48 protein-coding genes and 1 pseudogene (1 of these 49 running past the window's edge) are annotated in these 57,671 nt (G+C 74.0%); 29 read left to right on the top strand and 20 right to left on the bottom strand.

Features of this window, described 5'->3' with window-relative positions:
• On the top strand, window positions 1-1,096 hold the 3' portion of the coding sequence (locus N0B34_RS14425; RefSeq protein ID WP_263732113.1) for a beta-galactosidase. It extends 851 nt beyond the left edge of the window; only the last 1,096 of its 1,947 coding nucleotides appear in the window; its start codon lies off the left edge, out of view; the stop codon is at window positions 1,094-1,096.
• 92 nt (window positions 1,097-1,188) lie between these two features.
• Complete coding sequence (locus tag N0B34_RS14420) at window positions 1,189-2,052, top strand: alpha/beta fold hydrolase (protein WP_263732112.1); 864 nt, start codon at window positions 1,189-1,191, stop codon at window positions 2,050-2,052.
• A 29-nt stretch (window positions 2,053-2,081) separates the two neighbouring features.
• On the opposite strand, the gene N0B34_RS14415 is transcribed toward N0B34_RS14420, so the two are convergent.
• From N0B34_RS14415 to N0B34_RS14395, 5 genes are all read right to left on the bottom strand, one after another.
• Window positions 2,082-3,005 (bottom strand): ABC transporter permease, encoded by a 924-nt coding sequence (locus tag N0B34_RS14415; RefSeq protein WP_263732111.1) that lies wholly within the window; start codon window positions 3,003-3,005, stop codon window positions 2,082-2,084.
• Window positions 3,005-3,943 (bottom strand): ABC transporter permease, encoded by a 939-nt coding sequence (locus N0B34_RS14410; RefSeq protein ID WP_263732110.1) that lies wholly within the window; start codon window positions 3,941-3,943, stop codon window positions 3,005-3,007. Before N0B34_RS14410 ends, N0B34_RS14415 begins: the two co-directional genes overlap by 1 nt.
• The gene (locus N0B34_RS14405; protein ID WP_263732109.1) at window positions 3,940-5,082 is read right to left on the bottom strand and encodes an ABC transporter ATP-binding protein; all 1,143 of its coding nucleotides are present in this window, start codon (window positions 5,080-5,082) and stop codon (window positions 3,940-3,942) included. Before N0B34_RS14405 ends, N0B34_RS14410 begins: the two co-directional genes overlap by 4 nt.
• Before the next feature lie 2 nt (window positions 5,083-5,084).
• Window positions 5,085-6,320 (bottom strand): extracellular solute-binding protein, encoded by a 1,236-nt coding sequence (locus N0B34_RS14400; protein WP_263732108.1) that lies wholly within the window; start codon window positions 6,318-6,320, stop codon window positions 5,085-5,087.
• A gap of 69 nt (window positions 6,321-6,389) precedes the next feature.
• Complete coding sequence (locus N0B34_RS14395) at window positions 6,390-7,403, bottom strand: LacI family DNA-binding transcriptional regulator (protein ID WP_263732107.1); 1,014 nt, start codon at window positions 7,401-7,403, stop codon at window positions 6,390-6,392.
• Window positions 7,404-7,634: 231 nt separating this feature from the next.
• On the opposite strand from N0B34_RS14395, the gene N0B34_RS14390 reads away from it, so the two are divergent.
• From N0B34_RS14390 to N0B34_RS14380, 3 genes are read left to right on the top strand one after another with little or no spacing between them, the layout of a single operon-like run.
• The gene (locus N0B34_RS14390; RefSeq protein ID WP_263732106.1) at window positions 7,635-9,161 is read left to right on the top strand and encodes a UxaA family hydrolase; all 1,527 of its coding nucleotides are present in this window, start codon (window positions 7,635-7,637) and stop codon (window positions 9,159-9,161) included.
• A gap of 51 nt (window positions 9,162-9,212) precedes the next feature.
• Window positions 9,213-10,634 (top strand): glucuronate isomerase, encoded by a 1,422-nt coding sequence (gene uxaC / locus N0B34_RS14385; protein ID WP_263732105.1) that lies wholly within the window; start codon window positions 9,213-9,215, stop codon window positions 10,632-10,634.
• Entirely contained in the window at window positions 10,631-12,004 is a 1,374-nt protein-coding gene (locus tag N0B34_RS14380; protein WP_263732104.1) for a mannitol dehydrogenase family protein, read from the top strand. Before uxaC ends, N0B34_RS14380 begins: the two co-directional genes overlap by 4 nt.
• A 91-nt stretch (window positions 12,005-12,095) precedes the next feature.
• Here the strand turns inward: N0B34_RS14380 and N0B34_RS14375 are convergent, their stop codons facing one another.
• Together N0B34_RS14375 and N0B34_RS14370 are read right to left on the bottom strand one after the other, a co-directional pair.
• Window positions 12,096-12,620 (bottom strand): hypothetical protein, encoded by a 525-nt coding sequence (locus N0B34_RS14375; protein WP_263732103.1) that lies wholly within the window; start codon window positions 12,618-12,620, stop codon window positions 12,096-12,098.
• A complete protein-coding gene (locus N0B34_RS14370; protein ID WP_263732102.1) occupies window positions 12,617-13,879 on the bottom strand; it encodes an ArsB/NhaD family transporter in 1,263 nt (420 codons plus the stop codon). Before N0B34_RS14370 ends, N0B34_RS14375 begins: the two co-directional genes overlap by 4 nt.
• Before the next feature lie 117 nt (window positions 13,880-13,996).
• On the opposite strand from N0B34_RS14370, the gene N0B34_RS14365 reads away from it, so the two are divergent.
• Together N0B34_RS14365 and N0B34_RS14360 are read left to right on the top strand one after the other, a co-directional pair.
• Window positions 13,997-15,709: a SulP family inorganic anion transporter gene (locus N0B34_RS14365; protein ID WP_263732101.1), complete on the top strand. Its 1,713-nt coding sequence runs from the start codon at window positions 13,997-13,999 to the stop codon at window positions 15,707-15,709.
• 98 nt (window positions 15,710-15,807) lie between these two features.
• On the top strand, window positions 15,808-16,767 hold the full coding sequence (locus tag N0B34_RS14360) for a TIGR03557 family F420-dependent LLM class oxidoreductase (protein ID WP_263732100.1): 960 nt from the start codon (window positions 15,808-15,810) through the stop codon (window positions 16,765-16,767).
• A gap of 53 nt (window positions 16,768-16,820) precedes the next feature.
• Here N0B34_RS14360 and N0B34_RS14355 read toward each other — a convergent pair whose 3' ends face one another.
• Window positions 16,821-18,422, bottom strand: a complete 1,602-nt coding sequence (locus N0B34_RS14355; protein ID WP_263732099.1) for a phospholipase D-like domain-containing protein — start codon at window positions 18,420-18,422, stop codon at window positions 16,821-16,823.
• 91 nt (window positions 18,423-18,513) lie between these two features.
• Here N0B34_RS14355 and N0B34_RS14350 point away from each other — a divergent pair, with 91 nt between their 5' ends.
• The 11 genes from N0B34_RS14350 to N0B34_RS14300 all read left to right on the top strand — a co-directional run bounded on the left by N0B34_RS14350 (window position 18,514) and on the right by N0B34_RS14300 (window position 30,455).
• Entirely contained in the window at window positions 18,514-19,482 is a 969-nt protein-coding gene (locus N0B34_RS14350; protein ID WP_263732098.1) for a glycoside hydrolase family 88 protein, read from the top strand.
• A gap of 468 nt (window positions 19,483-19,950) precedes the next feature.
• Window positions 19,951-20,151 (top strand): hypothetical protein, encoded by a 201-nt coding sequence (locus N0B34_RS14345; RefSeq protein ID WP_263732097.1) that lies wholly within the window; start codon window positions 19,951-19,953, stop codon window positions 20,149-20,151.
• 145 nt (window positions 20,152-20,296) lie between these two features.
• Window positions 20,297-21,946 carry an AMP-binding protein gene (locus N0B34_RS14340; RefSeq protein ID WP_263732096.1) on the top strand — a complete coding sequence of 550 codons (1,650 nt, stop codon included), beginning with the start codon at window positions 20,297-20,299 and terminating at the stop codon, window positions 21,944-21,946.
• A gap of 46 nt (window positions 21,947-21,992) precedes the next feature.
• Window positions 21,993-23,198 carry an ROK family transcriptional regulator gene (locus N0B34_RS14335; RefSeq protein ID WP_263732095.1) on the top strand — a complete coding sequence of 402 codons (1,206 nt, stop codon included), beginning with the start codon at window positions 21,993-21,995 and terminating at the stop codon, window positions 23,196-23,198.
• Window positions 23,199-23,410: 212 nt separating this feature from the next.
• Complete coding sequence (chvE, locus tag N0B34_RS14330; protein ID WP_263732094.1) at window positions 23,411-24,547, top strand: multiple monosaccharide ABC transporter substrate-binding protein; 1,137 nt, start codon at window positions 23,411-23,413, stop codon at window positions 24,545-24,547.
• A gap of 78 nt (window positions 24,548-24,625) precedes the next feature.
• Window positions 24,626-26,173, top strand: a complete 1,548-nt coding sequence (mmsA, locus tag N0B34_RS14325; RefSeq protein ID WP_263732093.1) for a multiple monosaccharide ABC transporter ATP-binding protein — start codon at window positions 24,626-24,628, stop codon at window positions 26,171-26,173.
• Complete coding sequence (mmsB, locus tag N0B34_RS14320) at window positions 26,170-27,384, top strand: multiple monosaccharide ABC transporter permease (RefSeq protein WP_263732092.1); 1,215 nt, start codon at window positions 26,170-26,172, stop codon at window positions 27,382-27,384. The genes mmsA and mmsB overlap by 4 nt, the downstream gene beginning before the upstream one ends.
• A 179-nt stretch (window positions 27,385-27,563) precedes the next feature.
• Window positions 27,564-27,959 carry a DUF302 domain-containing protein gene (locus tag N0B34_RS14315; RefSeq protein WP_263732091.1) on the top strand — a complete coding sequence of 132 codons (396 nt, stop codon included), beginning with the start codon at window positions 27,564-27,566 and terminating at the stop codon, window positions 27,957-27,959.
• A gap of 128 nt (window positions 27,960-28,087) precedes the next feature.
• A complete protein-coding gene (locus N0B34_RS14310; protein WP_263732090.1) occupies window positions 28,088-29,182 on the top strand; it encodes a fatty acid desaturase family protein in 1,095 nt (364 codons plus the stop codon).
• A gap of 191 nt (window positions 29,183-29,373) precedes the next feature.
• Window positions 29,374-30,003 (top strand): zinc ribbon domain-containing protein, encoded by a 630-nt coding sequence (locus tag N0B34_RS14305; RefSeq protein WP_263732089.1) that lies wholly within the window; start codon window positions 29,374-29,376, stop codon window positions 30,001-30,003.
• A complete protein-coding gene (locus tag N0B34_RS14300; RefSeq protein ID WP_263732088.1) occupies window positions 30,000-30,455 on the top strand; it encodes a hypothetical protein in 456 nt (151 codons plus the stop codon). Before N0B34_RS14305 ends, N0B34_RS14300 begins: the two co-directional genes overlap by 4 nt.
• Before the next feature lie 8 nt (window positions 30,456-30,463).
• Here the strand turns inward: N0B34_RS14300 and N0B34_RS14295 are convergent, their stop codons facing one another.
• Genes N0B34_RS14295 through N0B34_RS14285 form a run of 3 tightly spaced genes read right to left on the bottom strand, consistent with a single transcriptional unit; the run spans window position 30,464 to window position 31,802 of the window.
• Window positions 30,464-30,832 carry a fluoride efflux transporter FluC gene (locus N0B34_RS14295; protein WP_263732087.1) on the bottom strand — a complete coding sequence of 123 codons (369 nt, stop codon included), beginning with the start codon at window positions 30,830-30,832 and terminating at the stop codon, window positions 30,464-30,466.
• Window positions 30,829-31,263 (bottom strand): fluoride efflux transporter FluC, encoded by a 435-nt coding sequence (locus N0B34_RS14290; protein ID WP_263732086.1) that lies wholly within the window; start codon window positions 31,261-31,263, stop codon window positions 30,829-30,831. Before N0B34_RS14290 ends, N0B34_RS14295 begins: the two co-directional genes overlap by 4 nt.
• Window positions 31,260-31,802, bottom strand: coding sequence for a universal stress protein (locus N0B34_RS14285; RefSeq protein ID WP_263732085.1), 543 nt, complete (start codon window positions 31,800-31,802; stop codon window positions 31,260-31,262). The genes N0B34_RS14290 and N0B34_RS14285 overlap by 4 nt, the downstream gene beginning before the upstream one ends.
• Before the next feature lie 184 nt (window positions 31,803-31,986).
• Between N0B34_RS14285 and N0B34_RS14280 the strand changes: the two genes are divergently transcribed.
• Both N0B34_RS14280 and N0B34_RS14275 read left to right on the top strand, forming a co-directional pair.
• Window positions 31,987-32,295: a hypothetical protein gene (locus tag N0B34_RS14280; protein WP_263732084.1), complete on the top strand. Its 309-nt coding sequence runs from the start codon at window positions 31,987-31,989 to the stop codon at window positions 32,293-32,295.
• Window positions 32,292-32,780: a hypothetical protein gene (locus N0B34_RS14275; RefSeq protein WP_263732083.1), complete on the top strand. Its 489-nt coding sequence runs from the start codon at window positions 32,292-32,294 to the stop codon at window positions 32,778-32,780. The genes N0B34_RS14280 and N0B34_RS14275 overlap by 4 nt, the downstream gene beginning before the upstream one ends.
• A gap of 25 nt (window positions 32,781-32,805) precedes the next feature.
• Here N0B34_RS14275 and N0B34_RS14270 read toward each other — a convergent pair whose 3' ends face one another.
• From N0B34_RS14270 to N0B34_RS14260, 3 genes are all read right to left on the bottom strand, one after another.
• A complete protein-coding gene (locus tag N0B34_RS14270; protein ID WP_263732082.1) occupies window positions 32,806-33,900 on the bottom strand; it encodes a sensor histidine kinase in 1,095 nt (364 codons plus the stop codon).
• On the bottom strand, window positions 33,897-34,586 hold the full coding sequence (locus tag N0B34_RS14265) for a response regulator transcription factor (RefSeq protein WP_263732081.1): 690 nt from the start codon (window positions 34,584-34,586) through the stop codon (window positions 33,897-33,899). The genes N0B34_RS14270 and N0B34_RS14265 overlap by 4 nt, the downstream gene beginning before the upstream one ends.
• Before the next feature lie 112 nt (window positions 34,587-34,698).
• A complete protein-coding gene (locus N0B34_RS14260) occupies window positions 34,699-35,847 on the bottom strand; it encodes a 12-oxophytodienoate reductase (protein ID WP_263732080.1) in 1,149 nt (382 codons plus the stop codon).
• Between the two features lie 238 nt (window positions 35,848-36,085).
• On the opposite strand from N0B34_RS14260, the gene N0B34_RS14255 reads away from it, so the two are divergent.
• Window positions 36,086-36,928, top strand: coding sequence for an NAD-dependent epimerase/dehydratase family protein (locus N0B34_RS14255; RefSeq protein ID WP_263732079.1), 843 nt, complete (start codon window positions 36,086-36,088; stop codon window positions 36,926-36,928).
• Window positions 36,929-36,936: 8 nt separating this feature from the next.
• On the opposite strand, the gene N0B34_RS14250 is transcribed toward N0B34_RS14255, so the two are convergent.
• Both N0B34_RS14250 and N0B34_RS14245 read right to left on the bottom strand, forming a co-directional pair.
• The gene (locus N0B34_RS14250) at window positions 36,937-37,692 is read right to left on the bottom strand and encodes a rhomboid-like protein (RefSeq protein ID WP_263732078.1); all 756 of its coding nucleotides are present in this window, start codon (window positions 37,690-37,692) and stop codon (window positions 36,937-36,939) included.
• The gene (locus tag N0B34_RS14245; protein ID WP_263732077.1) at window positions 37,686-38,426 is read right to left on the bottom strand and encodes a TetR/AcrR family transcriptional regulator; all 741 of its coding nucleotides are present in this window, start codon (window positions 38,424-38,426) and stop codon (window positions 37,686-37,688) included. The genes N0B34_RS14250 and N0B34_RS14245 overlap by 7 nt, the downstream gene beginning before the upstream one ends.
• A gap of 100 nt (window positions 38,427-38,526) precedes the next feature.
• Between N0B34_RS14245 and N0B34_RS14240 the strand changes: the two genes are divergently transcribed.
• Both N0B34_RS14240 and N0B34_RS14235 read left to right on the top strand, forming a co-directional pair.
• On the top strand, window positions 38,527-41,409 hold the full coding sequence (locus N0B34_RS14240; RefSeq protein WP_263732076.1) for an MMPL family transporter: 2,883 nt from the start codon (window positions 38,527-38,529) through the stop codon (window positions 41,407-41,409).
• Window position 41,410: 1 nt separating this feature from the next.
• On the top strand, window positions 41,411-43,798 hold the full coding sequence (locus N0B34_RS14235; RefSeq protein WP_263732075.1) for a hypothetical protein: 2,388 nt from the start codon (window positions 41,411-41,413) through the stop codon (window positions 43,796-43,798).
• 128 nt (window positions 43,799-43,926) lie between these two features.
• On the opposite strand, the gene N0B34_RS14230 is transcribed toward N0B34_RS14235, so the two are convergent.
• Window positions 43,927-45,246 (bottom strand): MFS transporter, encoded by a 1,320-nt coding sequence (locus N0B34_RS14230; RefSeq protein ID WP_263732074.1) that lies wholly within the window; start codon window positions 45,244-45,246, stop codon window positions 43,927-43,929.
• 354 nt (window positions 45,247-45,600) lie between these two features.
• Between N0B34_RS14230 and N0B34_RS14225 the strand changes: the two genes are divergently transcribed.
• Together N0B34_RS14225 and N0B34_RS14220 are read left to right on the top strand one after the other, a co-directional pair.
• Window positions 45,601-50,172, top strand: a complete 4,572-nt coding sequence (locus tag N0B34_RS14225) for a hypothetical protein (RefSeq protein WP_263732073.1) — start codon at window positions 45,601-45,603, stop codon at window positions 50,170-50,172.
• 40 nt (window positions 50,173-50,212) lie between these two features.
• Complete coding sequence (locus tag N0B34_RS14220) at window positions 50,213-50,476, top strand: hypothetical protein (RefSeq protein ID WP_263732072.1); 264 nt, start codon at window positions 50,213-50,215, stop codon at window positions 50,474-50,476.
• Between the two features lie 30 nt (window positions 50,477-50,506).
• On the opposite strand, the gene N0B34_RS14215 is transcribed toward N0B34_RS14220, so the two are convergent.
• Entirely contained in the window at window positions 50,507-51,190 is a 684-nt protein-coding gene (locus N0B34_RS14215; RefSeq protein ID WP_263732071.1) for an SAF domain-containing protein, read from the bottom strand.
• A 236-nt stretch (window positions 51,191-51,426) separates the two neighbouring features.
• Window positions 51,427-51,822 carry an FmdB family zinc ribbon protein gene (locus N0B34_RS14210; RefSeq protein ID WP_263732070.1) on the bottom strand — a complete coding sequence of 132 codons (396 nt, stop codon included), beginning with the start codon at window positions 51,820-51,822 and terminating at the stop codon, window positions 51,427-51,429.
• A gap of 150 nt (window positions 51,823-51,972) precedes the next feature.
• Here N0B34_RS14210 and N0B34_RS14205 point away from each other — a divergent pair, with 150 nt between their 5' ends.
• A complete protein-coding gene (locus N0B34_RS14205) occupies window positions 51,973-54,540 on the top strand; it encodes a penicillin acylase family protein (protein WP_263732069.1) in 2,568 nt (855 codons plus the stop codon).
• Here N0B34_RS14205 and N0B34_RS14200 read toward each other — a convergent pair.
• A complete protein-coding gene (locus N0B34_RS14200; RefSeq protein ID WP_263732068.1) occupies window positions 54,518-55,174 on the bottom strand; it encodes a 5-formyltetrahydrofolate cyclo-ligase in 657 nt (218 codons plus the stop codon). The genes N0B34_RS14205 and N0B34_RS14200 overlap by 23 nt on opposite strands.
• A 122-nt stretch (window positions 55,175-55,296) precedes the next feature.
• On the opposite strand from N0B34_RS14200, the gene glp reads away from it, so the two are divergent.
• The 3 genes and pseudogenes from glp to N0B34_RS14185 all read left to right on the top strand — a co-directional run.
• Window positions 55,297-56,535 (top strand): gephyrin-like molybdotransferase Glp, encoded by a 1,239-nt coding sequence (glp, locus tag N0B34_RS14195; RefSeq protein WP_263732067.1) that lies wholly within the window; start codon window positions 55,297-55,299, stop codon window positions 56,533-56,535.
• Window positions 56,535-57,143, top strand: coding sequence for a GNAT family N-acetyltransferase (locus N0B34_RS14190; RefSeq protein ID WP_263732066.1), 609 nt, complete (start codon window positions 56,535-56,537; stop codon window positions 57,141-57,143). Before glp ends, N0B34_RS14190 begins: the two co-directional genes overlap by 1 nt.
• A 138-nt stretch (window positions 57,144-57,281) precedes the next feature.
• Window positions 57,282-57,671: pseudogene (locus tag N0B34_RS14185) on the top strand (hypothetical protein); the annotation flags it as partial.

Raw genomic sequence — 57,671 nt, 5'->3', positions numbered from 1 at the left:
GCTGGCCGCGCAGCGCGACCTGGTGCGCTCGTTGCGTGCCGGCCAGCCGTGGCTGCTGATGGAGTCCGCCCCGTCGGCGGTGAACTGGCGCGGGCGGAACCTGCCGAAGGCGCCGGGTCTGCACCGCGTGCACTCGCTGCAGGCCGTCGCGCGCGGTGCGGACGGCGTGCTGCACTTCCAGTGGCGGCAGGCGGAGGCCGGTGCCGAGAAGTTCCACTCGGCGCTGGTGCCGCACGCCGGCCCGGACTCGCGGTTGTTCCGCGAGTCGGTCGCGCTCGGCGCGGAGCTCGCCGCACTGTCCGACGACGTGGTCGGCACGCGGGTGCCGGCGCGCGTGGCGATGGTGTTCGACTGGGACTCCTGGCACGCGCTGTCCCAGCCGGCGGTGCCCGCCACGATCGACTACGTCGACACGTTCCTGTCCTGGTACGCGCCCTTCCTGCGGCGCGGCGTGACGGTGGACCTGCTGCCGCACGACGCCGACGCGGCCCGGCTGGCGGCGTACGACCTGGTGGTCGCGCCTGCGCTGCACGTCGCGGCGGACGACGACCTCGCGGCGCTCGACGCGTACGTCCGCGGTGGCGGCCACCTGGTGGTCACCTACCTGTCCGCCGTGCTGGACCCGGACCTGCACGCCCGGCTGGGCGGCTACCTCGGCGCGCTGCGCGACACGCTCGGCGTGCGGGTCACCGAGATCGCGCCGGCCGGAGGCGCCGTCGCGCTCGTCGGTGACGTGACCGGCGCCGCGGGGGAGTGGAACGACGCCGTCGAGGTGTCCACCGCCCGGGTGGTGGCCGCGTACGCCGACGGGTTCGCCGCCGGTGACCCCGCGGTGACGCGCAACGAGCACGGCGCCGGCGTCGGCTGGTACGTCGGCACCCAGCCCTCCGTGGCGCTGCTGGACGAGCTGGCGCAGCGCTGGCTCGACGAGGCGGGCGTGCCCGCGCTGCTGACCGAGCCGGTCGACGGTGTGGAAGCGGTGGTGCGAGGCGGCCTGCTGTTCGTGGTCAACCACACCGGTGAGGCGGTCGACGTGCCGCTGACCAGCGGCATCGTGCACGTGCCCGCCCGGGACGTGGTGATCCGCCCGGTCTGACCGCCGCGCCGCGATGAGCGGGCTCGGTCGGGCCGGTCTACGTCCGGTGGGGCGATGCACACGGCGCCGTCCCACCGGACGCAGGAGGCACGATGCCGTCGACGGTCGGCTCGGTACGGGTGCAGGACGGCGTCACGCTCGGCGTCGAGCAGCTGGGGGACCCGGCAGCACCGCTCGTGCTGCTGACCGGCGGCCCGACGATGCTCTCGTGGCCGGACGCCGTCTGCGAGGCCCTCGCTCGCGGCGGGCGCCGGGTGGTGCGCTACGACCTGCGCGACGCCGGCGCGTCGACCAGCGTCGACCCGCAGGCGCCCGCGTACACGCTGCGGGACCTCGCCGCCGACGCGGCCGCGCTCGCCCGTGAGCTCGACGACCGGCCGGCGCACCTCGCCGGCATCGGCATCGGCGGGATGGTCGCGCAGGTGGCCGCCCTCGCCCACCCGGACGCCTTCCGCGCCCTGACGCTCGTCGGGACCCGGCCGGTCGCGCCGGGCCCGCCCGACGACGACCTGCCGGACCACGACGCCGCGACGACCACGCGACGGCTCTCGCTCCCGGTGCCCGACTGGTCGGACCGCGCGGCCGTCACGGAGTTCGCCGCGGCCCGCGCCGCCGTCCTCGGCGACGACCCGGACGCCGCGCGGGCGACCGCCGGGCGCATCTTCGACCGGGCGGCCAGCACGGAGCCTGCCGTCCAGCTCGCCAACCACCTCGGCACGGTCTTCGCCCGGCTCGACTGCCGACCGCGCTGGCGCGAGCGGCTCCCGGAGCTGGCGGTCCCGGCGCTCGTGGTGCACGGGCGCCGGGACCGGTTCTTCCCCGTGGGCAACGGCGAGGCGCTCGCGCGCGACATCCCCGGCGCCCGGCTGCTCGTGCTGGACGAGGTCGCGACGGCCCTCCCCGATGCCGTCGCCGACCAGGTCGCCGCCGCGATGCTCGCGCTCGACCCTGCGTGACCCCTCAGTCCTCGCGGACCGCCCGCACGCTAGTCCTCGCGGGTCTCCCGCACCCGGGCCACCAGCTGCGTCGGGCTGACGAACCGCAGCGCCACGATCAGGATCAGCATCATCGTCGCGGTGTAGACGACGGCCATCGCCGAGATCAGCTGCCGCGCCTCGCCGCCACCCGCGGCCGTCATGGCCCGGTAGATCGCCACGACCAGCGTGTCCGACCCCGGCCCGGACACCAGGAACGTCAGGTCGAACATGCCGACCGTCCGGACCAGCACCAGGATCGCCGAGGCCAGCACGCCGGGCACCAGCAGGGGGAACAGGATCTTGGTGAACACCTGCCGCATGCGGGCGCCGGACATGCGCGCCGCGGCCTCGATGCTCGGGTTGATCTGCTCGATGAACGGCGTCATGGTCATGATCACGAAGGGCACGGACGGCACCAGGTTGACCAGGATCACCGCGGTGATCGTCCGGGCCAGCCCCAGGTTGTACATGACGGTGGCCAGCGGGATGCCGTAGGTGATCGGCGGCATCAGCACGGGCAGCAGGAACAGCAGGGTGACCAGCCGCTTGAGCGGGAAGCTGCGTCGGGCCAGCAGGTAGGCGGCCGGCACGCCGACCACCACCGAGACGACGATCACGGCGAGGGCGACGCCCAGGGTCACGCCGATGATCTGCGTCATCCCGTACTGGTCCCACGCACCGGCGTACCAGCTGGTGCTCCAGCTCTCCGGCAGCCAGCCACGGAACCACGACTTGCCGAACGAGTCGACGACGACGCTGACCAGGATGCCGATCAGCAGGACGAAGAACGCCGCGGTGGCGGCCCACACCACCCACGTGGTGGGGGAGGCGACCAGCGACCGTTCGCCGGGCACCCGTGCGGCGTCCCGCGGCTTGACCTTCTTGGACGGCACCGGGTCGAGGCCGGGTGTCACCACGGTCTGGGCGGCCATCAGCCCTTCCCTCCGGTCGAGCCCTTGTAGAGGAACGACCTCCACAGCAGCACCAGGGCGATCACCAGCAGCTCGACCACGCCCATCATCAGCGCGATGGTCGAGGCCATCGGGTAGTCCGTCTGCTCGCCGAACGCCCGGTACGCCATCAGCGCCATCACGCGGGTGGCGCCGCTCGCGTCACCGACCAGGCGGGCCGACGGGAACACGCTGAACGCGAGGACGAACGTGAGGATGAACGTCGTGGCGAGCCCCGGCGCCAGCAGGGGCAGCACCACCCGGCGGAACCGCTGACCCCACCCTGCGCCCATCGTCTTCGCCGCCGCCTCGATCGACGGGTCGATGCCGGACAGGTACGACGAGATGAGCAGGAACGCGAACGGGAACCCCGAGATCACCAGCGACAGGAACACGCCGACGTAGTTGTTCACCAGGTGCAACGGGTCGTGGATCACGCCGATCTGGATGAGGAACCGGTTCAGCCACCCCTGCCGGCCGGCGAAGATCAGCAGCCCCTGGGCGGTCAGCACCGTGCCGAGCGTGATGGGCAGCACCAGCAGGGTGGTCAGCAGCTTCTTGCCGCGGAACCGCTTGCGCAGCTTGAACGCCATCGGCACGGAGGCCAGCACGTTGAACAGGGCGGCGGGCAGCGCCAGGCGCATGGTCAGCCAGACGGAGTTGAAGACGAAGGGGTCGGAGAAGAACGCCAGGTAGTTGGCGAGCACCCCGCCGCCCCACTGCTGCTGCGTGGCCGGGGTCGGCTGGAACGTCAGCCCGATGCCGTAGGAGAACGGGTAGACGAACAGCCCGATGGCGATCACCAGCGCCGGCAGCAGCATCAGCAGCGACACGTCGACACCGCGCTCGGCGAGCCGGTGCCGCAGGCTGGCCGTCGAGCGGGTCCGCCCGCGCGGCCGCCCGATCGTCGAGGCCGTCACCGCCGGACCTCGAGCAGCTCGTTCTCCTCGGCTGAGAGCTCCGCCGCCGGCTCCAGCGCCAGCGGGTAGACGAGGACGCGGGACGGGTCCGCCGTCAGCTCCACCGTGCTGCCGACGGCCGGGGCGTGGTCGGACCGCACGTGCAGCAGCTGCCCGCCGGGGGTGGTGACGCCGACGGCGAACTCGCGGCCGTGGTACTCCACCACCGAGACCGTCGCCCTGGCGCTGTTGCCGCCGCGCACCGGCAGCGACGGCGAGACGACCACGAGGTCCTCGGGCCGGATCGCCGCCCGCACCGCTGTGCCGGGCACGACCGCACCCACGGCGGTGCCGTGCAGCACGATCCCGTTGCCGGCCACCGTCACGGCCGGACCCGCGACCGACGCGACGTCGAGGTCCACCAGGTTCCGGTAGCCCATGAAGTCGGCCACGTGCCAGTTCGCCGGGTGGTTGTGCAGCTCCTCGGGCGTGCCGATCTGCTGCACCCGCCCTTCGCGGAGCACCACCAGGCGGTCGGCCATCGACAGGGCCTCCTCCTGGTCGTGCGTCACGTAGATCGTCGTGAGCCCCAGCGACTGGTGCAGGCGGCGGATCTCGGTGCGCATCTCCAGCCGCAGCTTGGCGTCGAGGTTGGACAGCGGCTCGTCCATGAGCACCAGCCGGGGCTCCATCACCACCGCCCGGGCGATGGCCACCCGCTGCTGCTGACCGCCGGACAGCTGACCGGGCAGCTTGGTGGCGTGCTGCTCGAGCTTGACCAGGGCGATCGCCTCGGCCACGCGCCGCTTCAGCTCCGCCTTGGGCACCTTGCGCATCTGCAGCCCGAAGGCGATGTTCTTCTCCACCGTCAGGTGCGGGAACAGCGCGTAGTTCTGGAACACCATGCCGAAGTCGCGGTTCTCCGCGGCGACGGTGTCCACCCGCGTGCCGTCCACCAGGATCTGGCCGTGGGTGAGCGGGAGCAGCCCCGCGAGGCAGTTCAGCGCCGTGGACTTCCCGCAGCCCGACGGCCCGAGCAGGGCGATGAACTCGCCCGCCCGGACCGTCAGGTCGAGGCCCACCAGCGCGTCCACGCCACCGAAGCTGCGACCGACTCCTCGGAGCTCGAGGGACTGGAACTTGCTGGCAGTGGTCGTCATGGTTACTTCGCCTTGAACTTCCCGGAGCCGACCTCGCGGTCCCAGATGTCGAACGCCTTGACCATCTGGTCCGGGGTGAGCGGCACGGCCTTGGGCATCTTGTCGATCAGGGCGTCGTACCAGTCACGGCCGAAGTCCCTGATGGTCTGCTGGCTCTTGGCGGGGGCCTTGTCGAGCGTGGCGCCCTTCACGGCGGGCCCGGGGTAGAAGTACCCGGTGTCGTAGGCCATCGCGTTGACCTCGGGCGTCAGCATGTACTGCAGCAGGTTGAGGATCGCCGAGACCTTGTCGGCGCTCTGGCCCTTGGGGATCACGGCGTAGTGCGCGTCGGTCACCCACGTGAAGCTGTCGAACGGCGCCGCGGCGATCGTCTTCGGCTCCTGGCCCAGGGCACGGGGGTTGATGTCCCAGCCCGTGGTGGTGGGCACCATGGCCCACGTGCCGTCGGCCATGTTCGAGATCACCTGGCCGGTGCCGGTCGGGTAGGTGCTGATGGTCGAGCCCAGGTCCTTCAGGTAGGCCCACGTCTTGTCCCAGCCGTTGACCGGGTCCGTCGGGTCCTTGTCGCCGAGCATGTACGGCAGGCCCATCAGGAAGGTGCGGCCCGGGCCGGAGTTGGCCGGGCGGGCGTAGCCGAACTTGCCGGGGTGGGCCTTGGCCCACGCGAGCAGCGCCTCCGGCGTCTTCGGGACGTCGGTCACCACAGCGGGGTCGTACTGCAGCAGCGGGCCCGACGGGTAGTACGTGGTCACCACGCCGAAGCCCTGCGCCAGCTCCTGCATCTTGGCGGCCGGGTCGAGGTAGTTCTTCATGTTGGACAGCTGGGTCGCGTAGTCCTTGGCGATCGGCATCCACAGGTTCTGCCCGATGCCGGCCGACAGACCGTCGGTGCCGGTCATCACCAGGTCGACCTTGAGGTTCTTGCTGTCGACCTGCGGCTTGATGGTGCCGACCAGGTCCGGCGCGCCGGCGCTCTCCCACTTGACCGAGCTGATGATGTCCGGGTGCGCCTTGACGAAGGCGTCGACCATCGGGCCGGTCAGCTTCTGGTTGCCGGCGACGTCGAGGATGTCGAGCGTCACCGGGGCGGACGGCTTGGCCGGCACCCCGCCGGCCGTGGCGGCCGCGGCGCCGGTCCCTGCCGAGGACGACCCCGTCTTCGGGGCCGCACAGGCGGTGAGTGCCAGCCCCAGGACCAGGAGCCCGGCACCGAGCCGGGCAGACGTGTGCTTTCTCATGGACAGCCTTCTCTCTGGAGTAGGCCGGGCCTCGTCGCCCGGATGCTGCCGTCGGTGTGGAACGTGCGGTCAGGCGGTGTCGCGCAGGCCCTCGCTGCTGCGCCGAGGAGCCGTGGAGTCACGCACGACCAGCTGGAACGACAGGTCGTGGTGGTGGGTGGGCGGCTGGTCGGGGTGCCGCAGCAGGGAGACGAGCACGTCCGCTCCGGCGCGCCCGCAGTTGACCAGCGGGATGCCGACGCTGGTCAGCGCCGGTGAGCTCAGGGCGGACATCGGGATGTTGTCGACGCCGACCACCGAGATGTCGTCCGGCACCCGCACACCGCGCTGCTTGAGCCGGTCGAGCAGGCCGAAGGCGACCAGGTCGTTGTACGCCAGCGCGGCACTGGCCCCGGAGGCGATGAGGAGGTCACCGGCGGCGATCCCGCCCGAGACGTAGGGCTGGAAGGAGCCGAGGTCGACGAGCTCGGTGTCCGGGTGCTCCGCGACGATGGCGCGCGCCGCGGTCAGCCGGGCCCGGTTGGACCACGAGGTGGCCGGGCCGCCGACGTACGCGATGGTGCGGTGGCCGAGGGCCCGCAGGTGCTCCAGGGCCAGCCGGACGCCCTCGAGGTTGTCGATCAGCACGGCGGGCAAGGAGCCGCAGCGCCGGTTGACCAGCACCAGCGTGGTCTCGGCGGCGAGCGCGGCCAGCACGTCGTCGGGGGAGCGCGGCGAGCACATCACCACGCCGTCGACCGTGCGGGACATCTCCCGGACCAGGTCCGCCTCCTGCGAGGGGTCCTCGTCGGAGTCGGCGATCACCACGCCGTAGCCGGCCGCACGGGCCCGGGCCTGCACGCCCTTGGTCACCGAGGAGAAGAACGGGTTCTCCAGGTCCGGGACGATCAGCCCGATCGTGCCGGTGCGTCCGGTGATCAGGCCCCGGGCGGCCGGGTTCGGACGGTAGCCGAGCATGCGGGCCGTCTCGAGCACCTTCGCCAACGTCTCGGGGGCGAGGTCGTCCGGCCGCGAGAGGGCCCGCGACACGGTGGAGACGGACACGCCGGCCACCCGGGCCACGTCCCGCGCGCTGACCGCCACAGGCTCACCTCCGTTGGTGCCTCCCGCCACGGGTGTGGCTGCGCCGAGTATGCAAACGTGTTCATCGTCACGTCAAGAGGTGGGCGTCCAGCGACGCCCGAAACGTGATCTCCCTGGGCGTCCGCTGATGAAGAGCCAGGTCAAAGGCCAATATGGTCGCAAGGCGCGGATCCGGTGCTACGTTCGCCGCTGTTGCACAACATGCGCATCGTGTTTCAACGAGGAGACGCCATGGCAGCGGATCGACTCCTGGTCCTGCGTCCGGACGACGACGTCGCGATCGCCACCGCCGACCTGCCGGCGGGGACCCGCCTCACGGTCGGGGGCACCACGCTGGTGCTGCCGCGCGACGTGCCGCGCAGCCACAAGGTCGCGCTGCGCGCCGTGCCGGTGGGCGGTGTCGTGCACAAGTACGGGCAGTCCATCGGCCGGGCGACGGCCGACATCGCGCCCGGCGACCACGTGCACACCCACAACCTCGGCATGGACGACACGGTCCGGGCCCACGAGTTCGGCACGGTGCACGCGCAGCTGCCGCCGGCGCCGCAGGGACGCACCTTCGACGGCTACCGCCGGGCCGACGGCCGCGCGGGCACCCGCAACTACGTCGCGATCGTCACGTCGGTGAACTGCTCGGCGTCGACCGCCAAGATGATCGCCGACCAGTTCCGCGGCCCCGCGGCCCTGGCGGCCTACCCGCACGTCGACGGCGTGATCGCGCTGACCCACGGCAGCGGCTGCGGCCTGGTGCCGGGCAGCGAGGGGGCGAACGCCCTGGTGCGGACGCTGCGCGGGTACGCGCGGCACCCCAACGTCGGCGGCGTGCTGGTGCTGGGCCTCGGCTGCGAGATGGTGCCGGTGCAGTCGCTGGTCGACGGGCTCGACCTGCCGTCGGACACGCTGGTGCACACGCTGACCATCCAGGACACCGGCGGTGTCCGGGCCACCGTGCGCGAGGGCGTGGCGCAGATCATGGCGATGCTGCCGGTGCTCGACGAACGTCGTCGGGAGCCGATCCCCGTCAGCGAGCTGGTGCTGGGCCTGAACTGCGGGGGCTCCGACGGCTACTCCGGCATCACCGCCAACCCCGCGCTGGGCCGCGCGTCCGACCTGCTGGTGGCCGCCGGCGGCACGTCGGTGCTGGCCGAGACGCCCGAGGTGTTCGGCGCCGAGCACCTGCTGACCAGGCGCGCGGTGTCCGAGCAGGTGGGGCGCACGCTGCTCGACCGGCTGGACTGGTGGCAGCGGTACGCGGCGGCGGGCGGCGGCACGCTCGACAACAACCCGTCACCGGGCAACAAGGCGGGCGGCCTGACGACGATCCTCGAGAAGTCGCTCGGCGCGGTGGCCAAGGGCGGCCAGGCCGACCTGTCGGCGGTGGTCGAGTACGCCGAGCCGATCACCAGCCGCGGGCTCGTGTTCATGGACACGCCGGGGTACGACCCGGTCTCCGTCACCGGCATCGTCGCGGGCGGCGCCACCGTCGTGTGCTTCACCACCGGCCGCGGGTCGGTGTTCGGATGCCGTCCGGCGCCCTCGATCAAGCTCGCCACCAACACCGAGATGTTCGAGCGGATGTCCGACGACATGGACGTCAACTGCGGCCGCATCGTCGACGGCACGGCCACGCTGGAGCAGGTGGGCGACGAGATCTTCGAGCGGATCATCGCCGTCGCCTCCGGGCAGGAGACGGTCAGCGAAGGCCTCGACCTCGGGCAGGAGGAGTTCGTGCCCTGGCAGCTGGGCACCGTCACCTGACCGGCGCCGTCCAGCCACCCCACCAGCCCTCCCGTGCGAAAGGCCGCACCGATGCCCACCCCCACCGCTGGCCTCGTCGTCCACCCCGACCGCCTGCTGCCCGTCGACCCGTCCGTCCGCGGCCTCGCCCGGACGCTGTACGAGGCGGTGCGTGACCTGCCGCTCGTGTCCCCGCACGGCCACGTCGACCCCCGGATGCTGCTCGACGACGTGCCGTTCCCCGACCCGGCGGCGCTGTTCGTCACCCCGGACCACTACGTGACGCGCCTGCTGCACGCGTCGGGCGTCCCGCTCGAGGACCTCGGTGTGGGCCAGGGACCGTTGGACGAGGCCGCCGCGCGGAACGTCTGGCGGCTGCTGTGCACGCACTGGTCGGTGTTCCGCGGCACGCCGGTGCGGTACTGGCTGGAGTCGGAGCTGTCGGAGCTGTTCGACGTGACCGTGCGCCCGTCAGCCGAGACGGCCGACGACATCTACGACCAGCTCGCCTCGCGGCTGGCCACGCCCGAGTACCGGCCGCGGGCCCTGTTCGACCGGTTCCGGCTCGACGTGCTGGCCACCACCGACGACCCCTGCGACGACCTGTCGGTGCACGACGCGCTGGCGGCCGACCCGACGTTCGCCGGTCGCGTCATCCCGACCTTCCGGCCGGACCGGTACCTGGAGTCCGCCGAGCCCGGGTGGGCGGAGGCCGTGCGCGGGCTGGGGTCGGTGGCGGACGTGGACACCGGCACCTACGCCGGGTGGGTCACCGCGATGGAGGCCCGGCGGCGGTACTTCGTCGAGCACGGCGCCCGGTCGGCGGACCACGCGCACGTCGACGCCGGGACGTACCCGCTAGAGCCGGCGGAGGCGGAGCGGATCTACGCCGCGGCGCTCGCGGGCACGGCGACGTCCGACGAGTCCGTCGCGCTGCGCCGCCACATGCTGCTGGAGATGGCTCGGATGGCCTGCGACGACGGCCTGACCATGACGCTGCACACCGGCGTGCTGCGCGGGCACCACACGGCGTCCAAGCTGCGGTTCGGCCCGGACACCGGCCACGACATCCCGCTGCGCGGGGACTTCACCGAACCGCTGCGGCCGCTGCTCGAGCGGTTCGGCACGCACCCGAACCTCAACCTGGTGCTGTTCACGCTGGACGAGACGGTGTTCTCCCGTGAGCTGGCGCCGCTCGCCGGCTTCTACCCGGCGGTGTACGTCGGGGCGCCGTGGTGGTTCCTCGACGCCCCCGACTCGATCCGCCGGTGGCGGTCCGCCGTCACCGAGACCATCGGCTTCTCCCGCACCGCCGGGTTCATCGACGACACGCGGGCGTTCTGCTCGATCCCCGCGCGGCACGACATGTCGCGGCGGCTGGACGCCGGGTTCCTGGCGCAGCTGGTCGCCGAGCACCGGCTCGAGGAGGACGAGGCGATGGACACCGCGATCGACCTGGTCGCCGGGCGCGCGCGCCAGGTGTTCAAGCTGTGAGCGAGCTGGTCCGCAGCACCCCGGCCCCGCCGGTGCGGCACGTGCACCTGGGGCTCGGCAACTTCTTCCGCGCCCACCAGGCCTGGTACACCGCGCACGCGAGCGACGGTGCCGAGTGGGGGATCGCGGCGTTCACCGGTCGGTCGCCGGACCTGGCCCGGGCCATGGCGGCGCAGGACGGGCTGTACACGCTGGTCACGCGCGGGCCGGAGCGGGACGAGTTCGAGGTGGTGCCCGCCGTGGCGCGGGCACATGGGGCGGACGAGCACGACGCCTGGCTCGGCTACCTCACCGACCCGGCGGTGCAGGTGGTGACGACGACGGTCACCGAGGCGGGGTACGTGCGCGACGCCGCCGGCGATCCCGACGTCGGCCGGCCGGAACTGGCCGCGGACCTCGAGACGCTCCGCCGCGACCCGACCGCGCTGGTGCGCACGGCCCCGGCGCGCCTGGTCGCGGGGCTGCTGGCTCGCCGTCGGGCGGACGCCGGGCCGCTGACCGTGGTCCCGTGCGACAACCTGCCGGACAACGGTGCCGCGGTCGCCCGGGTGCTGCTCGGCCTCGCCGAGCACGTGGACCCCGCGCTGCGGTCGTGGATCGAGGAGTCGGTCGGGTTCGCGACGACGATGGTCGACCGCATCACGCCCGAGCCCACCGCCGTCGACGTCGCGGCCGTGGCCACCGGCACGGGCGTGCAGGACCGTGCTCCCGTGGTCACCGAACCGTTCACCGAGTGGGTGCTCAGCGGGCGGTTCGCCGCCGGACGTCCCGCCTGGCAGGACGCCGGGGCGACGTTCACCACCGACGTGGCGCCGTTCGAGCAGCGCAAGCTGTGGCTGCTGAACGGGGCCCACTCGATGCTGGCCTACGCCGCGTCGCTGCGCGGGCACGTCACGGTCGCCGACGCGATGCGCGACGCGGTGTGCCGGACGTGGATCGAGGAGTGGTGGGACGCAGCCTCCCCGCACCTGACCCTCCCCGCCGCGGGCGTCGCCGCGTACCGGACGGCGCTGACCGACCGGTTCGCCAACCCGCGGATGGCGCACCGGCTCGACCAGATCGCCTTCGACGGTTCCCAGAAGCTGCCGATCCGCACCGTTCCGGTGCTGCGTCTGGAGGTCGCCGCGGGGCGGGTCCCGGTCGGCGCCGTCCGGCCCGTCGCCGCATGGGTGTGCCACCTGCGCGGGCACGGTGCGGCGGTGACGGACGCCCGCCTCGAGGAGCTGTCGCCGCTGGTCGGCGGCACGCTGCGGGACGCGGTGCAGCGAGTGCTCGGCGTGCTCGCCCCCGACCTCGCGGCCCACGCCGCGCTCGTCGATGCGGTGGTGGACCAGGCCGAGGAGCTCGAGGCCGCGACCCTTCGCGCCTGACCGACGTGCGCGCATATCCCAGCTGAGCGGTTCGCATCGAGACGAGCAGTTCGTTCTGCTCGTCTCGATGCGATGTGCTCATCTCGTCCGGCTAGTGCTGAGGGCGGGGCGCCGGCGGCAGGTCCACGCCGGCCGGGACCTCCTCCGGCCAGACGAGCAGCACCGCGCACGGCGCGTGGTCCACCACGTAGCGGGTCACCTTGCTCAGGCTGTGCGGGCCCCGTTCGGTGCGGACGCCGTCGCGCGCGCAGATCAGCAGGTCGGCACCGGCACAGGCGTCCAGCACGGCCGTCTCGGTGCGGCCGTGCAGCTGGAGCACCTCCGGGCCTGCGCCGGGGTCGCCCGCACCGCCGGACCGGTCGCCGAGCCGGGCCGCCGCCGCGGTCAGCAGACCGCTCCCCGCCTCGTCGAGCGGGTTGCCCGCACGCCCGGCACCGTGGCGGTCGTCGGCCCGTCGTCGTCCGCGGCCCATCAGGCCGAGCGGGCCGCCCTCCCACCCCGCCTCGGTGTCCTCGTCGAGCACGTGCACCAGCCGCACGTCGGTGAGCCCGAGGCCCGCCGCCGCATCGACGCACGCCTCCCAGGTGCCCTCCATCAACCAGACGACCGCCCTCATCGCACGCCTCCGATCCGCACCGACACCCACAGCGCCACCACCGCCAGCACCAGCGTCACCGGCACCGTCGCCAGGCCCAGCCGCACGAACACCGACGTGGACGGCGCCTTGCCGTGGCCGTGCAGCACCTGCCGCCACAGCAGCGTCGCCAACGACCCCACGTAGGTCAGGTTCGGGCCGATGTTCAGGCCCAGCAACGTCGCCAGCACCAGCGCGGGGGAGTGCGCCACCACCGGCACCAGCACCAGGGTCGCCGGCAGGTTGTTCAGCACGTTCGCCGCGACCGCCGCGAGCCCGGCGGCCAGCAGCAGCCCCGGCAGGTCGGCACGGGTCGGCACCAGGTGCGCCAGCCCGGTGCCGAGCGGGCCGAGCCGCACGCCCAGCACCACCACGCCGAGGGCCAGCACGAACAGCAGGAACACCGGGTTGGCGGCGTGCACCAGCCGGCGCAGCGTGGGCACGGGGGCGTGCCGCAGGTTGCGCGCCGCCAGCACCACGACGGCGACCACCGCGACCAGCGCCGGCGGCACGCCGATCGGCTCGGCGGCGGCGAACCCGACCAGCGCCGCACCCAGCACCACCAGGGCGAACACCGGCGCCGGGCCGACCTGCACCGGCGTCTCGTGCACGGGCGTGCGCAGGTCGGAGCGGAAGAACAGCCGGAAGACGACGTACTCCGCGGCCACCGTCACCACCCACGGGAGCGCCATCAGGGCGCTGAACCCGGCGAACGACAGCCCGGCGGCACCGAACGCCAGCAGGTTGGTCAGGTTCGACACCGGCAGCAGCGTCGAGGCTGAGTTCGCCAGGTGGGTGGAGGCGTAGACGCCGGGGCGGGGCCGTGCGCGGATCGCGGTGGCGGCGGCCAGCACGACGGGCGTCAGCAGCACCACGGTGGCGTCCAGGCTCAGCACCGCGGTGGTCGCCGCGGCCACCACGAACACGGCACCGAGCAGCCGCGGCGCCGAGCCGGTCGACGCCCGGGCCATCCGTTCACCGGCCCACGTGAACACCCCGTGCGCGCGGGCCTGCTCCGCCAGCGCCAGGATCGCCGCGAGGAAGCCGACGGTCGGCGCGAGCCCGGAGATCTCGTCCCACGCCGCACGCCAGGGCACCAGCCCGACCACCAGCACCAGCACCGCCGCCGGCACGGCCGCCACGGCCTCGGGGAGCCCGCGCGGGCGGCTGACGGCGAACCCGAGCACCAGGGCGAGGACGACGACGGCAGTCGTCGCGCCGAGGGCAGAGGCCGCTGTCACATCGCACACCTTCGCGGCATCTGCGGCGATCCGCACCTCCGTCCACGGCGAGCCGCGGCAGGCGGAGCGCGCGCGGCACCAGGGCCGGTGCGGCGGGGCGCTCACTAGGGTCGGTGCATGGGCCACCGGCTCGAGCACCTGCTGCCCGGGGTGGGCGTCGCGCGGGGCTACCGGCGTGCGTGCCTGCGCGAGGACCTCACCGCCGGCGTCGTCGTCACCGCCCTGCTGATCCCCGCCGGGATGGGCTACGCGCAGGCCGCCGGCCTCCCGCCGCAGGCCGGGCTGTACGCGACCGTCGTGCCGCTGCTGGTCTACGCGCTGGTCGGTCCGTCGCGCGTGCTGGTGCTCGGCCCGGACTCCTCGCTCGCGCCGATCATCGCCGCCGCCGTCGTGCCGCTGGCCCTGGGCGACGACCGCCGCGCGATCGCCCTCGGCGGTGTGCTCGCGCTGCTGGTCGGCGCGGTGCTGCTGCTCGGCGGGGTGCTGCGGCTGGGCCTGGTGACCGACCTGCTGTCCAAGCCGATCCGCATCGGCTACCTCAACGGCATCGCGCTGGTGGTGGTGGTCGGCCAGCTGCCGAAGCTGCTGGGCTTCTCCATCGGCACGGACTCACCGCTGCAGCAGGTGGCGGAGACGGCCCGCGGCATCGCCGACGGCCGCACCGAGCCGATGGCGCTCGCGTTCGGTCTCGGTTCCCTCCTGGTGATCCTCGGCCTGCGCCTGCTCGCCGGGCACCGGGTGGCCGGCCGGATCCCCGGGGTGCTGGTCGCGGTCGTCGTCTCGACGGCGCTGGTCGCCGCCCTCGGCTGGCGCGCCCGGCTGCCGGTGGTCGGGGCGCTGCCGGCCGGGCTGCCGGCGCCGGAGCTGGCCGGTGTCACGTGGCGCGACGTCGGCGCGCTGACCGGGCCGGCGCTCGGCATCGCGCTGATCGCGTTCGCCGACACCGGCGTGCTGTCCCGCACGCTCGCCGCCCGGCGCGGCGACTCGGTGGACGGCAGCCACGAGATGGGTGCCATCGGGGTGGCCAACCTGGCGAGCGGGCTCACCGGCGGCTTCCCCGTGTCGGCGTCGTCGTCGCGCAGTGCCGTCGCGGACCAGGCCGGCGGCCGCACGCAGCTGGTCGGCGTGGTCGGGGCGCTGCTGGTGACGGCCTTCGTGCTCGCCGCGCCAGGCGTGACGGGATACCTGCCGTCCGCGACGCTCGCCGCGGTGGTGATCGTCGCGGCGGCCGGGCTGGTGGACGTGCCGGGGTTCGTGCGGCTGCTGCGGACCAGCCCGGTGGAGGGGCTGCTGTCACTGGCGGCCCTCGGCGGGATCGTCCTGGTCGGCGTGCTGCGCGGCATCGTCGTCGCCGTCGCCCTCTCGTTCCTCGCGTTCGTGCAGCAGGCGTGGCGGCCGTACCGCGCGGAGCTGGGGCTGGTGCCGGGCGTGCGCGGGTACCACGACGTCAGCCGCAACCCGGCCGCGGAGCGGATCCCCGGCCTGGTGATCGTCCGGTTCGACGCCCCGCTGTTCTTCGCCAACGGGCGGATCTTCGACGACTACGTGCGGGCGGTGGTCGACGCCGCCGCCGGTCCGGTCAGCACGGTGATCCTCGCCGCGGAGCCGATCACGGACGTGGACGCCACCGCGGTGGACGAGCTCGTGGAGCTCGACGACCACCTCGCCTCCCGCGGCATCCGGCTGGTGATCGCGGAGATGAAGGACCCGGTCCGGGACCGGTTGCACCGGCTGGGCCTGGACGAGCGGTTCGGCCCGGACCGGTTCGCGCCGACCGTCGGGGCGGCCGTGGACGACGTCACCGGGCGGTTCCGCAACGACCTCGGCTGAGGCCGGTCTCCCGTCGCGCCCGCGAACCCCGGGATGCGGGCCCGGGCACCGCGGGTGACGGTGGAGCGGTACCCACCGGTCGACGCAGGGGAGCAGCGATGAGGATCGGCTACAAGCTGATGACGGAGGGCTTCGGCCCGCAGGAGATCGTCCGGCAGGCGCTCGCCGCCGAGCAGGCGGGGTTCGACTTCGTCGAGCTCAGCGACCACTTCCACCCGTGGCTGGAGTCCCAGGGGCACAGCGGCAACACCTGGGTGATGCTCGGCGCCATCGCCGCGAAGACGGAGACGATCGGCCTGGTCACGGGCGTGACGTGCCCGTCGTACCGGTACCACCCGGCCGTCGTCGCCCAGCAGGCCGCCACCCTGCAGCTGATCTCCGAGGGCCGGTTCACGCTCGGTGTCGGGGCCGGCGAGCGGCTCAACGAGCACGTGATCGGCACCGGCGTCCCGGCCGCCCGGCAGCGGCACGAGGCGCTGCGCGAGGCGCTGGAGATCATCCGCATGCTGTGGGAGGGCGGCTACCGCTCGTACGACGGCCTCCACCTGCAGCTGGAGGACGCGCGGGTGTTCGACCTGCCGGAAGAGCTCCCGCCGATCGCCGTGGCGATCAGCGGCCACGCGTCGTTGGAGCTGGCCAACGAGTTCGGCGACGGGGTGTTCGCCGTGGAGCCGCTGGGGGAGCTGCTGGCCGGGTTCACCGGCGACGGCCCTCGGTACGCGGAGATCCCGCTGGCCTGGGCGCCCGACGAGGAGCAGGCGGTGCAGGCCCTGCTGGAGAAGACGCGGTTCGTCGTCCCCGGCTGGAAGGTGATGAGCGAGCTGCCCAACCCGGTGAACTTCGACGCAGCGACCAAGCACGTGCGGGGCGACGACATGCGGTCGATGTTCGCGTGCGGCCCGGACGTGGAGCGGCACGTCGAGGTCGCGCAGACCTTCGTCGACGCGGGGTTCGACCACCTGGTCACCATGAACGGCGGCCCGGACCCCGACGGGTTCCTCGAGTTCTTCGCCACCGAGCTGGGCGACCGGCTGCGGGCGCTGACGCCGGCGCGCTGACGCCGGCGCGCTGACCGCCGGCCGACGGCGCGGCCGGGTCGCTCGGCGGGAGGTCAGAACCGCCGCGCGAGCCGGTCCGCCGGCGTCCGGCCGTCCGGGTCGTACACCCACCGGTAGAACGGTTCGGCCCACAGCCGGTCGAGCACGCTGATGTGCCCCGGCCGGTAGGTCCGCACCCGGCCCGGCGGCCGCGGCCCTCGTCGTCCACCCGCGTACCAGGCGTCGAGCGCCTCGGCCGCGCTCCGGTACGCGTCGAACCACGCCACCGGGTCGTCCAGGTCGTCGGGCGCCGCCGCGCCCAGGTGCTCGGCGGCCAGCTCCACCCGCAACGACCGGGCGGTGCCCGTGGTGGTCCCCTCGACGAAGGCCGCACTCAGCTCGCTGTCGTGCGTCCACGACCGCCGGTTCGCGTTGTCCGACCCGATGCACGCCCACGCGTCGTCCACCACGCACACCTTGGCGTGCACGTAGATCGGCGTCCCGGCCTCGTTCTCCACGCCGTAGATGCCGACGCGCCGACCGCCGGCCCGTCGCAGCAGCCGCAGCGCGTGCAGCCGCCCCAGCTCGGTGGGCACCTCGGCGTCGCGTCCGCCCTGGTCGGCGTGCAGCGGCACGATCACCACCAGCCGCAGGTCCGGCGACCGCCGCAGCGCCCGCGCGAACGCCGCCGCCACGTCCGCCGACCACAGGTACTGGTCCTCGAGGTACACCAGCCGACGCGCCTGCCCCAACGCGGAAATGTAGCCGCGCGCCACCGACCGCTCGCCACGGCGGGCGAACGGGTAGGGCGGGAACCGCGGCGGATACGTGCGCAGCAGCTGCACGGCCGCGGTGCCGCACGGCTCCGGGTCCGGGTGCTGCGGCGGCAGCGGCCGCACCCGGGTGCGGGTGCCGCGCAGCAGGTCCTCGAGCCGGCGCAGCGGGTTCAGCGTCAACGGCGTCGCGTCCTGCCAGCGCTCGCGGAACACCGCCTCGGCGTCGCCGACCGCCGGGCCCTGGATCTGCAGCTGCACGTCGTGCCACGGCGGGGTCGGCCCGTACACCGCGGCCATCTCCACCGGCTGCGGGTCGCCGTGGTGCGCCTCGTCGTCGTGCCGGCTGTGGCACAGGTCGATGCCGCCGATGAACGCCACGTCGTCCTGCGGCCGGTCGCGGTGCCGCAGCACCACCAGCTTCTGGTGGTGGGACCCCAGCGGTCGCACCCGCATGTCCAGCAGGCACTGCCCGCCGGCCGCCTCGATCTCCTCCCCGAGGTGCCGGTTCTGCGCCGCGCTGAACCGGAACCGGTCCCAGTGCGACCGCCACACCAGCCCGCGCACGTCCACACCGCGTGCGGCGGCCGCCGCGAACACCGGTCCCACCTCGGTGCCCGGCCCACCGAGCCGCTCGTCGGGGTCGCCCCGCCAGTCGGTGAACAGCAACAGGTCCCCGTCGCCCATCGCCTGGACGGCGGCGAGCAGCGCCGCGAAGTACGCCGAGCCGTGCACCAGGGGCGTCACCTCGTTGCCGAGGGTCCACGCGAGGCCGTCGGCGTGCCGGGTGTCCAGCACGGTGTCCGGGTTGCCGCGGTCCGCCGCGGAGAGGAACCAGTGTTCCGGATCGGTGCCCGGCTCCGCCTCGAACCGCGTCGACGGGTCCTGCTCACGCGACGTCACCGACACCGACCTCCTCGCCCCGAGCCTGGCGCCAGCGTAGGGAACCGGCCGCCGACCGGCCCGTCCACGTGCGCCGACGCATGATCGACCGGTGGACGACGACGTGACCCTCATGCCCGTGCTGCACGCCCTGCTGGCCATGCAGCGGCACTCGTGGGAGCAGGGCGTCGCCTCGCACGCGCTGCTCGACCTCGGCCGCGACGACCTGGTGGTGCCGATGGCGCTCGACGCCGTGACGCGGCAGACGGCGGACGGGCGGCTCGGCGAGCTGGATGACTCCGGGCTGGTCAACTGCGGCGCGCTCGGCGAGGTGGTGCACCGCGTCGCAAGCCGCACCGGGTCGGCGGAGTGCGCCGCGGGGTTCGACCGGCAGGTGCGCTGGTTGGTCGAGACCTGCCCACGGGCGGCCGACGGCACCCTGTTCCACCTCGAGGGCACGCACCAGGTGTGGGTGGACTCCGTCTACATGCTGCTCCCGGTGCTGGTGCTGGCAGGCCGTCCCGACGAGGCCCTGCGACAGCTGCGCGGGCACGCCGACCGGCTGTTCGACCCGTCCTCAGGGCTGTACGCGCACCAGTACGACGAGGACTCCGGCACCCTGCTGCGCGCCGCGCACTGGGGCACCGGCAACGGCTGGGTGGTCGCCGGGCTCGCCCGTGCCGTCCACCTGCTCGCCGATCCGACCCACGAGCTGCGCGCCGTCGCCACCGCCCACGCCCGCACCGTCGTCGACGCCTGCCTGGCTCACCGCGAACCGGACGGCACGTTCCACGACGTCCTCGACGACGCGTCGACCTTCACCGAGCTCAACGTCGCCCAGATGCTGGCGTACGCCCTGTTCACGGGCGTGGCGGACGGCTGGCTGCCGCCGGCCCCGTACGCCGCCACCGCCCGCTCGCTGCTCGCCACCGCTGTCGCCCACATGACCCCGGAGGGCTTCGTCGAACCGGTCTGCGGCGCCCCGCACTTCGACCGCCCGGGCCGCTCGGCCGAGGCCCAGGCCTTCCACCTCCTCGCCCTCGCGGCCTCCCGCCGCCTGGCGCCGCCGCGGGACAGCTGAGAGGTCCCGGTGCGACCGCCCCGCCCCGGTACGGTCGCACAGCCGGCTGAAGCAGCCCGGTTGCGAGAGGGGCCGCGCGTGCAAAGCGATCGAGCTGGACGGACGACTCCGGACGCCTACGCGCGCGAGCGGATGAAGGGAAGACGGACGCAGGTCGCGGTGCTCGGCGCCGTGGTCGTGCTCCCGCTCGTCCGGCAAGCCGTCGTGGTCGGCGTCGTCCCTACGCTGGTGATCGCCGCGATCGGCCTGCTCGCCTTCACCGCACTCCTGCTCGCTGTTCGGGTCCGTGCGAGCCGCGCGGTGGGCGGCACCTGCCCTGCCCTGCTTCCCGTCTGGGCGGCGAGGGAAGGCGCAGCACGGCTCAGGACGAGGAGCCCGAGCACCACCCTGCCCGGAGCCCTCCGATTCTCACCGGGGACCGTCGAGTGGGTCCCGACGAGCGGCAGTGCCCGGCTAGGCGCACAGCCTGTGCGATGGGTCGTCGAGACGCCGGACCAGCTGACGCTCTTCGTCGCGGGACGCCTGGCGTCGCAGATGCTCGTGACGATTCGTGGGCGGGACGGCGAGGTGCTGGCGGACGTCTGGGCGCGGGCCACGGAGCAGCGAGCACACCAGCTGGCGGCCCTCACCACGGTTCGTCCGCGACCGGGTGAGCGGCGGGAGGACTGAGGCCCTGCACCACGGGCGAGACGGCCCACGTCCTGGTCGGCGCAGGGGAGTAGCGTCGCCGGGCACGGCTGGCGGGGTCGACGTCGTGCCGCTCCCGCGGGACGCTCGTCGTGACCCCTCCTCGTCACCCCGCAAGGACCGTCACATGCCTGCCCTGCACCAGCGCTACCTCACCGAGACCGTGGGCGCCGAGGGCCACCCCACCGCCTTCTCGCTGACCTGTCCGCCCGACTTCAGCTTCGGGTACGACGTCGTGGACGAGCTGGCCCGCCGGAGCCCGGACAAGCGGGCGCTGCGCTGGACGGACGACTCCGGCGCGGTCGAGGAGTACACGTTCGGCGACATCGCGCGCCTGTCGGACCAGGCGGCGTCGTACTTCCAGCAGGCCGGCGTCCGCAAGGGCGACCGGGTGCTGCTGATCCTCAAGCGCCACCCGCAGTTCTGGTGGGCGATCGTCGGCCTGCACAAGATCGGCGCCGTCGCGGTGCCGGCCACCAACCAGCTGAAGACGCACGACCTGCACTACCGCCTGCGCAAGGCCGAGATCCGCGCGGTCGTCTGCACCCAGGAGGGCGACGTCGCCGCCGCGGTCGACGAGGCCGCCGCCGACCTGGGCATCGGCCTGATCCGGGCGGCGGTCCACGGGGCACGTGAGGGCTGGGACGACTTCGACGCGGGCGTCGCCGCCGCACCGCCGTTCGTCGCCCCGACGGGCGCCGACCGTCCGGTCACGAAGGACCCGCTGCTGCTCTACTTCACCTCCGGCACCACTGCCGAGCCGAAGATGGTGCTGCACGACCACAGCTACCCGATCGCGCACATCCCCACGGCCAAGTACTGGCAGCACGTCGACCCGGACGGCCTGCACCTGACCGTCAGCGAGACCGGCTGGGCGAAGTCGGTGTGGGGCAAGCTCTACGGGCAGTGGCTGCTGGAGGCCGCGGTCGACGTCTACGACTTCGACCGGTTCGACCCCAAGAGGATGCTGCAGCACCTGCACGACGCGCAGGTGACGACGTTCTGCGCCCCGCCCACCATCTACCGCTTCCTGGTCGCCGAGGACCTGTCCGGCTACGACCTGTCGAACCTGCGCCACGCGACCACGGCCGGCGAGGCGATGAACCCCGCGGTCGCGGACAAGTTCCGCGCCCTGACGGGGCTGGACCTCAAGGAGGGCTACGGCCAGACGGAGATGACGCTGGCCGCATTCACCGCGTACTGGCAGGAGGGTCGTCCCGGCTCGATGGGCACCCCGTCGCCCGCGTACGACGTGGTGCTGCTCCGCGAGGACGGCACCGTCGCGGGCGCGGGGGAGGAGGGCGAGATCTGCGTCCGCGCCGACCGCGACGCCCGCCCGCTCGGCCTGTTCCTCGGCTACGCCGACGACGACGCGATCACCGACGCCGCCTGGCACGACGGGTACTACCACACGCACGACCTGGCGACGGCGGACGCCGACGGCTACCTCTGGTACGTCGGCCGCACCGACGACATGATCAAGACGTCCGGCTACCGCGTCGGCCCGTTCGAGGTCGAGTCGATCGTGCACGACCACCCCGCCGTGCGGGAGTGCGCCATCACCGGTGTCCCGGACGAGATCCGCGGCGTGGTGATCAAGGCGACCATCGTCCTGGCCGAGCCGTACACGGCGTCCACCGAGCTGGCGCACGAGATCCAGCAGTTCGTGAAGTCCCGGACGGCGCCGTACAAGTACCCGCGCGTCGTCGAGTTCGTCGACGTCCTGCCCAAGACGATCTCGGGCAAGATCCGCCGGGTCGAGCTCCGCGGCCGCTGAGCGTGCGCCGAGGGGAGTGAGCGCGCCCGCCGCTAGGGTGTGCGCCATGCAGCCCGACGGCGTCGACGGGGACGCCTCCGCCAGCCGTGGTGCCGCGCGCCCGGCTCGCGTCTCCCCGCTCTCGGCTGTGCTCGGCGCCGTGCTGCAGGCCCGTGAGCCCGTCTCCCGCGCCCAGATCGCCGCCTCGCTCGGGCTGTCCCGCGGCACCGTCTCCGGCATCGCCGACCAGCTGCTGTCCGCCGGGCTGGTCCGCGAGCTCGACCCGGTGCTGGTCGGCCGCGCCGGCCGGCCGGCGGTGCCGCTGGCCGGGGCCCTCGGCACGGTGGCCGCGCTGGGGATGGAGGTGAACGTCGACTACTACGGCCTGCGCGCGGTAGACCTCGCCGGACGCGTCCTGTTCGAGCAGGTGGTCGACGAGGACCTGCGCGGCAGCGACCCGGAGGTCACCCTGGGCCGCCTCGCCGACCTGGCCGGCCGGGTGATCCTGGACCTGCAGGAGGCGGAGCTGCGGGTGGCGGGCACGGCGCTGGCGCTGCCCGGCCTGGTCAACCGGGTCACCGGTCCCCTCCGGTACGCGCCCAACCTCGGGTGGCGCGACGTCGACGTCGTCCGGCTGATGTCCCGGCACCCGGTGCTGGCCGCCTTCCCGCCCAGCCTGGCGAACGAGGCGAACCTGGCCGCCCGGGCCGAGGCGTGGGCACGTCGGGGCCGGGTGGCGCCGTCGTTCTTCTACGTCTCGGGCGAGCTCGGCATCGGTGGCGCGATCGTGCTCGAGGGCGAGATCTTCGCGGGGCGGCACGGGTGGAGCGGTGAGATCGGGCACGTGGTGGTGGAACCTGCGCTCGGCGCCGAACGGGGCGGCCTCGAGGCGCTCGCGGGCCAGGCACTGATGCTGCGCGCGGCCGGCATGCCGGTCGGAGCGACGATCGCCGACCTCGCGGCTGCTGCCGAGCGCGGCGAGGCCCAGCCGTTGGCGGCGGTCCGGGACGCCGGACGGATGCTCGGCACGGCGCTCGCGGCGGCGGCCAACATCCTCGACATCGGCGAGGTGGTGCTGGGCGGCAGCTTCGGTCAGCTCTTCGACCACCTGCACCGCCAGGTCGAGGACTGCCTGCAGCAGATGGTGATCTTCGCCCCGTGGTCGACGCCGGCCGTGACCCGCGCCCGCGCCGGGGAGCTGCCCGCGATGGCGGGCGGCGCGCTGACCGTCCTGCGGGGCGTCGTGGACGACGCCGAGGCCTGGGTCGCCTGACCCCGTCGCGGCCACCGTTGCCGCATTGTGACCTTGCCGACCCGTCGAAGCGTTGTCCGACCCTGTCCGACGATGGTTTAGTTCTGCCCGACAACAAAAAGGGGTACCGGCCGGCACGCGCCGCCGAGCCCCCACGACGGCGGCCCGCGACGGAGCGGCGCCGTGCACCCGACCGGGGGGTCCGGTCGGTGTTGTGAGAGGTCAGGACGACGATGACGTTGACACGGACCAAGCTGGTCGCGGTCGTGATGGGCGCGGCTCTCGCGCTCGCCTCGGTCGCCGGATGCAGCAGCACCCGCAGCAACAACACCCCCGCCGGGGGCGCCACCTCGGCGAACGCGGCGAGCACCCTCGTCGGCATCGCGATGCCGACCAAGAGCCTCGAGCGGTGGAACCGTGACGGTGCCCACCTCGAGGAGCTGCTGAAGAAGGCCGGCTACCAGACCAGCCTGCAGTACGCCGACAACAAGGTGGACCAGCAGGTCACGCAGCTGCAGAACATGATCAACCAGGGCGCCAAGGTCCTGGTCATCGCCTCCATCGACGGCAAGGCGCTCGGCCCGGTGCTGCAGCAGGCCGCCGACAAGGGCGCGAAGGTGATCGCCTACGACCGCCTGATCAACGAGTCGCCGAACGTCGACTACTACGCCACGTTCGACAACTACAAGGTCGGCCAGCTGCAGGGCCAGTTCATCGAGACGGCCCTCGGCCTGAAGGACGGCAAGGGTCCGTTCAACCTCGAGCCCTTCGCCGGTTCGCCCGACGACAACAACGCCAAGTTCTTCTTCTCCGGCGCCTGGGACGTGCTGAACCCCTACGTCCAGTCCGGCAAGCTCGTCGTCCCCTCGGGCAAGGCCCCGAAGACGGACGCCGACTGGACCTCGATCGGCATCCAGGAGTGGAAGTCCGAGACGGCTCAGTCCGAGATGCAGAACCGCATCAACTCGTTCTACGCGGGCGGCAAGAAGATCCAGGTCGTCCTGTCCCCGAACGACTCCCTCGCGCTCGGCATCGCCCAGGCCCTCGACGCGGCCGGCTACAAGCCGGGTTCCGACTGGCCCGTGCTGACCGGCCAGGACGCCGACAAGGCGAACGTCCTGAACATGCTCCAGGGCAAGCAGTCCATGACGGTCTGGAAGGACACCCGGGCGCTCGGTGACGAGGTCGCCAAGATGGTCGACCAGGTGGTCAAGGGCCAGACCGTTGACGTCAACGACACCAAGACGTACGACAACGGCAAGAAGGTCGTCCCGACCTACCTGCTCGCTCCGCAGGTGGTCACCAAGGACAACGTCAAGTCCGCACTGGTCGACTCCGGCTTCTACAGCGCCTCCGACCTGGGTCTGTGACCTCGGGACGCCGCCGGTCCGCAGCTGCGGGCCGGCGGCGCCCGTCCGTCCCAGCAGTCCGACCGGAGTGAGGAACTCATGGAGCAGAGCACCATCCTGGAGATGCGCGGCATCACCAAGCGCTTCCCGGGCGTCATCGCGCTGAACGACGTCAACCTCGCGGTCACGCGCGGCGAGGTGCACGCGATCTGCGGTGAGAACGGTGCGGGCAAGTCGACCCTGATGAAGGTCCTGTCAGGGGTCTACCCGCACGGCACCTACGAGGGCGAGATCGTCTTCGACGGCGAGCCGGTGGAGTTCCGCGGCATCCGCGACTCCGAGCGCAAGGGCATCGTCATCATCCACCAGGAGCTCGCGCTCAGCCCGTACCTGTCGCTCGCCGAGAACATCTTCCTCGGCAACGAGCGCAGCCGGCGCGGCGTCGTCGACTGGAACAAGACGAACTCCGAGGCGGCTCGCCTCCTGCGGCGCGTCGGGCTCACCGAGCCCCCGGACACCCGCGTCACCGACATCGGCGTGGGCAAGCAGCAGCTGGTGGAGATCGCCAAGGCGCTGTCCAAGGAGGTCAAGCTCCTCATCCTCGACGAGCCGACGGCCGCGCTGAACGACGAGGACAGCGACCACCTGCTCGACCTGATCCGCGGCCTGCGGGACGACGGCATCACCTCGATCATCATCAGCCACAAGCTCAACGAGCTCGAGGCGATCGCGGACTCCACCACGGTGATCCGGGACGGGCGCACCATCGAGACGCTCGACATGCACGGTGCGGAGCCGGTGACCCAGGACCGCCTGATCCGGGGCATGGTCGGCCGCGCGCTGGACCACCGGTTCCCGGAGCACTCGCCGACGATCGGCGAGGAGGTGCTCCGCATCGAGGACTGGACGGTCCACCACCCGATCGACCGGCAGCGCGTCGTGGTGCGCAACGCGTCGGTCAACGTGCGGCGCGGCGAGATCGTCGGGCTCGCGGGGCTGATGGGGGCCGGCCGCACCGAGCTCGCCATGAGCGTCTTCGGCCGGCGGTACGGCACCGGCATCTCGGGCCGGGTCTACAAGAACGGCGAGGAGGTGGACACCTCCACGGTGCAGGCCGCCATCCGGGCCGGCATCGCGTACGCCACCGAGGACCGCAAGCGGTACGGCCTCAACCTCATCGACACGATCCAGCACAACGTCAGCGCGTCGGCGCTGGGCAAGGTCGCCCGCTGGGGCGTCGTGGACAAGAACGTCGAGCTCGCCACGGCGGAACGGTTCCGCAAGGAGCTGGCGGTCAAGTCGCCCACGGTGGCGGCCCTGGTCGGCAAGCTCTCGGGCGGCAACCAGCAGAAGGTCGTCCTGAGCAAGTGGATCTTCGCCGACCCGGACGTGCTGATCCTGGACGAGCCCACCCGCGGCATCGACATCGGCGCCAAGTACGAGATCTACACGATCGTGAACCGGCTGGCGGACGAGGGGAAGGCCGTCATCCTCATCTCCTCCGAGCTGCCGGAGCTCATCGGGGTCTGCGACCGCATCTACACGCTCAGCCAGGGCAGCGTCACGGGCGAGGTCGCCAGGGCGGACGCCACCCAGGAGCACCTCATGCACCTCATGACCATGGACAAGAACGGGATCACGCGATGAGCACGGAAACGACGCCCCTGACGGGCGCGGTCGAGGGTGAGGCGACCCGGGGCTCGGCACTGGGCAGCAGCGTCCGGCAGTACGGGATCTTCGGCGCGCTCGTCGTCCTGCTGCTGCTGTTCCAGGTCCTCACGCACGGCAAGCTGCTGCTGGCGAACAACGTCGCGAGCCTGTTCCAGCAGAACGCCTACGTGATGATCCTGGCCATCGGCATGCTGATGGTGATCGTCGCCGGGCACATCGACCTGTCGGTCGGCTCGATGGTGGCGTTCATCGGCGGCGTGGTCGCCATCTCGATGCGGGACATGCACCTGCCGTGGCTGCTCGCCGTGCTGGTGGGCATCCTGGTCGGCGCCCTCGCCGGGGCATGGCAGGGCTTCTGGATCGCCTACGTCGGGATCCCGGCCTTCATCGTCACCCTCGCCGGCATGCTGCTGTTCCGCGGTCTCGCGATCGTGCTGGTCGGCGAGACCATCGCGGGTCTGCCCAACGGCTACGTCCGCATCTCCAACGGGTCGCTGCCCAACGTGCTCGGCTTCGCCGGGAACCTCGACGCCCTGACGTTGCTGCTCGGCGTGGTCGGCATCGCCGCGGTGGTGTTCACGCAGCTGCGGTCCCGGGTGGCCAAGCGCAAGCACGGCCTGCACGTGGAGTCGCTGCTCGCGTTCGTCGGCAAGAACGTGCTGGTCGCCCTCGCCATCGGCGCCCTGACGTTCGTGCTGTCCCTCAGCTCGGGCGGCACGCCGATCGTGCTGGTGATCGTCGGCGTGCTGGTGATCGCGTACTCGTTCGTGATGGGCAACACGGTGTTCGGCCGGCGCATCTACGCCATCGGCGGCAACCGTCCGGCGGCGATCCTGTCCGGTGTCAACACCAAGGCGATCGACTTCTCGATCTTCGTCAACATCGGTGCGCTCACCGGCGTCGCGGCCATCGTCACCTCCTCGCGGGCCGGCGCGGCGGTGGCCGCGGCAGGCAGCAACTACGAGCTCGACGCGATCGCCGCCTGCTTCATCGGCGGCGCGGCGGTCACCGGTGGCATCGGCCGGATCTCGGGCGCGATCGTCGGCGCCCTGATCATGGGCGTGCTGAACATGGGCCTGTCGATCATGGCGGTGAACCCCGCCTGGCAGATGGCGATCAAGGGCCTCGTGCTCCTTGCCGCCGTCGCCTTCGACCTGGTCAACAAGCGGCGCGCAGGCACTCTGTAGCCGAGCGCAACGCGGCGGCGGTGCGTATCGGGGGAACAGCGGCTCCCGGTGCGCACCGCCGCGCCGTGTCCGGCGGCTGCCCGGGCACGGGTCCGGGCTGCAGGTGGCGATCGATACCCCCAGGGGTATACTGAGAGCTCGGCCGCCCGAGCGGTCGTGCCGCCGTCGGAGGACCGCCCATGAGCTTCGCCCTCTCCACCACCGTCGCCCTCGACTTCGACCAGACCGTCGCGGCCCTCCGAGAGGCGCTCGCCGCCCAGGGCTTCGGCATCCTGACCGAGGTGGACCTGTCCGGCACGCTGAAGACCAAGCTGGACGTCGACGTCCCGCACGAGCTGCTGCTCGGCGCGTGCAACCCGGCCTACGCGTACCGGGCGCTGCAGGCGGACGAGCGGGTCGGTCTGCTGCTGCCCTGCTCGCTGACGGTCCGCGCGGGCGCCGACGGCCGCACCCTGGTCGACGCCCTTGACCCGGTGCTGATGGTGCAGCTGACCGGTAGTCCCGGCCTCACCGAGGTCGCCGTCGAGGTGCGGTCGGCCCTGCGGGCCGCGCTCGACGCCGTCGAGAGCCGCTGACCGGCGTGTCGCCCGCTCCGTCCGGCGCGTCGGCCGCCCCCGCCCCGACCGGGCGTACTCTCGCAACACCCGGGACCTCGGTCCCACACTCGTGGGGGTTGCCCTCCCGCCTATCCGGAGGGGAACCCATGGACACCCGTACCGTCGCGACCGCCGATCCGCCCGTCCTGCGCCCGCGTGAGCGTCAGCTCAGCGAGTTCACCGAGCTGGCCCGCACCGTGCAGGAGTCGGGGCTGATGAGCCGGCGGCTCGGCTGGTACTGGACGCAGTTCGCGGTGCTGACCGTCGGACTGCTCGCCACGTTCGCCGCGTTCGTGCTCGTCGGGCACTCGTGGTGGCAGCTGGTGGTCGCGGCCCTGCTCGCCCTGCTGCTGGGCCAGGTGATGTTCCTGGGCCACGACGCCGCGCACCGGCAGATCTTCGCCTCCGGCCGGTGGAACGACTGGGGCAGCCTGGTGATCGCCAACCTGTACGCCGGCATGAGCTACGGCTGGTGGCAGCACAAGCACTCCCGGCACCACGCCAAGCCCAACCAGGTGGGCGCGGACCCGGACATCGACATGGACGTGCTGCGGTTCCACAACGAGGACGAGCGACGTCCCAGCACGGGGGTGGCCCGGTGGTTCCGCGAGCGGCAGGGGTGGTTCTTCTTCCCCCTGCTGCTGCTGGAGGGCCTCAACCTGCACGTCTCCGGGGTGAAGACGATCTTCGGCCGGGGTCCGGTGAAGCGTCGCCCCGTCGAGATCGCCTTCGTCACCCTGCGGCTCGGCGGCCACCTCGCCGTGGTGTTCTGGCTGCTGCCGTTCGGGATGGCGGTGGCGTTCCTCGCCGTGCAGCTCGCCCTGTTCGGCCTCTACATGGGCATGGTGTTCGCGCCCAACCACAAGGGCATGCCGATCGTGCCGCGGGACAGCAGGATCGACTTCCTGCGCCGTCAGGTGCTGATGAGCCGCAACATCCGCGGCGGTCGGCTGACGGACGTGGCGATGGGCGGCCTGAACTACCAGATCGAGCACCACCTGTTCCCGAGCATGCCGCGGCCGCACCTGCGTCAGGTGCAGCCGCTGGTCCGCGACTTCTGCCGGGCCCACGGCATCCACTACACGGAGGTGAGCGCCGCACGGTCCTACCGCACGGTGGTGCAGTACCTGAACCGGGTGGGGCTGGGCGCCCGCGACCCGTTCGAGTGCCCGATCACCGCGCAGTACCGCGTGGCCCGTTAGCCCGGCGAGGCGGTCCGGCGGGCGGTCCCGCCGGGCGGTCCGGCTGGGCGGTCCGGCTGGGCGTTCGAGTGAATCCGCCCTGCTGGTGGTGCGATCGCCCCTCGCGGTGACCGTCCCGGTGCCACGCTGTGCGCTGTCAACAGTGAGGGTCGAGGCCCTCACCGGGTCGGCAGTGCTCGCAGGGGGACCGCATGATCATCTGGGGCTGGCGCGCGTTCAAGGCGCTGATCGCGACCGGCGTCTTCTACTGCCCACGGTGCCTGGGTGACCGGTCGTACCGGCACCTCGCCGCCCGTCGGTGGTTCACGCTGTTCTTCATCCCCGTCATCCCGCTCGAGCGGCTGGGCACCTTCGTCCAGTGCGACGCGTGCCACGGCACGTTCACGGAGGTGGCTCTGGAGGCGCCGACCGTCGCGGTGTTCGAGCACACGCTGGGTCTGGCGGCGCGGGCCGGGGTGGCGCACCTGGTGTCCCGGCTGAGCCCGACCCCGCAGGTGGTCGCCCTGGCCTGCGCGGCCCTGCGGGACCGTCCGGGCGTGGCCCAGCCGTACGACGAGCACCGGCTGCGGGCCGACGTCAACGCGTTCGCCGACCGGCGGACGGCGCTGACCTACGTGGCACCCCTCGCGGGCACCATGTCGATCGACGGCCGCGAGGACTTCGTCCGGCGGCTGGTCCTGCTCGGCGCCCGCCTGTCGCCCACCGACCGGCTGCGCGAGCCGGTGTCCGCGATCGCCGCGGAGCTGCAGCTGAGCCCCGCCCACGTCGCGGGGATCCGCGAGCAGGTCGAGGCCGGGATGCCGACCGGGGGGCTGGCGTGATCACGGCGGCTCCGGCGGTTGGTGCGGACGCCGTCTTCAACGCTCCGCCGGGGTGGCTGACGCCCCCCGGCTTCGACCCGCGGCGGGGCCACCTGCCGGACCCGACCTGGCCGGCAGCCCCCGCCGGATGGCAGTTCTGGGTCACCCGACCGCAGCCGCGCGGTCTGGTCGCCGCCCTGAAGCGCGGGTGGTGGGGCCCTGCGGTGGGTGGTGCGGTGGTGCTGCTCCTCGTCCTGGCGGCGTTGCTCCACGGCTCGTCCTCGCCGACCGACGGGGTCGGGTCCTGCTGGGCCGAGGGGAGCGGCGGCAGGCTGACCTCCGTGGACTGCTCGTCCAGCCGGGCGATGTACCGCGTGTCCTCCGTCGTCGCGCGGCCCGACCTCTGCTCGAAGCCCTCGCCCGGCTACCTCGAGGGCGCCACCGGGTTCGAGTGCCTCACGGCCCTGTCGTGAGCCTCGGGTCAGGGCAGGGTGAGCCAGAGGCCGACGCCTGCGGCGGCGAGCCCCGCCAGAGCCATGCCGACGGCGTGCAGCACCGCCTCGACCGCCGGGCGTGAGCCCGTCGCGAGCCGGACGGCCTCGACGCTGGCCGTGCTGAACGTGGTGTAGCCGCCCAGGAAGCCGGTGCCGAGCACCACCTTCTCGTCCGACAGGCCCGGGTACCGCATCGCGAGGCCCGTCAGCGCGCCGAGCAGCAGCGCACCCGACACGTTGATCACCACGGTGCCGAGCGGGAAGGGCAGGCGGTTGTGGCGCGCCACGACGCCGTCCACGACGAACCGCGTCGCGGCACCCAGGCCGCCGGCCAGCGCCAGGAGCACGGGGATCATGCGGGCCTCCGCACCAGCGCCCGCGCCGCGAGGATGCCGACCAGAGCCGCGAGCACCCCGGCGGCGACGCTGCCCGCCACGTACACCGCCGCGAGGCCGACCCGGCCGCCCCGGATCAGCAGGTCGGACTCCACCATGAAGGTGCTGTACGTGGTGTAGCCGCCCATCACCCCGGTGCCGATGGCGAGCCGCAGCGCCCGACGCCAGCCGTGGTCCGGACCGCTACGGGCCAGCGACTCGAGCAGCAGGCCGAGCAGCAGGGAGCCGGTGACGTTGATCCAGAAGGTCGTCCAGGGGAACGTGCCGGTGGCGACGGCGTGGAGCCGGCCCAGCTCCCAGCGTGCCGTGGTGCCGACCGCCCCGCCCAGTACCACCAGTCCCAGCAGACCCGGCCGGCGGTAGGCCGGCCGCGGGTGCGCGGGCGGCGTCACCTCCACAACGGTGTCTTCCAGTCGACGACGCCCAGCGGGACGACGAGCACGGGCCGGTGCTGGTGGTGGGACAGCTGCACGGCGACCGAGCCTTCCAGGAACTCCCGCACCCGCGCCCCGCGACCGGGGGCGCGCGTGCCGACGACGATCGCCGCGGCGTCCACCGCGCGAGCCAGGTGGGTCAGGGAACGGTCCGGCCGGCCGGCCAGGTACCGGAACTCCCACGGCACGCCGGTGCCCTCCATCACGCGGGTCAGCGTCTCGACGATCTGGATCCGCCGGTCCTCCCAGCGGTCGTCGACGGTGTCGGGGTCCACCTCGCCGTGCCGCACGGTGCCGTCCGGGAACTCCTCCAGGACGAACCGGGTGGTGTCGACGTAGGCGAAGTACAGCGGCGGGTTGCCGGCCGCCTGCGACCAGGAGATGGCGGTCAGCGCCACCAGCTCCGGCTGACCGGGCACGATCGCGACCACGATCGGGTGGCCGGCGAACGGCGTCATCCTCGACGGGCTCGGCTGCGGGACCTCGTGCGCGTTCATCGGCACCAGCCTGGCACTGCGCCGGGTCGGCGGCGACACTCGTCTGACCGGCGTCTTCATCGAATCTTCGCAATCGCGACCGGGCGGCCTTCGCGCACGGGGCGGACGCTGGACGTGGAGGACGGCGGACGAGCGCCGTCCGCGAGCCCGACGGAGACCGAAGATGATGTGGTACGGAGGCGGCATGCACGCCGGGGTGTGGCTGGTGATGGGCCTGTTCTGGCTGCTGCTGATCGCGGCGATCATCTGGTTGGTGGTGCAGCTGACGACGTCCGGCCGCCGCGGCGCACCGCCCGTGCACCGTCCCTGGGGACCCGGTCCGTGGGGCCGGGCGCCGTACGGCCAGGCGCCGGGAGCGCAGGGGCCGTGGACGCAGGGGCCGGAGTCGCCGTTCGAGGTGCTCGACCGACGCCTGGCCACCGGTGAGATCGACGTGGACACGTACCGGCAGCTGCGCGCGGCGCTGCTCGAGTCGCGGGGCGGGCAGCCATGAGCACCGTGCCTCCCACCGAGCCGGTGCCGACCACGCCGGAGCCCGGCACGCCACGGCCGGCCGGTGCGGCTCCGACCCCGGGCGCGGCCGGAACCGGCCCCGGGCTGCCGCCGGCACGCCGGCGCGGTCCGCTGATCGCGGCCCTGGTGGTCGCCGTCGTCCTGCTGATCGGCTCGGTCGGCGCGACCGTGGCCTGGGCGGGCGTCAGCGCGGTGAGCGACCGGGGTGTGCTTCGCCCGTGGGACGGGATGCCCGGCATGCACCGTGGCTGGGACCGGGACGACCAGCCGTACCAGGGCGTGCAGCCCGGTCAGCGCAGCGGGCAGGGCGGCTGGCGGGGCACCGGGCCGGGTGTCGGTCCAGGGTTCGGGCCGGGCTCCGGTCGGGGCTCCGGGCCGGGGTTCGGTCCGGGGTTCGGTCCGGGCATGCACCGCGGGTACGGCCCGGCGCCCGTGCCGAGCCCGTCGGCGTCGCCGTCCAGCTGAACCGTCCGGCCGTCGGTGCGCGCCGTCAGCGCGCCAGCGGCAGCCGCAGCGTGAAGGTGGATCCCTGGCCGGGTCCGGGTGAGGACGCGACCAGGGATCCACCGTGCGCGTGCGCGATGCCGCGGGCGATGGTCAGGCCGATGCCGGTGCCGGGTCGCGCGACCGCGGGTCCCACCGGACCGGGTGCTCGGTAGAACCGCTCGAACACCCGCTCGAGGTCGCCCTCGGCCAGCCCGACGCCGGTGTCGCTGACCTCGATCACCGCCTCGTGGCCCTCCGGTCGCGCGAGCACCCGCACCTGCCCACCCGCTGGTGTGGCGGCCAGGGCGTTGCCCACCAGGTTGGTCACCACCTGGGCGATGCGGTCGCCGTCGCCGTCCACCAGCAGCGCCCAGCCGGCCGACTCGGTCTTCAGGTCCAGTCCGGCGTCGTGCAGCTGGGGGCGCAGCCGCTCGGCGGCTCCGATGGCGACCGCCGCCACGTCGACGCGGGCGACGCGCAGGCCGAGGCGGCCCTCCTCGGCCCGGGACAGCGCCCCGAGGTCCTCCGACAGGCGCCGCAGCCGGCGCAGCTCACCGGACAGCTCGGCGAACAGCTCCGGCTCGGGGGTGAACACGCCGTCCTGCAGCCCCTCGACGTACCCGTCCAGCACCGTCAGCGGCGTGCGCATCTCGTGGGCGACCTCACCCAGCAGGCGCATCCGGCGGGCCTCCGTCTCGGCCAGCCGCGCCGCCAGGGCGTTGACGTCGTTGGCCACCCGGGCCAGCTCCGCCTCGCGGGGTGGGGGCACCGGCTGGTCGTACCGGCCGGCGGCGATGCGGTGCGCGGCCGCGGACAGGTCGTCCAGCGGACGCAGCAGCCGCCACGACGACCACGCACCCGCGGCGATCGCCACCGCGAGCGCGACGACGACGCCGATGGCCAGGCCGTGGTTCGACGCACCGACCGCGAAGTCGCGCGACACGTGCGGGTCCCACGGCGGCATGCGGCCGGCCATCATGCCGACGCGGGCGTCGTACAGGTGTGGCGTCAGCACACGCGTGACCAGGTACGCCGTGACCGCTCCGGTGAGCGCGACGAGGGTGTGGCTCAGCAGCAGGCGGGTGGACAGGCGCCTCATGACGGCCTCCCGACGAACTTGTACCCGACGCCACGCACGGTGGCGATGAACCGTGGTGCGCTGACGTCGTCGGCCAGCAGCCGCCGCAGGCTGCGCACGTGCACGTCGACCACCCTCTCGTCGCCGTAGAAGTCGTCACCCCACACCCGTTCGAGCAGCTGCCGACGGGAGAAGACGCGGCCGGGGGAGCGGGCCAGCGCCCCGAGCAGGTCGAACTCGAGGGCCGACGGTGTCACCGGACGGTCGTCCACGGTGACCTCGCGGGCCGCGAGGTCCACGGTGAGGCGGTCGAAGCGGAGGCGCTCCGGGTCGGGTTCGTCGTCCCGCGCCCGTCGCAGGACGGCCTTGACCCGGGCCACCACCTCGCGGGGGCTGAACGGCTTGGTGACGTAGTCGTCGGCGCCGACGGCGAGACCGACCAGCGTGTCCGCCTCCTCGGCGCGGGCGGTGACCAGCACCACGCCGACGCCCGAGGTGGCACGGATGCGCCGCAGCACCTCGAGGCCGTCGACGTCGGGCAGCATCACGTCCAGCAGCACCACGTCGGGCCGGTCCCGGCGCAGCTCGGCCAGCGCGTCGGTCCCGGTCCCGGCCTCGACGACGGTGAACCCGTCCGCCTCGAGGTAGGCGCGCAGCACCCGGCGGATGCCCGCCTCGTCGTCCACCACCAGCACACGCCTGGCCACGTCGACCTCCGCACCGCGCCGGCCGCCGGGTACGGAGCGGTGCGGTGCTGCCGAGCATGCCGGGCATGGCGCCCGGTGACCAGGAAGCCCGGCTGTGAGCCCACTGCTGACGTCAGTCGAGGACGCCCTCCAGACCCTTCTCGTACGGCCGGATGTCGGCCGTACGGCCCGCACCGACCTTCTTCACCCAGTGCGCGTCGGCCAGTACCGCCCGGCCCAGGCCGACCAGGTCGAGCTCACCCCGCTCCAGCTCCTCGACCAGCGGCGCCAGGCTGAGGGTCTCCTGGCCCTCGGTCTCCGCCCCCATGAACGGTGCGGAGACGCCCACCGAGCCGAGGGCGATCACCGGCCGGCCGGTCAGCTCCTTGGTCCAGCCGGCGAGGGTGCGGTCCGACCCCTCGAAGGCCGGCAGCCAGTAGCGGCGGGTGGAGACGTGGAACAGGTCGACGCCCGCCTCCGTCAGCGGGACCAGCACCTGCGCCAGCTCGTCGGGCGTCGTCGCGATGCTCGCGTCGTAGTGCCCGCCCTTCCACTGCGAGAAGCGGAAGCTGACGGGGTACCCGGGGCCGACGGCGTCGCGGATCGCCGACACCACCTCGGCGGCGAGGCGGACCCGGTTGGCGGGCGACCCGCCGTAGGAGTCGGTGCGCTGGTTGGTCCGCTCCCACAGGAACTGGTCCAGCAGGTAGCCGTGGGCGCCGTGCACCTCGACGCCGTCGAACCCGACCGCCTTGGCGTCCGCTGCCGCGCGGGCGAACGCGTCGACGACGGCGGCGATGGTGGCGGCGCTCGCCGGCTCACCCACGGTGCGTCCGGCGGCGTCGATGCCCGAGGGGCTCACCACGGGCGCCGACGGCACCGGGTCGCAGCCCGCGCGGCGGGTGGCTCCGAGGTGCCACAGCTGGGGGAAGATGCGCGCGCCCTGCGCGTGCACGCCCTCGACGACGGCCCGCCACCCGGCCAGCGCGCGCTCGCCGTACAGGTGCGGCACGCGGGACGAGCTCCCGGCCGACGGCTCGTCGACGTAGGTGCCCTCGGTGACGATCAGGCCGAGCGACGCCGCGCGGCGGGCGTAGTACGCGGCGACGTCGGCGCCGGGCACGCCCTCGGGGGAGAACGCCCGGGTCATCGGCGCCATGACGAAGCGGTTGCGCAGCGTCAGCCCGGGGACCGGCTCGACCGGGGTGAACAGGGGTCCGGGGTCGACGCCGTCCAGCAGGGTGCTGACCAGGGCGGACGGGTGGGACTGCAGCTGGGTCACGAGAGGTCCTTCGGACTCGAGAGGCGCCGGTGGGCGGCGCAGGTCGTTCTGCCGCGGGTGCGGCCCGCGGGTGGTGCCGGCTGGGCGACGCTAGTCCACGTCCGGGGCGGATCTGCCGCACGCTGCCGTCGCAGGGTGTGAGGTGCGTCTCAGCTGCGCCCCGGCTGGGGTCGGGGACGGGTCGCGGTGCAGCCGGCTGCCCGGGCGGCCGTCGGCGGGCGGTGCTTGGATCGCAGCCGTGAGGATCACGGTGACAGGCGCATGGGGCAAGGCGGGACGCGCGGTGGTGGCGGACCTGCTCGAGCACGGCTACGAGGTGGTGGCCACCGACCTGACGGGGGTGGCGGGTGAGAACGACGAGCTGGGCACCGACCTGGTGGTCGCCGACCTGACCGACTACGGCCAGGCGGTCGAGGTGCTGGCGGGCTCGGACGCCGTCGTCCACCTGGGCAACATCCCGGCACCGGGCCGCGCCACCGGGCCGGAGACGCTCAACCGGAACACGGCGGCCAACTCCAACGTGTTCCTCGCGGCGGCCCGCCTCGGGCTGAGCAAGGTGGTGTGGGCGTCGAGCGAGACGACCCTCGGCCTGCCGTTCGACGTCCCGCCGCGGTACGCACCGGTCGACGAGGCGCACTTCCCCGTTCCGACCAGCACGTACGCCCTCTCGAAGGTGCTCGGGGAGCAGACCGCAGAGCACGTGTCGGCGTGGTCCGGCATCCCCTTCGTCGGGCTGCGGCTGTCCAACATCCACCGTCCCGAGGACTACGCGCGGGTGCCGGGGTACTGGAGCGACCTGGGTTCCCGCCGCTGGAACCTGTGGGGCTACGTGGACGTGCGGGACGTCGCCGCCGCCTGCCGCCTGGGGATCGAGCGGCCGACCAGCGGATCGCAGAACGTGATCATCGCGGCGGCCGACACGATCATGAACACCCCCTCGGCCGAGCTGATGGCGGCCGTGTTCCCCGAGGTGCCGCTGACCCGCCCGCTGGAGGGGTTCGAGACGCTCCTGGCGATCGGCGCGGCCCGGGACCTGCTGGGCTACGTCCCCGCGCACTCGTGGCGGGACCACGTGGGCTGACGGGTCGGTCAGTCGGTCGGGCCGCCGGCCGGCACGGCGTCCTCCAGCACCAGCCGCTCGTCGACCAGCGAGTCGGCCACCAGCTCGTCGAGCGGCGGCTCCGCCTCGGCCGTCGGGTCCACCGCCGCGGGGGCGAGGCGGTAGGCGGCCAGCCCGGTCAGCAGGGCCACCAGGTGACCCAGGTCGGTGAACGTCACGGGCGGGTGCCCGGGCGCCCAGAACGGGGACGTGAAGTCGGCCAGCGCCACCGTGACGTAGAGCGCCTGCCAGCGGGGCGGGAACCGGTGCGCCAGGATCCCGAGGGCCCCGGCCATCGCGTAGCTGACCCCGTAGTCGAGCACCACCTCGGCGCTGGCCGGCGCCAGCCCGTGCGCCACCTGCAGCGCCACCACGCCCTGGCTGATCAGCGTGCCGACCACGTGGGCGCCGAACAGCACCGCGAACCAGCGGGCGGTGCCGAGCCAGCGCTCGACCGTCCAGCTGACGCTCCCCAGCACCAGCAGCAGCCACCACACCGCGTGGCCGTCCCACAGCGCGGAGTCGACCAGGACGCGCACGGGCTGGTGCGCCAGGTTGGTCAGGTTGGTCGAGGCGGCCAGCAGCCGGTCTCCCAGCTGCTGCTCGCTCAGCTCCTCGCCGAGCACGCCCGTGACCACCAGGGCCGTGAGCCACAGCAGGGTCCCGGGTGCGCGGAGCAGGCCGCCGAGCACGGTGCCGACGGTCGGGGGCTGGGCGGCGAGCCGGGCCCGCAGGGTGCTCAGCACGTGGCGTCGGCGCGCACGGGGACGTCCGTCGCAGCCGGGTGCAGGTCGGTTCGGCGGCCGGGGCCGCCGTCGGCCGCGGCCACGGGCCGGGTCAGGGCCAGCACCAGCCGCACCATCGTGTCGCGCGCCTCCGGCTCCTCGTGCAGGGAGCGGCCCGCGCGGATCGCGCGCTGCAGCATGTCCTGGTAGAGGTCGCCCAGCAGCCGGACGGCCACACCGTCGGGCAGCACGAAGCGCCGCCCGGCCAGGTCGAGCGCGCGCCCGACGATGGCGAGGAGCGAGGTCTCGAACGCCTCCTCGTGCGCCGCGAACACCCCGGCGACCTCCGGGTCGCGCAGCGACATCAACCGGAACTCGTGGTCGATCAGGCACCACGTCCGGTCGTCCAGCGGTCCGGTGAAGAAGTCCAGCATCAGGTCGCCCAGGCCGGCCTCGTCGATCGGGCCGGTCACCGCCTCGAGCCGCGGCCGGAGCCGGTCGACCTTCAGGGCGAGCGCGGCGAGCTGCAGGCTGTGCTGGCGCTCCATCAGGGCGGCGAACAGCTCCTCCTTCGTCGTGAAGTTGGAGTAGAAGGCGCCGCGCGTGAACCCGGCGCGCTCGCAGACCTCCTCGACGGTGCTGGCGTGCACGCCCTGCTCGGCGAACACCTCGTAGGCAGCGTCGAGCAGCCGGTCGCGCGTGCGCTGCCGGCGGGGGGTCAGCAGGACGTCGGCGGGGGTCGAGATGGGGGTCACCTCCAGCGGGCGTTTGGCGTGCAGCCAGTCTATCGAATACGTTGGTGTATCGGATACACCGGCGTATCGATCCCTGCTCACCCGTCTCCCAGGAGCCGTCGTGTCCTCGTTGCTCTACCGGCTCGGCCGCTGGTCGTTCGGCGCCCGTGTGCGCGTGGTCCTGGCCTGGCTCGCGATCCTCCTGCTGGCGCTGGGCGGCGCGAAGCTGCTGTCGAAGGGCACCGACAACACCTTCTCCATCCCCGGTACCGAGTCCGGCACCGCCATGGACGCGCTGAAGCACACGTTCCCGCAGGTGAGCGGCTCGACGGCGCGTCTGGTGGTCGTCGCGCCGCCCGGCGTGACGGTGCGGGACGACGCCGTGCGCAAGCCCGTCGAGGACGCGGTGACCACGCTCAAGACCATCAGCCAGGTCTCCGCCGTCAGCGACCCGTTCGGCACCCAGGTGACCGGCGGCGTGTCCGACGACGGGTCCGCCGCGGTGGTCACCGTGCAGATGGACGGCCAGAGCATCACCATCACGGACGCCACGCGCTCGGCGCTGATCGCCGAGGAGAGCGCGCTGCGCGCGGCACTGCCGGCCGGTTCGACGGCCGAGCTCGGCGGCGACATCTTCTCGGTGCGACTGCCCACCGTCAGCTCCACCGAGGCGCTCGGCGTGCTGGTGGCGCTCGGGGTGCTGGTGGTCACCTTCGGCTCGTTCCTCGCCGCAGGTATGCCGCTGGTGACGGCACTGCTGGGCGTCGGGATCTCGACGCTCGGCATCTCGATCGCGACGCGGTTCGCGACCATCTCCTCGACCACCCCGATGCTGGCGCTGATGCTCGGCCTGGCCGTCGGCATCGACTATGCGCTGTTCATCGTGTCCCGGCACCAGTCGCAGCTGCGCGCCGGCATCGAGCCGCGCGAGTCCGTGGCGCGAGCGCTCGCCACAGCCGGGTCCGCCGTGGTGTTCGCCGGGCTGACGGTGATGATCGCGCTGGTGGGGCTCGCCGTGGCGGGCATCCCGTTCCTCACCGTGATGGGGGTCGCGGCGGCCGTCGCCGTCGGGCTCGCGGTGCTGATCGCGCTGACGCTGACTCCGGCGCTGCTCGGGTTCGCCGGCGACCGCGTGCGGCCCGGGTACCGGCGGGAGCGGCGGGCGGCGCGGCGTGCGGCCAGGGCCGGCGCGACGACTGCTGCGGCGACGACGGACGCGGCGACCGGCGACGGGACGACGGCGGACGGTGCGGCCCACGCCGCGACCACCGAGCAGCTCGTCGCCACCCAGCAGCCCGGCGCCACCGCGCACCTGGCGGGCGAGCAGGTGCACCAGAACCGCTTCTTCCTCGGCTGGGTGCGGGCCGTCACCCGCTTCCCCGTGGTCACCATCGTGCTGGTCGTCCTCGGCCTCGGCGCCGTCGCGCTGCCCGCCCTCGACCTGCGCCTCGCCCTGCCGGACGCCGGCACGCAGCCCAAGGACTCCCGCGGCCGCATCACCTACGACCTGCTGGCGGAGCACTTCGGGCCCGGCTACAACGGCCCGCTGATCGTCACCGGGACCATCGTGGGGTCCACCGACCCGCTGGGGCTGATGGCGAACCTGAAGGAGGAGATCGAGGCGCTGCCCGGCGTGGCGTCCGTCCCGCTCGCCACCCCGAACCAGGACGCGACCACGGGCATCGTCCAGGTGGTCCCCACCGGTGGGCCTGACTCGCAGGCGACCAAGGACCTGGTGGCGGCGATCCGCGCCAAGCACGGCTACTTCCAGCGGACGTACGGGGTGGACCTGTCCGTCACCGGCGTGACGGCGGTGCAGATCGACATCTCCGACCGGCTGGGCCGCGCGCTGCTGCCCTTCGGCCTCCTGGTGGTCGGCCTGTCGTTCGTGCTGCTCACCATGGTGTTCCGGTCGCTGTGGGTGCCGCTGAAGGCGACGGCGGGGTACCTGCTGTCCGTGGTGGCCGCGTTCGGCGTGGTCGCGATGGTGTTCGAGAAGGGCTGGGGCGCGAGCCTGCTCGGCCTGGACCGGACGATGCCCGTCATCAGCTTCATGCCGATCGTGCTGATGGGCGTGCTGTTCGGCCTGGCGATGGACTACGAGGTGTTCCTCGTCTCCCGGATGCGGGAGGACTACGTGCACGGTGGGGACGCGCGGGCCGCCGTGCGCAGCGGGTTCACCGCCTCGGCCGTGGTGGTCACCGCCGCCGCGACCATCATGTTCTCGGTGTTCGCCGCCTTCGTCCCCGAGGGCGACGTCAACATCAAGCCGATCGCGCTCGGCCTGGCAGCCGGGGTGTTCGTCGACGCCTTCGTGGTCCGCATGACCCTGGTCCCCGCGGTGCTCCAGCTGCTCGGCGACCGGGCCTGGCACATGCCGCGCTGGCTCGACCGGGTGCTGCCGAGCTTCGACGTCGAGGGCGAGGGGCTCGCCTCGGAGCTCGCGCTGGCCCAGTGGCCGGAGCCGGGTGCCGACGACGCGGTGGCGGCCGCCGGGCTGCGCCTGGACCGGCCGGACGGGTGGCCGCTGTACGACGGCGTCTCCGTGCGACTCGCCACCGGCGGTGCGCTCGTCGTCGCCGGGCCGCACCGCAGCGGACGCACCGCCCTGCTGCTCACCATCGCCGGCCGTGCGCACGCCGACGCCGGGACGCTGAAGGTGGCCGGTCTGGTCGCGCCGGTGCGGGCCCGGGACATCCGTCGCGCCGTCGCGTTCGCCCGGCTGGCGCGCGCGACCGACCCGGTGGACGAGCTGCGCCAGGCGTTCGCGGCCCGCACGCCGATCGTCGCGATCGACGACCTCGACGCCGTCGGCGACCCGGTGCTCCGCAGGGCGGTGCACGACGAGCTGGCGTCCGAGCTGCGCACCGCCGCCGCGGAGGGCCGCCCGCTGTCCCTCGTCGTCAGCGCGCAGACGGTCGACGCCGTCGGCGGGCTGCTGCCGATGCCGCCCACCGCGACGGTCACGCTGGCCGCCGCCCCCGAGCTTGCGAAGGTGCTCTGAGATGTCCAACCCCCTCGACGCCCTGCTGCGGCCGGAGCGCGCCCGGACCAGCGGCCGCGCCACCTGGTTCACCGTGCTCGGCCTGGTGCTGGTGCCGCTGACCATCGGCGGGCTGCTGACCTGGGCGCTGTGGCAGCCCACCCAGCGGCTCAACCGCGTGCAGGCTGCGGTGGTCAACCTCGACACGCCCGTGACGGTCAAGGGTCAGACGGTGCCGCTCGGCCGGCAGCTCGCCGCCGGGCTCGTCACGTCCGCCGGGGCGGCTGACGCGTCGTCGTCCGGGGCCACGGCCACCCCGTCTCCGACCGCTGCACCCTCGGGTGAGGCGACGCCCGCGCCGAGCGCCTCGGCCACGCCGGGCGCCGCAGTCAAGAACGTCTCCGGCTCCGACTCCTCGGGCAACTTCACCTGGGTGGTCACCAACGCGGACGACGCCGCCGCCGGGCTCGCCGACGGCCGGTTCGCGACCGTGGTCACCATCCCGTCGAACTTCTCCGCAGCAGCCACGTCGACCGCGGACGCCGCCCACGCCCAGCGGGCGACCATCGACATCAAGGTGAGCGACCGGTCCAAGATCGCCGACTCCGCCGTCGCGCAGGCGGTCACGGGGACGGCCGTGCGGGTGCTCGGTCAGCAGCTGACCACGGCGTACCTGCAGAACGTGCTGGTCGGGTTCAGCACGTTGCACGACAAGCTGGGCGAGGCGTCGGACGGCGCCACCAAGCTGGCGACGGGTGCGCAGAGCCTGTCCACCGGCGCGCAGCAGCTGGCGACCGGCGCCGGCCAGGTGGGCACCGGTGCGCAGTCGCTCGCCTCCGGCACCGCGCAGCTGGCGACGGGGATCGGCGCGCTGCAGAGCGGTGCCGGCTCGCTGTCCGGTGGTGCCGCCTCGCTGGCGTCCGGGGTGCGGCAGGTGTCGAGCGGGGCGTCGTCGCTCGCCTCGGGGCTGGACCAGCTCGCGGCGCAGACGTCGTCCGCAGCCGCGACGGCCAAGGCCGCGGTGCCGGGTGCCCAGGCGTTCGCGTCGGGGCTGCAGCAGCTGTCCGACGGGGTCAACGCACCGACCGGGCTCGCGGCCGGGACCTCCTCCGTGGCGTCCGGGGCCGGGCAGCTCAGCACCGGCCTGTCGACGTTCCTCGGAGGTGTCGACCAGCTCGCGCAGGCCTGCTCGGCGGGCGTGCCGGGCACGTGCCAGCAGCTGCTCCAGACGATCGCAGCCCAGCGCGTCAGCACGGCGCCCCCCGCGGGCCAGACGCCGTCGCTGGTCTACTCCGCGGCGGCCCTCGCCTCGGGTGCGGCGGGGCTCGACGCCGCCGTGAACACCGGGGTCGACGGTCAGCCCGCGCTGAAGACCAGCGTCCAGCAGCTGGCCGTAGGCGGTGCGCAGCTCGCGGACGGCGCGGGGGAGTCCGCCAGCGGTCTGCAGACGATCGCCGGCTACCTCCAGCAGTCCGCGTCCGGCGCGCACCAGCTCGCGTCGGGTGCCGCGCAGGCCGCGTCCGGTGCGTCGTCCCTGGCCAGCGGCGCGTCACAGCTCTCCGTCGGCGCGGGCAAGGCCGCCGGAGCCGCCGGCCAGATGTCGTCGGGCGCGAGCGCCCTCGCCTCGGGGGCGCAGCAGGTGTCCTCGGGTGCGGGACAGCTGGGCTCGGGCGCCGGGAGCCTCGGCACCGGCGCCAGCAGCCTCGCCACCGGCCTCGGTCAGGCGGCGTCGCAGCTGCCCACCCAGACGACCGACCAGGCCAAGGCGCTGGCCGACATCGTGGCCGACCCCGTGTCGACCAGCGGTGCCAGCACCGAGCTGTTCGGCTCGAGCATCGTCCCGTTCCTCCTCGCAGTGGCCCTGTGGCTCGGCGGGCTCGCCACGTTCCTGGTGCTCGGCGCGTGGCCGGCGCGGGCGCTCGGCTCCACCCGTTCGTCGCTGGCGCTGGCGCTGCGCGCCTTCGCCCCGGGGGCGCTGATCGGCGTGGTGCAGGGCGTCCTGCTGACCGTCGCGATGGCCGGTGCGCTGCACCTGTCGCCCGGCCGCTGGGTCGCGCTCGGAGGCGTCGCCGCACTGGCCGGTGTCGCGTTCGCCGCGGTGAACCAGGGTCTGGTGGCGCTGCTGCGCGGCGTCGGTCGGTTCGCCTCCGTGGTGATCGCCGTGGTCGCGCTGGCCACCGTCGTGGTGTCCACCGTGCCGGCCGTGCTCCAGTCCCTGTTCGGGCTGCTGCCGCCGGCACCGGCGCTCTCGGCGATGCAGGCGGTGACCACCGGGTCGGGCAGCATCGCCGGACCCGTGGCGCTGCTGGTCGTGTGGACGGCCGTCGGCATCGGCCTCACGGTGTCCGCGATCGCACGGCACCGCGTGGTGCCGGCCGGTCAGCTGGCGCGCTGGGCGCGCGCGGCCTGACCGGACGGTCGGGCTCGCCGGACGCGGCGACCCGGGGCGGCGCCCCGCCCGCTCGGTCGCGCGTCGGCGCGCGCTCCCTCGACCTGTCGGCTCGGCCGCGCGTCGGGGCGCGTCCTCAGCCGGCGGGTTCAGCCGCGCCGGTCCCGGCGTCGGCGGTCCCACGCCTCGCGCAGCGGCGGCACCACCACGCCGCGAGCCGCCATCTCCGCGCGCGTTCGCGTGCGGGTGACCAGGACCCCGATCAGCGAGACCGCCCACGGGACGGCGACCAGCGCGAGGCCGGCGCGGTAGTCGCCGAGGGTGTAGTGGCCGCCGGGGTTGCGCGCGTCGAGCACGATGCCGACGCCGAGCATCACCAGCACGCCGGCGATGAAGCCGCCCGCGTTGGCCAGGCCCTGCGCGCTCCCGAGGCGCTCCGGCGGGTTGGAGGTGGCGGCGAAGTCCAGGCCGATCACCGAGGCGGGGCCGCCCAGGGAGATCAGGACGACGAAGGCCACCAGCACGGCGAAGGGCCGTGGCGTGCTCGGCACCAGCACCAGCAGCCAGCCGGCGGCGACGCCGCCCGCGACGACGAGCACGGCCCACGACCGCCGCAGGGGGTGTCGCGCGGTGAACTCGCCGATCAGCGGCCCGGCGACGATGGCGACCAGCACGTTCAGCGCCAGCATCGAGCTCGCCTGCGTCGGGGTCAGCCCCTGTCCCTGCACCAGGAACGGGTACCCCCACATCAGGCCGAACACGTTGATGCTGAAACCGCCGAGCATGTGCGACCAGAAGCCCAGCCAGGTGCCGTGGGCGCGCAGCGTCGGGACCAGCCCGGCAGCGGCCCCGGCCCGGCCTGCGGGAGCCGTCGTGCCGGCCGGCCGGTCCCGGACGCCGAGCACCGCGGCGACGACGCCGACCCCGCCCAGGGCGGCGAGCGCCCCGAACGCCGGCTCCCAGCCGTAGCGGTGCAGCAGGAAGGCGAACGGGACGGCGGAGACGATCTGACCGAGCTGGCCGACGATGCCCGTCAGCTGGGTGAGCAGCGGCACGAGCCGCCGGGGGAACCACGCGGCGACCAGCCGGACGGCCGAGACGAAGATCATCGCGTCGCCCGCACCGATCAGCACCCGGGCACCCAGCGCCGTGGACACCCCGTGGCTCAGCGTCATGCCGAGCTGGCCGACGGCCATGGTCACCGCACCGGTGGTGAGCAGCGCGCGGGGTCCGAACCGGTCGAGCGCGATGCCGACCGGCACCTGCGCGGCCGCGTAGACGCTGAGCTGGATCACCACGAAGAGCGACAGCACCGTGGCGGCCACGCCGAAGCGGCTCTGCGCCGCGAGCCCCGCGACGCCGAACGACGAGCGGTGCGCCACCGCCACCACGTAGACCAGCAGACCGGCCGACCAGACGAGCCACGCGCGGCCCCTGCCGACGGAGGACCTGGCACCTGCAGCTGGCACGGACCCGGCCACGACCCACCCTCGTCTCGGAACGCGCCATCGTACCCAGCCGTCCGCGCCGTCCCTCGGCGAGGACGTGCGACCGAACGATCCGGATGCATGGACCTCACCCGCACTGGACATTTGACCAACTGCCTCCCGGGGGCGCACACTCGACCCTGACGGTGCGCATCGCCTGCCCCCTGCGCGGTGCGCACCGTCTCTCACGTCCGGAGAGCGGGACGGGCCCGGCAGCCCGTCCCGCTCTCCGCGTCTCCGGACCTCTCCGGGCCTGGAGCTCTCACCCGCTGCGGGGCCCGCACGCGGTCGGCGTGCCACCGCAGCGGGCCGCAGGCGCCGGGCTACCGTGCCAGCGTGACCGTTCCCGCGCGCACCCCCGGCACGGGCGCCGTTCCCGTCACCGGGCGGCCCGACGCAACCGACGGCTCCGCGGAGCCCTCGGTGGCCCTGGTCGCACCCCCGTCGCCCACCGAGCTGGTCGAGGGGGCCGTCGCGACGTGGCGCGCGGCACTGGTGGACTCCGCGGGCGGCTCGACGCTGGTGGACGTCGAGGAGCTCGGCGACGCGGCGCTGGACCTGTCCGCCGCGCACCCCTCCGGGATGGCCCAGCTGTTCGCCGGACGCCCGACGCGGCTGTCCAACCTGGTGCGCGAGGGTGCCGCCCTCACCGTCGCACGCCGCCGTGCCAGGGCGGTCAGCGCCCGCGCCTCCGTCTACGGCCAGCACTACGGCATCGCCGCCACGTCGCTCGCCATCGGCATCGCCACCTGGACCGAGCGTTCGGCGCGCGACGTCGCGAACGACGACGTGGCCGCGCTCGCCGCCGTCACCCGTCGCATCCCGGTCGCCGAGCGCACCGGTGGTACCCGGCCGTCGACCGCCGAGCCGGCCGAGGCGGCGACCACCGAACCGCCACGCCCGCGCGTGGTGCGCGCGCCCGTGCTGCTCCGGCCCGTGACGCTGACGGCCCGCGGCGCTGGCGAGGCGGACTACGAGCTCACCCTCGAGCCGACGGTCGACGTCAACCCGGTGCTCGCCCGGGCGCTGCGAGCCCGCGGCGCCCTGCTCGACCCGAGCGCCGTCGCACGCGGCACGTTCGCCAACGGCGGGTTCGACCCTCGGGGCGCCCTGCACCGGCTGACGTCGCTCGGTGAGGCGGTGCTCGAGGGGTTCACGCTGACCGAGCGCGTGGTGGTCGGCACGTTCGTGCACCCCGGCCAGGTGCTGGTCGACGACCTCGACGCGCTGGCCGGCACGCTCGACCGGCACGAGCTGGTGGCGGCGCTCGCGGGGGTGGACGAGGACGCGGCCCGGCTGCAGCGGCCGTTGCCGGCGCAGGTGCCGGGGGACCGGGACCCGCAGCTGGACCGCGGCGTGGGCGACCTCGACCCCGACCAGCAGCACGTGCTCGACGTCGTCGCCACCGGCGCCCACCTCTTCGTCGACGCCCCCGCGGGCGCCGACGTGACCGGCACCGTGGCGGCGCTGGTCGCCGACGCCGCCGCCACCGGCCGCAGCGTGCTGTACGTCCCCGGTCACCGCCGTGCGGCGGCCGCCCTGGGTCAGCGGCTGGCCGAGGTCGGTGCCGGCGACCTCCTGCTGGACGTGGCCCCCGAGGCCGGCTGGCGCACCTCCGTCGCGCACCGGCTGCTCGCCGCCATGACTCTCGAGCCACCGGTGGTCGACGGTGCGGCGGCACGGGAGCTGTCCGACGCGCTCGTCGAGCACAGGGAGGCGCTGCGCGGGTACGTCCGTGGCCTGCACGCGCCCCGCCAGCCGTGGGGCGTCTCCGCGTACGACGCGCTGCAGCACCTCGCCCGGCTGACGTCCAGCCGGCCGGCGCCGCGCACCACGGTCCGCCTGGCACCCGAGGTCGCGCGCCTCCTGGACCCCGACGCCCGGGCGGCGAGCGGCAGCGCGCTGGCGCGTGCCGCCGAGCTCGGAGCGTTCACCCTGCGGCCGGGCGACACCCCCTGGTTCGGCGCCGACGTGCGTACGCCCGCCGACGCGCAGGTGGTGCTGCACCGGCTGGACCGCCTGCTGGACGGCACGCTGCCGGGAGTGCTGGAGCGCGCCGGGCAGGTCGCCGCCGAGACCGGGCTGACCCCGCCGGCGACCCTGGGTGCGTGGGGCGAGCAGCTGCGGATGCTCGACGAGGTCCGCGCCGCGCTCGACGTGTTCCAGCCGCTGGTGTTCGAGCGCACCGCCGCTGACCTGGTCGCCGCGACCGCCACCAAGCAGTGGCGCGAGGAGCGCGGCATCGAGATGGGCTACTGGCTGCGCCGTCGCCTGCGGAAGCAGGCCAAGGACATGCTGCGGCCCGGGCGTCCGGTGGCGGACCTGCACGCCGAGCTGATCGCCGTGCAGCGTCGCCGCGAGCTGTGGCAGACGCACTGCCCCGCCGGTGGGTGGCCGCGCCTGCCCGACGGTCTGGAGCTGGTCGAGGAGGAGTACGCCGCGGTCCGGGCCGACCTGGACGCGCTCGAGCGGGTGCTGGCGGGGACGCCGACCGGCGGGGGACTGCTCGACCTGCCCATCTCCGCCCTGGTGGAGCGCCTCGGCCGGCTGCGGGCGACCTCGGATGCGCTCGACAGCCTGCCCGAACGGGCCTCGCTGCTCGCAGGCCTGCGGGGTGCCGGTCTCGGCGAGCTGGTGGACGACCTGTCGGCCCGCCGGGTCAGCCCGGAGCTCGCGCCGACGGAGCTCGACCTGGCGTGGTGGAGCACCGTCTTCGAGCAGATCCTGGCCGCCGACCCGGCACTCGCCGGGTACGACGGCGCCACCCTCGGTGCGCTGTCCGCCCGGTACGCCGAGCTGGATCGTGCGCACGTCGCCGCGCTCGCGGCACCCGTCCGCGCGGCCGTCGTCGGCCAGATGAGCGCGGCGCTGCGCAGCTACCGCGACCAGGCCGAGGCGCTGTTCGGCGAGCTCGTCGAGGACCGGCTGACCTCGCTGCGGGACGCCGTAGTGCGGTTCCCGGACGTCGCCCGGCGGCTGCGGCCGGTGCTGGCGGCGAGCCCGATGCTGGTCCCGCAGGTGCTGCCGCCCACCCGCACCGTCGACCTGGTGGTGCTGGACGCCGTCGGGCACCTGCCGGTCGAGGCGACTCTCGCGGCGATCGGGCGTGGGCGTCAGGTGGTCGTCGTCGGCGACGCGCGGTGCGCCTCCGGGAGCGCCCTGCGCGAGCTGTCCCACGTGCTGCCGTCCGTCGCCCTGCGCGCCGACGCCAGCCGCCGCGACCCCTGGCTCACGGCGTTCCTCGCCGGCCACGGCTACGCCGGAGTGCTGAGCCCGACGCCGCTGCCGGACGCGACGCCGCTGGTCGGCCTGCGGCTGGTGGACGGGACGGCGCTGCCGGACGTCGAGTCGGGCATCGTCGACTCCACGCCGGAGGAGGTGCAGGCCGTCGTCGAGCTCGTCGTCGAGCACGCGCTGAGCCGGCCGGAGGAGTCGCTGGCGGTGGTGACCGTGACGCCGCGGCACGCGGACGCCATCCGTGACGTGGTGATGTCCGAGGCGCGGGACAACCCGGCGCTCGCGGCCTTCTTCGGCTCGTCGCGGCCGGAACCGTTCGTGGTGGTCGACCTGGCGAACGTCGCTGGTCTGCGCCGCGAGGCGGTGATCCTGTCCGTCGGCCTGGGCCGCACGCCGCACCGGCGGGTGCTGCACTCGTTCGGCGCCGTCAGCGCCCCGGGTGGCGACGGGCTGCTGCTCGATGCCCTGGGCTCGGGCCGCCACCGGCTCACCGTCGTGTCCTGCTTCGCCGCCGCCGACCTGGACCCTGAGCGGGTCCGTGGCGCCGGACCGCACCTGCTCGCCGACCTGCTGGCGTTCGCGGACGCGCGCGGTCGGCGGGAGGCGGACCCGCTGGTGCCGTTCGGTGGCACGCCGGTCGGGGACGACGAGGGCGCGCCGGCGGTGGCCGACGACGAGAAGCACGGCACCGCGGACGACGACGGACCGACGGGCTCCGAGCCCGGCGCGGCTGATGCCGGCAAGAGCGGTGCGGCGGACGGGGCGTCCGGCGATGCCGACCGGCTGGTGCTGGACCTGGCCGAGCGGCTGTGGCGGCACGGCCTGGTGGTGGAGGTGGACCACGGGCTGCCCGGTGGTGTCCGGCTGCCGCTGGCCGTCGGCCACCCGGCCGTGCCGGACCGCCTGCTGGTCGCCGTGCTGACGGACGACGAGGCCTACGTCGACGAGCCGAGCGTGCGCGTCCGTGACCGGTTGGTGCCCGAGCGGCTCGAACGCCTCGGCTGGTCGGTGCTGCGGGTGTGGTCCGCGGCCGCCTTCCTCGACCCGCAGGCCGAGGTGGACCGGATCCGTCGCGCCGTGCACGCCGCGCTGCCGGTCCAGGAGCAGCTGCCCACGTCCCCGCGGGTCGTGCCGGCCGTGCGTGACCAGGACGACGAGCCCGTGGAGCTCGCACCGGCGCCGAGCGCACCCGTCAGCACGCCCGTCCCGACGCCCGTCGCGACGCCCGCAACCGGCAGGGGCGACGCAGCGCACGACGCAGCGGACCAGGCGCCGGCAGCGCCCGCGGTTCCGGAGGCTGCCGAGCCGGCGGCGGCCGAGCGGACCCCGGCCATCGAGCTTCCGCAGCCCTTCAGCCCGGACGGCACCGCACCGCGTACGGCGCCCGTCCGGGTCAGGACCGGTGTGCTGCACGCCGTGCCGGTAGCGACCCCGGTGCAGCTGGCGCTCGCCGTACCGAGCCGGCCGCGGCCGGACATCCGGCGCGGGCTGCCGATCGGCGCCTACAGCGACGACGAGCTGGACGAGCTGGTCGACTGGCTGCGCTCCGACGGTCAGGAGCGGAGCCGTGACGAGCTCGGTGACGCCCTGCGGGCCGAGCTGGGCATCACCCGGCGCAACCACCGGATCGACACGGCGGTGCGTGCCGCGGTGACCCGCGCTCTGAGCTGACCGGCACGGCCGCCGTCACGGCGGGTGGGATCATCGACGGGTGGAGCAGCGACGACGGACGGGCGGCCGCCGTGCCGTGCGCCCCGCCGGGACCGTCGGTGGTGACGAGCGGTGGCTGAGGTCCACCGTCCCGGCGCCGGTGGTGGCGTCGCCGGCTGCCCCGCCGGATCGGTCTGCTGCGGAGGCGGCGGCGGAACCGGCCATCCCGCGGAGGTCGCTCGACGACAGCGATCTCGGTTGGGGTGACCGCGCGGACGACTCCAACGACGAGCGGCTGCAGCAGAACCGCCCCCCGCACTGGTAGGCCGCGTCACCGCGTCACCGCGTCACCGCGTCACGGCACCACGACGGCGGACAGGTCGGCGGTCCCGGCCGCGCCGGCCAGCGCGGCTGCCTCCTCCGGCTGGACGGCGAGCATCAGCGGTGCCGACGCCGATGCCTCACCGGAACCGCCGAGCAACCCCGAGCCGTGGTCCTGAGCTGCGGGCGCCGGGAGGACGAGCGCGCCTCTCGCCACCGCGCTGCCCGGGCCGGCCTGCGCGGAGGCGGCCAGCACGTCGACCCGGTCGCCGGGCTGCAGCAGCGCCGCGACGGCACCGTCTGCGAGGCGGACGGCAGCCACCACGGTGCCCGGTGGACCGGTCAACCGACCGCCCGTCAGCACCCCGGGGACCAGCGGCAGGCCGGCCGGCAGCGGTACGGCGGTGCGCTGACCGACCACCGAGGCGTGCCCGGCGGCCCGGGCACCCGCCACCGCGGTGTCCGGGGGGACCGCCGCCGTCCGCACGTCGGCATCCGTCAGGACGGTGCCGGCAGGTACGTCGTGCGCCGCGACCAGCACGTCGACGGTGGCCGGTGGCTCAGGGCGGAGCTGCCCGACCGCCACCGCCGCCGCGAGACCGAGCGTCACCGCGGCGAACGGGACACGTGCTCGCCACAGCAGGATGCGCACGCGCCGGCGCCAGGGCGGCCGGCGGACGGTCAGTGCGGGCGGCGGTGGCAGGACCCGACGGAGCACGCGGTGACGCTAGGCAGAGCGGGTCACGGTGCGGTGCGCAGGCGGCCGCCCTGCGACGGTGGCGGGGACCAGGTGGGCTGTGGGCGGCCCGGCTCGGGGTGCTCCGTGCTGGGTCGGCCTGGGGGTGGTCCGTCGGTACGGCCGTCGTGCCGCCGGTCGGGACGTGGCGTCGCCGGTCAGGCCGTCGTCCCGCCGGCCAGGCCGTCGTCCCGCCCGTCAGGCCGTGCGGCCGAGGGTCACGCCGAGGCGGCCTTCGCCGTGCTCGACGTGCTGGACGTGCCGGTCGTCGACGCGGTCGACGGCGAGGCGCCGCCCGTCGAACCACCGCTCGACGTCGTCGACGTGCCCGCCGAGGAGGAGCCGCTGCTGGAGCCCGAAGCGGCCGAAGCGGCGCTGCCACCGGCGGACGCCCCGGCGCTCACCGGCTCCTTCGTCGTGCGCCCGCCCTTGCCGCCCGCCCGCGCGTCGTTGCGGTAGAAGCCGGAACCCTTGAACACCACGCCGACCGGCGAGAACACCTTGCGCAGCTTCCCGGAGCACTCCGGGCACACGGTGAGGGCCTCGTCGCTGAACGACTGGTGGATGTCGAAGGCGTGGCCGCAGGCGGTGCAGGTGTAGGCGTAGGTGGGCACTGGCTCGTCTCCCGGGGTCGAGGTCCCGATGGGAATGCGTCACCGACGGTCTCGATGACACCCAGCAGAGCGCAGATCTGGCACTCCGCATTCCCGAGTGCCAGATTCTACCCCGGGTCGCCGAGCACGCCCGCGGGCTAACCTGCCCACGTGGCCCGTCCCCGAGTCGTCCGCACGGCACTCGTGACCGTCGCGGCGATCGTCGTGCTGGTGCTCGTGGCCGTGGTGGTCGGCGGGGTCGTGGTGCTGCGCCGGCCGCTGCCCACGTCGTCGGGCACGCTGCCGCTGCCCGGGCTGACCAGGCCGGTCACCGTCACGCGGGACGCGCGGGGCGTGCCGACCATCACCGCCACCAGTGCGACGGACCTGTTCCGGGCGCAGGGCTTCGTCGCGGCGCAGGACCGGTTCTTCCAGATGGACTACCGCCGGCACGTCACGGCAGGGCGGCTGTCGGAGCTGGTCGGCGCGGACGCGCGTGCGCTCGAGGCCGACAAGGTGGTGCGGACGCTCGGGTGGCACCGTGTCGCCGAGCAGGAGTGGGGCCTGCTGGACGCGACCACCCAGTCGTACCTGACTGCGTACGCGGAGGGGGTGAACGCCTACCTCGCCACGCGGGACCCGGGTTCGATCGCCGTCGAGTACACGGTGCTGGGGTTGCGGGTCCAGGTGGCGCAGCCGGAGCCGTGGCAGCCGGTGGACTCGCTCGCCTGGCTCAAGGCGATGGCGTGGGACCTGCGCAGCAACTACGAGGACGAGCTCGGACGGGCCCGGGCCTACCGCACCATCGGCGACGTCGGGAAGGTGGACGAGCTCTTCCCGCCGTACCCGCAGCAGCTGAACGCCCCGATCCTGCCCTCGGGCGGCGATGCGACGGTGGTCCCCACGGCGGCACGCGCGCAGCTGCCGCTCGGCGACGGTCAGGCGCAGGACGCGTTCGCCGCGGCGGACCGGGCGCTGACGGCGGTCCCCGTGCTGCTCGGCACGGGGGCGGCCACCGGCTCCAACTCCTGGGCCGTGTCCGGTGCGCACACCGCGTCCGGCAAGCCGATCCTGGCCAACGACCCGCACCTGGAGCTGACCGCGCCGGGCATCTGGTCCCAGGTGGGCCTGCGCTGCCAGCAGGTGACCACCCAGTGCCCGTTCGACGTCTCCGGGTTCGGATTCGCCGGGATGCCGGGCGTGGTGATCGGTCACGACGCCAAGCTGGCCTGGGGCCTGACCAACATGGGCGCGGACGTGACCGACCTGTTCCTCGAGCGCATCGACGACCGCTCGGGCACCCAGCTGGTGAACGGTGCGCAGGTGCCGCTGCAGGTGCGGCACGAGACGATCCGGGTCAACGGCGGCGGCGACGTGGACCTCGTCGTCCGCACGACGACGCACGGCCCGATCATCTCCGACGTGCTCGACCTGTCCGGCGCCACCTCGGCGCCGACGCCCGACCGGTCGACCTCCGCGTTCCAGGTGTCGCTCGGCTGGACCGCCAGCACACCGGGCCGGACGGCGGAGGCGATCTTCCGCCTCGACGCCGCCGCCACCGCCGCCGACGTCGCCGCAGCCGCGGCGCTGTTCGACGTGCCGGCGCAGAACATCGTCTTCGCCACCACCGACGGGCACATCGGCTACCAGGCGCCGGGTCGGATCCCCATCCGGGAGACGGTGCCCGGCAACGTGCCGTCCGACGGCTCCTGGCCGCGCCCGGGCTGGGACAGCGCCTACGACTGGCAGGGCTGGGTGCCGTCCGCGCAGCTGCCGCACGTGCTCGACCCGCCCGAGGGCTTCGTCGTCGCGGCCAACCAGGCGGTGCTGCCGCAGGGCACCGGTCCGTTCCTGACCGCCGACTACGACATGGGCTACCGCTCGCAGCGCATCCGCACGCTGCTGACCCAGCAGATCGCCGCCGGAAAGAAGATCGACGTCGCCTCGACACAGGCCGTGCAGGACGACACGCACAGCCCGATGGCCGACGTGCTGCTGCCTGCGCTGCTCAAGGTCGACCTCGGCTCGGGCTTCGAGGCCGACGGCCAGCGCCTGCTGCGCACCTGGGACGGCTCGATGTCCTCGGACTCGGCCGCCGCTGCGTACTTCGCCGCCGTCTGGAACAACGTGCTGCGCCTCACCTTCGCGGACGACCTGCCCGACCACGACGCGCCGACCAACGACTCCCGGTGGATCGAGGTGATGCGGCACGTCGTCGACGCCCCCGACTCGCCGTGGTGGGACGACCGCTCCACCCTCGGGGTCGTCGAGGGGCGTGACGGGGTGCTGCGCAACGCGATGATCGCCGCGCGGCAGCAGCTGACCGCGCAGCTGGGGGTGCGGGCCGACGAGTGGCGCTGGGGGCTGCTGCACCAGGTGCGGCTGGAGCACCCGCTGCTCGGCGGGTCCGGTCAGCCAGGGGTGCTGCGCGGAGCGGTCAACCCCGCCGCGCAGCAGGTCGGCGGTGGCTCGTCGTCGGTCGACGCGACCGGCTGGGACCCGTCGACCGGGGGGTTCGCCGTCACCGCCGGCCCGTCGATGCGCATGGTGGTCGACCTGGCGGACCTGGACTCCTCGACGTGGGTCGACCTGACCGGCACGTCAGGACATCCGGCCAGCCCGCACTACGCCGACCAGCTGTCGGCCTGGGCCGCCGGTCGGCAGTTCCCGTGGCCGTTCTCCCCGGCCGCCACGCAGGCGGACGCGAGGTCCCGGCTCACGCTGCAGCCGTCGGCCTGACGAACCAGCGGGCGCCCGTCGGCGTCGCGACCCCGTCCACCCGACGGTCGTGCGGTGCGCGGGGGATCGGCTCGACGTCCGCGTCGTGCACCTCGTCGGCGTAGGTCAGCGCGATGACGGCGGCGTCCGGGCGCGCGTGCGCCAGCGCCCTGTCGTACCAGCCGCCGCCCTGGCCCAGCCGGTTGCCGTCGGTGTCCACCGCGAGCGCCGGCACCAGCACCACGTCGGCCTCGGCGAGCGCCTGCGCGCCGAGGGACGGACCGCTCGGCTCCGGCGGCCGTCCGGGCGCCCGCTCCAGCAGGTCGTCGGCACCGGCGTAGTCCGCCCAGTCGCGCTGCAGGCCCGTGCCGAGCACGGGCAGCAGCACCCGGACGCCCCGCTGCTCCAGCAGCTCGAGCAGCGGCCCGGTGCTGGGCTCGCCCGGCCGCGCGGCGTACAGCGAGACGCAGCGAGCGGCGTCGACCGCCGGGATGGCGACCACCACCTCGGCCAGCGCACGGGCGTCCTCGTCACGGCGCCGGGCCGACCGCTGCGCGCGCGCGGTGCGGATCCGCAGCCGCCAGCGCTCCTTGAGCTGTTCGATCTCGTCCTCGTCCTCCGGCACGTGCAGTCCGGGCGAGGCGGCGTTGCTCATGACGACAGTGTCCCAAACCTGCGGCCGGACGGGTGACACCGCGCGGCGTCCCGGTCGCTGATCACCCGCCGGCCCGGTGGCGGGCGCCGGGCCGGCGTCGGACGCGGGGCAGAATGCCCCGCATGAGATCGGTCCAGGACCAGCTGGCTGCCGTGATGTCCGCGGTGGGACCGGTCGCCCCGCTCGACGTGGTGCTGCACGACGCGATGGGCGCCATCCTCGCGGAGGACGTCGCGGCGACGCTGTCCGTACCGCCCGTGGCGGTGGCGGCGCTCGACGGGTACGCGGTGGCGGCCGCGGACGTGGCGCCCGGCGGGTCGGCGCTGCCCGTGGCGGTGGACCTGCGGGCGGCCTCCGTGCCGGGGCTGCGGCACGTGCAGGGGCAGGCGGTGCGGGTCGCGTCCGGCGCGCCGCTGCCGTGGGGGGCCGATGCGGTGGTGCCGGTGGAGGCGTCCGACCGCGGCACCGCGACCGTGCAGCTGGCGGGCGGGGTGCGGCCCGGTCAGCACGTGCGGCTGACGGGGGCCGATGTGCCGGCCGGCGAGGTGGTGCTACGGGCGGGCACGCGGCTCGGCGCCCGGCAGCTGGCGCTCGCGGCGGCGATGGGACGCGGCCGGCTCCGGGTGCACCCCACGCCACGCGTGGTGCTGCTGGCGGTGGGGGACGAGCTGGTCGAGCCGCCGACCAAGGGGCCGGCACCGACGGCGGCCGGGGACGGCCGCGTGTTCGAGGCCGACGGGCACGGGCTGGAGGCCGCCGTGCGGGACGCCGGCGCGCACGCCGTCCGCGTCGGGGTGCTGCCGGACGACCGCGCGCTGCTGCGCGAGGCGCTCGAGGACCAGCTGGTCCGTGCCGACCTGGTGCTGATCGCCGGAGGGCTGTCCGAGCTGGTGCACGACCCGGTGAAGGACGTGCTGGCCACGCTCGGCGGCGTCCGGCTGGACCACGTGGCCATGACGCCGGGCGCGCGGCACGCCTTCGGCTCGGTCGGCGGTGAGCTGGGACGCGACCGGTCGATCCCGTTGTTCGCGCTGCCCGGTCACCCCGTGGCGGCGCAGGTGGCGTTCGAGGTGTTCGTCCGGCCGGCCCTGCGGCAGATGGCGGGGCACACCGAGGTGTTCCGGCCGTCGGTCGCCGCCGCCGTCGACACGGGGTGGACGTCGCCCCCCGGGCTGCGCCAGTTCGTGCCGGCGACCGTGCTCGGCGCCCCGGAGGAGGGGTACCGTGCCACGCCGCTAGGTGATCCGGCGGCTCCGTCGATCCTCGGTCTCGCGCAGGCGAACGCCCTGGCCGTGGTGCCGGAGGCGGACGTCGTCGTGCACCGCGGACAGGTGGTGCACTGCATGGTCCTGGAGGGTTGATGGCACCGGGGTGGCCGGCCGTGCTGACCGAGGGCGACGTGCGGCTGCGGCCGATGCGGCGTTCCGACCAGCGGGCGTGGATGAACCTGCGCGCGGTGAACGCCGGCTGGCTCGAGCCGTGGGACGCGACCAGCCCCGTGCCGGTCCAGGGGCCACGGCCGACGTTCGGGCAGTTCGTCCGGTCGCTGTCCGCACAGGCGCGGGAGGGGTCGGCGCTGCCGTTCGCGGTCGACTACGCCGGTGAGCTGGTGGGGCAGCTGACCGTGTCGTCGATCATCTACGGCTCCTTGCGGTCGGCCGCCATCGGGTACTGGGTGTCCGAGCACGTCGCCGGCCGGGGGATCACGCCGACCGCGGTCGCGCTCGCGACCGACCACTGCTTCAACGAGCTGGGCCTGCACCGGGTCGAGGTGAACATCCGTCCGGAGAACGGGCCGTCGCTGCGCGTGGTGGAGAAGCTGGGCCTGCGCGACGAGGGTCTGCGGAAGCGGTACCTGCACATCCGCGGCTCGTGGGCGGACCATCGGACCTTCGCGCTCACGGTGGAGGAGGTGCCCGACGGCCTGCTCGGCCGCTGGCGCCGGTACCAGGCGGCGCACCCGCGCTGACCTCGATCGCCGGAGCTCGGGTGGTGCGGCGGGATGGACGTCCCGGTGCGGTCCCCGGTACCGCCGTCGTGCTCGCTGCGCCGCCGACACGCCGCCCGCGTGCCCGGCCCTCACGCGAGGGCCCCCTACCGTCTAGACGTGAACGATCTCGCAGGCCCGGTGGCGCTCGCGCTGGTGGGTCTGTGGGTGGCGTACCTGGTGCCGGGCAAGCTGCGGCACCGTCAGCAGCTGCTCGAGTCGCGGGTGGACGACCGGTACTCCGAGGCGCTCCGCGTGGTCGCGGTGACCGCCGGGGACGCGGGTGCCGACGACCGCAGGTCGACCCGGGTGCTGCGCACCGCGCGGGCGTCTGCACCAGGCACCGGGCACGCAGGCACGACGGGGTTGCTGACCCCGGGCAAGGGCACCCCGGCGCTGGTCGCCGGCGCAGGGACTGGAGGCAGCACCGTGGACCGACCGCACGCCACGCCGGAGCGCACCACCGCCGACGCCGCCCGCCGCGCCGCCCAGGCGCGCGCCGCGAGGACC

The organism is Cellulomonas sp. SG140, from assembly GCF_025770785.1.
Lineage (GTDB): Bacteria > Actinomycetota > Actinomycetes > Actinomycetales > Cellulomonadaceae > Cellulomonas.
This window is presented reverse-complemented; position numbering and strand designations above follow the sequence as displayed.

What these genes read in the sequence shown, in the direction of transcription:
- N0B34_RS14420 (WP_263732112.1), top strand. Translation starts at nt 1,189, where the DNA reads ATGCCGTCGACGGTCGGCTCGGTACGGGTGCAGGACGGCGTCACGCTC.
- N0B34_RS14415 (WP_263732111.1), bottom strand. Translation starts at nt 3,005, where the DNA reads ATGGCCGCCCAGACCGTGGTGACACCCGGCCTCGACCCGGTGCCGTCC.
- N0B34_RS14405 (WP_263732109.1), bottom strand. Translation starts at nt 5,082, where the DNA reads ATGACGACCACTGCCAGCAAGTTCCAGTCCCTCGAGCTCCGAGGAGTC.
- N0B34_RS14400 (WP_263732108.1), bottom strand. Translation starts at nt 6,320, where the DNA reads ATGAGAAAGCACACGTCTGCCCGGCTCGGTGCCGGGCTCCTGGTCCTG.
- N0B34_RS14390 (WP_263732106.1), top strand. Translation starts at nt 7,635, where the DNA reads ATGGCAGCGGATCGACTCCTGGTCCTGCGTCCGGACGACGACGTCGCG.
- uxaC (WP_263732105.1), top strand. Translation starts at nt 9,213, where the DNA reads ATGCCCACCCCCACCGCTGGCCTCGTCGTCCACCCCGACCGCCTGCTG.
- N0B34_RS14375 (WP_263732103.1), bottom strand. Translation starts at nt 12,620, where the DNA reads ATGAGGGCGGTCGTCTGGTTGATGGAGGGCACCTGGGAGGCGTGCGTC.
- N0B34_RS14365 (WP_263732101.1), top strand. Translation starts at nt 13,997, where the DNA reads ATGGGCCACCGGCTCGAGCACCTGCTGCCCGGGGTGGGCGTCGCGCGG.
- N0B34_RS14360 (WP_263732100.1), top strand. Translation starts at nt 15,808, where the DNA reads ATGAGGATCGGCTACAAGCTGATGACGGAGGGCTTCGGCCCGCAGGAG.
- N0B34_RS14340 (WP_263732096.1), top strand. Translation starts at nt 20,297, where the DNA reads ATGCCTGCCCTGCACCAGCGCTACCTCACCGAGACCGTGGGCGCCGAG.
- N0B34_RS14335 (WP_263732095.1), top strand. Translation starts at nt 21,993, where the DNA reads ATGCAGCCCGACGGCGTCGACGGGGACGCCTCCGCCAGCCGTGGTGCC.
- chvE (WP_263732094.1), top strand. Translation starts at nt 23,411, where the DNA reads ATGACGTTGACACGGACCAAGCTGGTCGCGGTCGTGATGGGCGCGGCT.
- mmsA (WP_263732093.1), top strand. Translation starts at nt 24,626, where the DNA reads ATGGAGCAGAGCACCATCCTGGAGATGCGCGGCATCACCAAGCGCTTC.
- mmsB (WP_263732092.1), top strand. Translation starts at nt 26,170, where the DNA reads ATGAGCACGGAAACGACGCCCCTGACGGGCGCGGTCGAGGGTGAGGCG.
- N0B34_RS14315 (WP_263732091.1), top strand. Translation starts at nt 27,564, where the DNA reads ATGAGCTTCGCCCTCTCCACCACCGTCGCCCTCGACTTCGACCAGACC.
- N0B34_RS14310 (WP_263732090.1), top strand. Translation starts at nt 28,088, where the DNA reads ATGGACACCCGTACCGTCGCGACCGCCGATCCGCCCGTCCTGCGCCCG.
- N0B34_RS14305 (WP_263732089.1), top strand. Translation starts at nt 29,374, where the DNA reads ATGATCATCTGGGGCTGGCGCGCGTTCAAGGCGCTGATCGCGACCGGC.
- N0B34_RS14295 (WP_263732087.1), bottom strand. Translation starts at nt 30,832, where the DNA reads ATGATCCCCGTGCTCCTGGCGCTGGCCGGCGGCCTGGGTGCCGCGACG.
- N0B34_RS14285 (WP_263732085.1), bottom strand. Translation starts at nt 31,802, where the DNA reads ATGAACGCGCACGAGGTCCCGCAGCCGAGCCCGTCGAGGATGACGCCG.
- N0B34_RS14280 (WP_263732084.1), top strand. Translation starts at nt 31,987, where the DNA reads ATGCACGCCGGGGTGTGGCTGGTGATGGGCCTGTTCTGGCTGCTGCTG.
- N0B34_RS14275 (WP_263732083.1), top strand. Translation starts at nt 32,292, where the DNA reads ATGAGCACCGTGCCTCCCACCGAGCCGGTGCCGACCACGCCGGAGCCC.
- N0B34_RS14270 (WP_263732082.1), bottom strand. Translation starts at nt 33,900, where the DNA reads ATGAGGCGCCTGTCCACCCGCCTGCTGCTGAGCCACACCCTCGTCGCG.
- N0B34_RS14235 (WP_263732075.1), top strand. Translation starts at nt 41,411, where the DNA reads ATGTCCAACCCCCTCGACGCCCTGCTGCGGCCGGAGCGCGCCCGGACC.
- N0B34_RS14200 (WP_263732068.1), bottom strand. Translation starts at nt 55,174, where the DNA reads ATGAGCAACGCCGCCTCGCCCGGACTGCACGTGCCGGAGGACGAGGAC.
- glp (WP_263732067.1), top strand. Translation starts at nt 55,297, where the DNA reads ATGAGATCGGTCCAGGACCAGCTGGCTGCCGTGATGTCCGCGGTGGGA.
- N0B34_RS14190 (WP_263732066.1), top strand. Translation starts at nt 56,535, where the DNA reads ATGGCACCGGGGTGGCCGGCCGTGCTGACCGAGGGCGACGTGCGGCTG.